This is a genomic window from Paralimibaculum aggregatum (genome assembly GCF_030270585.1).
Taxonomy (GTDB): domain Bacteria; phylum Pseudomonadota; class Alphaproteobacteria; order Rhodobacterales; family Rhodobacteraceae; genus Thermohalobaculum; species Thermohalobaculum aggregatum.
Genome location: NZ_BSYI01000004.1, coordinates 1 through 57,671, shown reverse-complemented (window position 1 = coordinate 57,671; position 57,671 = coordinate 1). Strand labels below are relative to the sequence as shown.

The following is a 57,671-nucleotide window of genomic DNA, read 5'->3' as shown; positions in this document are numbered from 1 at the left end:
GGCGCGCGGCGGGCGATCACCCAGTATTGCTTCGACACCGATACGGTGCTGCGCTTCGTCGACCGCGCCCGCGCCGCCGGGATCGACCGGCCGATCGTGCCGGGGATCATGCCGGTCAGCCATTTCGGGCGGCTCCGGCGGTTCTCCGAGACCTGCGGCGCCGCGATCCCGCGCTGGCTGGCGGGCATGTTCGAGGGGCTCGACGCCGACCCGGCGCGCCGGGCCGGGCTCGCCGCCGCGGTCGCGACCGAGCAGTGCCGGCGCCTCGCCGCCGCGGGACTAACCGATTTTCACATCTACAGCCTGAACCGCGCCGAGGTCAGCGTCGCGCTGTGCCGGGCGCTCCGGCCGGAGCGCACCGGCGCCGGGCCGCAGGCTGCCTGAAGGGGGGCTCCGATGACCGACGACATTCGCCGCCATGCCGCTGAGCGCATCCTGGTGCTCGACGGCGCCATGGGCACGATGATCCAGGCCGCGAAGCCGGACGAGGCCGCCTATCGCGGCACCCGCTTCGCCGGCCATCCGCAGGACGTGGGCGGCAACAACGAGCTGCTGTCGCTGACCGCGCCGGAGATGATCCGCGCCATCCACGAGAGCTTCCTCGATGCCGGCGCCGACATCGTCTGCACCAACACCTTCTCGGCGACGGCGATCAGCCAGGCCGATTACGGGCTCGAGGCGCATGTCGCCGAGCTCAACGCCGCATCGGCCCGGCTCGCCCGCGAGGCGGCCGCGTCGCGGGCCACGCCGGAGCGCCCGCGCTGGGTCGCCGGCGCCATCGGGCCGACCAACCAGACCGCCTCGATCAGCCCGGATGTCAACGATCCGGGGGTGCGCAAGGTCACCTTCGACGGGCTCGCCGCGGCCTATGGCGAGGCGGCGCGGGCGCTGGTGCTGGGCGGCGTCGACCTGCTGCTGGTCGAGACCGTGTTCGACACGCTCAACGCCAAGGCCGCGCTCTATGCCATCGCGATGCTGCGCGAGGAGGGGCTGGCGGTGCCGCCGCTGATGATCTCGGGCACCATCACCGACCGCTCGGGGCGCACCCTGACCGGGCAGACGCCGGAGGCCTTCTGGGTCTCGCTGTCGCATGCCCGGCCGTTCTCGGTGGGGCTCAACTGCGCCCTCGGCGCCGGCGAGATGCGCCCGCATATCCGCGCGCTGGCCGAGGTCGCCGACACCCGCATCTCGGCCTATCCCAATGCCGGGCTGCCGAACGAGATGGGCGGCTATGACGAGACGCCGGAGCAGACCGCGGCGCATCTCGGCGAATGGGCCGATGCCGGGCTGGTCAACCTCGTCGGCGGCTGCTGCGGCACCACGCCCGAGCATATCCGCGCGATCGCCGATGCGGTGGCCGGCAAGCCGCCCCGCGCGATCCCCGAGCGGCCGGCCCGGCTGCGGCTCTCGGGGCTCGAGATGTTCGAGAAGGAGGCCGCGGCATGAGCACCGCACGGTTCATCAACATCGGCGAGCGGACCAATGTCACCGGCTCGGCGCGGTTCAAGAAGCTGATCCTCGAGGACGACTTCCCCGCCGCCGTCGAGGTGGCGCGCAACCAGGTCGAGAACGGCGCGCAGATCATCGACGTCAACATGGACGAGGGGCTGCTCGATTCCGAGGCGGCGATGCGCGTCTTCCTCAACCTGATCGCCGCCGAGCCCGACATCTCCCGCGTGCCGGTGATGGTCGACAGCTCGAAGTTCGAGGTGATCGAGGCCGGGCTGAAATGCCTGCAGGGCAAGCCGGTGGTCAACTCGATCTCGCTCAAGGAGGGCGAGGCGGCCTTCCTCGAGCAGGCCCGCACCGTGCGCCGCTTCGGCGCCGCGGTGGTGGTGATGGCCTTCGACGAGGACGGCCAGGCCGAGACCGCGGCGCACAAGTTCGCGATCTGCGAGCGGGCCTATCACCTGCTGCTCGACAGGGCCGGCTTCGACCCCTGGGAGATCATCTTCGACCCCAACATCTTCGCGGTGGCGACCGGGATCGAGGAGCACAACGACTATGCCGTGGCCTTCTTCGAGGCGACGCGGATGATCAAGGCGCGGCTGCCCCATGCCAGCGTCTCGGGCGGGCTCTCCAACGTCTCCTTCAGCTTCCGCGGCAACAACCCGGTGCGCGAGGCGATGCATTCCGCCTTCCTCTATCACGGGATCCGCGCCGGGCTCGACATGGCGATCCTCAATGCCGGGCAGATCACCGTCTACGACGACATCCCCGAGACCCTGCGCGCGCATGTCGAGGACGTGCTGCTGAACCGCCGGGACGATGCCACCGACCGGCTGCTGGCGATCGCCGACGACTATCGCGACAAGGGCGAGGCGCAGAAGAAGTCGGACCCGAAATGGCGCGAGGCGCCAGTGGCGGAGCGGCTCTCGCACGCGCTGGTGCACGGCATCACCGACCATGTGATCGACGATACCGAGGAGGCCCGCCAGGCGGCCGAACGCCCGCTGCACGTGATCGAGGGCCCGCTGATGGACGGGATGAACATCGTCGGCGAACTGTTCGGCGACGGCCGCATGTTCCTGCCCCAGGTGGTGAAATCCGCCCGGGTGATGAAGCAGGCGGTCGGCCACCTGATCCCCTACATGGAGGAGGAGAAGCGCCGCACCGGCGACAGCTCGGCCAAGGGCAGGCTGCTGATGGCCACGGTGAAGGGCGATGTCCACGACATCGGCAAGAACATCGTCGGCGTCGTGCTGCAGTGCAACAACTACGACATCGTCGATCTCGGCGTGATGGTGTCGACCGAGGACATCATCGCAACGGCAAAGCGCGAGAAGGTCGATGCCATCGGGCTGTCCGGCCTGATCACCCCCTCGCTCGACCGCATGGTCGAGGTCGCCGCCGAGATGACCCGCGCCGGGCTCGAGATCCCGCTGCTGATCGGCGGCGCCACCACCTCGAAGAAGCACACCGCGCTCAGGATCGCGCCGGAATACGCCCATGGCGTGGTGCATGTCGACGACGCCTCGCGGGCGGTCGGCGTGGTCTCGCGGCTGCTCTCGGCCGAGCGCCGGCCGCAGTTCCTCGCCGAGATCGCCGCCGAGCAGGAGAGTGCCCGCGCGCGCGGCGGCAGCGGCAGGCCGCGGCCCACGGTGCCGATCGCGGCGGCCCGCGCCAACGCCTTCCGCGGCGCCGCGCACCGCCCGGAACGGCCCAACACCACCGGCCTCCAGGTCTTCGACGGCGTCGGGCTCAAGGAGCTGGTGCCCTATATCGACTGGTCGCCGTTCTTCTGGACCTGGGAGATGAAGGGCACCTTCCCGGAGATCCTCGCCGATCCCGCGCAGGGCGAGGCGGCGCGCGAGCTGCACGCCGCGGCGACCGCGATGCTCGAGCGCATGCACGAGGGGAAATGGCTGCGCCCGCGCGCCGTGGTCGGGCTCTGGCCGGCCAACCGCGACGGCGACGACATCACGGTCTGGACCGGGGAGGACCGGCGCCAGCCGGCGGCGACCTTCCACATGCTGCGCCAGCAGGGCGCGAAATCCGGCGGGCGCGCGCATTTCTGCCTCGCCGATTTCGTCGCGCCGCATCCCGATGCCGGCGGCATGGCGGACTGGATCGGCGGCTTCGCGGTCACCGCCGGCCCCGAGGCGCACGAGATCGCCGGCCGCTTCAAGGCCGATGGCGACGACTATTCCGCGATCCTGGTGCAGGCGCTGGCCGACCGGCTCGCCGAGGCCTTCGCCGAGTACATGCATGCCCGGGTGCGCCGCGCGCTCTGGGGCTATGCGCCGGAGGAGGCGCTCTCGGGCGCGGACCTGATCGCCGAGCGTTATCGCGGCATCCGCCCGGCGCCGGGCTATCCGGCCTGCCCGGACCATACCGAGAAGCGCACGCTGCTGCGCCTGCTGAACGCCGGACGGCACACCGGGATCGAGCTCACCGAGTCCTGCGCGATGTGGCCCGCGGCGGCGGTCTCCGGGCTCTATCTCGCGCATCCCGAGGCGGCCTATTTCGGCGTCGGGCGCATCGGCGCCGACCAGGTCGCCGACTATGCCCGCCGCAAGGGCATGGACCGGGCCGAGGTCGAGCGCTGGCTCTCGCCCAACCTCGCCTACGAGCCCGGCCGCGAGGCCGGCGCACCGCCCCGCAAGTCGGCCTGAGCGCACCCGCCATCCGCCGCGGCGCTGCCCCGCCGCCCCGGCGCCCGGCCTCGCGGCAACCGCCCGCCGGCCCGGCCAGGGCGCTGGCCATCCCCCTGCCGGATAACGGGTTCTTCGCCGGAAGCCCGTCTCCGACGGCCGCCTGGCCCGGCCCCGCGCCCGCCTACCCGATGCCGCGCCCCGGCGCTCCCCGGCGCCCGATCCGCAGCACCCGCGAGACGCTCTCCGCCACCGGCCCTCCGCCCGCCACATGGCAGAGATCGTCAGCCGCCCGCGCGCCGGCTCCCCGGCATCGCCATGCCCGCAGGCAGATCGCCAATGCCGGCACCGGGATGCCCGTGCAGCCATCCGCCGGCAGGCGCCCGGCACCGCCCCGCCGCCGACCTCCCGCGCAAGGCCATCTCCCCGCACATGACGGCGCAGACCACGGCACTGATAGAGAGCCAGACCGAGCCCGCCGCCGAACGCCGCAAGGGTCACGCAACACCGCCCCGGCCCGCCACCATCCGGCGCCGGCACCGGTTCTCGCCATCAAGGGCGAGACGCAGGCGCAATGCCGGGACCATCGCGACCAGACCGGCCGCAATACCGGCGCCAACATGATCCGCAACGATGGCAGCGCACCAAACACGAGCGCACCAACCACTGCCCGCGTCGCGACGGCCAAGACCGCCCTGACCGGCGCCCCGGACCACATGCGCTTATGGCAGTCACGGGCCGGCTCACCCGCCGGAGCGCCACCATCCGCAGCTTCAACCGAAAAGACGGAAATCGCCCACAACAGATTGTACTATATGGATAATCCACCATTCCCCTGAAATCCACGTCAGCGCCAACATCACCAGAGCCAAACCCGAAAACAGGCGGGCCGCTGGGAGCGCCCGGCAAACCGCATCGGCCGCTCCGCCGACGGGACGATGACCGGCAAGCCCGCCGCGGTCCGCCGCCATCGCGATGTCGGCAGGGGCCCGGGCACCAGCCGCCGCACCGCCACCGCCCGCGGCGCGGCCACCGAGGCCGGCCCGCTCTGCGCAGGGCCGGCAGCCTTTGGGGCCAGCGCAGCGACCCCGCCCCCGGATGCCACGCCGGGCACCGGCGTCGTCATCACCGCCGCCGGAAACAGGGCCGTCAGCCGCCTCGGGCAGATGCGCGGATGACCGGCATGGCGACCGCCGGCACTGCCGGCGAGTCCGGCAACCGGAGCGCTCCGGTCTGGCTCAAGCCCCTGTACTTGAACGGCATCAGCCCCCAGCCCGGCGTGATCGCACGGCCCCCGGCAACCGCGCGATTCCGCTCCCGGCGGGCCGGCCACTCGGTCCCGCCAGCGCCGCCGGCCAGCGTCTCTATCCGGCACCGCCGCGGTTCGAGCGCATCGCCCGTGCCGAGCGCGGCGACGGCACCGCCCCCATGCCGCCTGGGCCCGCGCGGCGAGAGGGCGGCGCGGCATCTGTCCAAGCCCGGCCTGCAATCGACCGGGCGCGCCTCCGGGCAGGCGACCGGTATCGGTGGGCCCCCGCGATCCCCGGCACCAGCGCCGCCGAACCGCCCCCGAACCGCCACGAACCAATGTTCGCGCAGGAAGTTCCGCCAGACCGGGAAAGTTCCATCGGACCAACGGCGCCCGAACGTTCGCGCGAACCCTTTCCGCTCCCCCAGCCCCCGATGGATGAAACGGCGAGTTGTTCATCCGCACCGCCTCGACCCCGGCTGCGCCCCCGCCGAGGCCGTCGCCAAGGTCGAGCCGGCAGCGACCGGGCACCGATATCTGCACGCCGGCCGCCGGAGCCCTGGCCGGCGCGGCACCAGTCCGGCGACCCGGCAACCGACAGGACCATCCGGGCCAGAGTTCTCGGCGCCGCCGTGGGACCGCCTCGGCCTGCGCATCGAGGCCCCCTACCACCATTGCCCGAGCTTCGGGCGCTGCGCGCTGCCCAGTACCGTTGACGCCGGACGGCGAGCGCACCGAGAGCACCTGTCCCGCCGCCTCCATTGTCGAGCGCATGCCGGCGCCGGCGGATGCCGGGCCGGTCGAAGGCCGTCTATACCTTCGCCCAGAGGGCGCCGCGCCGACCGAGGCCGCTGCACCCCGCGCCCGCACCGCCGGGGCCGGCTGCGTTGCGCGCAATCGCTCGCCAATGCGGGCGTTCGTGGCGGCGCTCTGCGGCATCCGCGTCGGAGCGAGGCGGGACGCGCACCGGCCGGCAGCGGCAGCGCGCGCGAGGCCCGGCCCGGGCGGCGAGCACTGGTGCCGCGGCGGTGACCCGCACCCCGGCGGGCAGCGATATCCGGCTGACGCAGTCCAGCGCGGTGCCCCAGTTCGCCGACAGCACCGGGGGAGGGGAGGCCCATGCCGCCGGTCTCGTCTTCGTTCCGGCTGCCGCCGCACCCCGTTTCAGGCCGGCCATTTCGGCGCCAGGGCCGCGGCGCGGGCACCTGGCAGCCATGGTGCGCGGAAGGCGACCGGCAGCCCCACCCGACCGGCTCGCCGAAGCCGGTTCGGGGAGGCAGGGAACGGCAGCACGCGGGTCGTGGGCCAGCACCCGCACCTGTCGACGGCCGGACCGAGCCCGGCACCCGCCCGTCGGCAACGGGCACCCGGTCCCGGCGGGCGAGCCGGGCGGCAGACGGCGCGACGCAGGCAGACGGCATTGCCGTCCGCCCGATGTGCCGGAGCGGGCCCGAGCCGGCCGGGGTCGGCAGCCTGCGGATCGCCGGCCAGGCCCGTCGCACCGTCTGCAGCCGGAACGAGACCACCGCCACGCTTGCCGGCAACAGGCAGCAGGGCCGCGCGCGCGGAGGGTGCGTCCGACGGCGCGCAGAAGGCAGGCGCCGTGGCCACCCGACCGGATCACCGGCGCCGGGCTGGGCGCACGGGGACCTGCAGCGCGGCGGTCGTCAGCGATGCATATCGGTCTGCCGCGACCGGAACGGGGCCAGCGCCTTTTGGGCCGGCGACCGGCACCCGAACGGCGAGGGGCGCCGGTGACAGTGGCAGCGATGCTGCCCGGCGCGTCTGCCGGCGCCCGGCGGCGGCGATCAGCCGCTTCCGTGGCGGCGATGCCGGGCAGGTGCCCGACGCGCCGGCCGGCGCCACGTCTCGCCTGCAGGGTCACGATATCGCCTTCCCGCTGTGAGCAGGGTTCCCGCCGCTCCGACCATCCGTGCGCGTCATGCCGGAGGCTTCGCGATCGCGCCGCGGGCGCGTCCGGCCCGCGCCCATGCCGATGTCGGCCCGGATGATCCTGTGACCTGCCGGGCCGCCGCAGCAGCGCTCCCGTGGCCGGGCCGCGCAGGGCCACCGCACCGGCTCCGGCCGGTCCCGCTCCGGGCATCCATGCGAGCCGCTGGAACGGGGGTCCCGCGGCCGCGACCTTCCGCCTGGGTCACGCCTGGGGCTGCGTGATCGGGGCGCGGGGCGTGGCGAATGCATCCGGCCCGGGCCCCTGCGCGTGCCGATGTCGCCCGGGACGATCCAACGGCGTGTCGGGTCCGCTGCGGCGACGCTCCGTCCCTCGGATGCGCGGGGTCCGGCCGCCGGATCCGGCCCGTTCCGCTGAGGGCGCCATGCACGCCGCCGGGGGCGAAACCGGCACCGGCACCTCGGCGTCTTCATCGCTGGCCGAGGGCGCCACCAGCGCGTGGTGTTCCCGGCCGCCGAGGTCGGGATGCCCGCCTCGTCGCGGGGGCCGCGGTCAGGGTCGCCTGCGATCCCGGGCGAAGGCTGCCGCGCCGGGCCGGGCGGGCCGATGATGTTGCCATCGCCGGCGCCGTTGGTGCGGGGATGCCGCGGACGGCGGCCACGAGGTGCTCCGGGCGCATGGTCTGCTCCCGGAGGCTGCGGGGGCCGGCGGCCTCCGGTTCCGCGGCGATCCGCCCGCAGATCGCCGGGGCGAGCGGCGCTCCGGTGCGATGCGCGCCCTCGACCGGGCGTCGCGTGGGGCGCGGATCTCACCGCGCAGGATGCGGGCCGGCGCGCGGCGGTCGATGGAGGTGGACGCGGCGCCCCCTAAGGCCTGGGCATTCACGGCGTCCGCGGTCGCGGGGGATGGCCCGGCCGATCCGGGATCGCCGGAGGCCCCCGGCCAGCGCGCGCCGATCCGGAGGCCGGTGACGGTGGACACGCCGCCAGGCCCGGCATCCGCGGCCTGCGGCCGGCTGTGGGCGCGGCTTTGTCTGCGGTGGTTGCGGCGCGGGGCGCCCCGGCATCCTCGGGACGGAAAGCGTGCCAGCGGGGGCGGTGCGGCCAGTTCCCGCAGCCGGTCGATCTGGCGTCGTCCTGTCCTGGGCCGCCTGCGCCTCGGGCGGCGGCGCGGGCCGGGACGGTCCTGCTCGGGGCGCACATGCCGGAACGGCTCCCGATCCGGATGCGGGCGGCTGCCGGGCGGCGCGGCGGTTGCCCGGGGCCGAGCCGGGCCTGCCGGCTGGTGTCAGGCGCGCGCGGGCCGAGCGCTGCCGGCGGGAACGGTCGGGTGCGGGACGGGCGCGAAGTGGTGCCGGCCGTGACTGTACCGGCACTGCCGCGAGGTGCGGGCCGGGCGCTGCCGGCGGGACGGGTGTGGGCCGACTAGCGGATGGGCGCGGGCCGCGCGCCGCTGGCGGGCGCGGAGTGGGTGTGCGGCGAGTGTCGGACTGGCCCGGCCGAGTGCTGTCGGCATGGCGGGTCTGGGAGGGGCCCGGCCGAGCGTTGCCAGTGCGCCGGGTGCAAGCCATCGCCGCTGGCGGGTGCGGGGCGGGCGGTGCCTCAGGGCTCTCCCGCGATATCGGCCAGCGCCTTCCGGAGATGCCCGAGATCGGCCGCGATGACCCGGCGGGCGGCCGCTTCCCGGGCGAGGGCGCGATCGCAGGCGCCGAGGCTGCCGGCCTTGGCGGCGCTCTCGACCTCGCCCATCAGGCCCGCGAGGCCGGTCGCGCCGACCGCCGAGGCGGTGCCGCAGAGGGCGTGGGCGGCGCGGGCGACGCCGGGCGCATCCATGCGCGCCCGCGCCTGGCGGATCTCCTGCCAGCGCCGGTCCTGCTCCGTCTCGAACTGCGCCAGAACCCGCTCGACGAGCCCGGAGGAGCGGCCGGACAGCAGCGCTAGCGCCTGCGGGACATCGATGCCCACCATGCTGTCCCCGGCCGCTTCGCCGGATCGCCGCGCCGCGGCGGCGGACGGCTCGCCGGCGGCCGCGGGGGGCTCGGCCCCGCCGGCCTCATGGACGCCGGTGCCTTTGGCGCCGGCTTCGGGCGCGCCGATATCGCCCCCACCGCTATCAGGACCGCCGGTGCCTGTGACGCCGGCTTCGAGGAGGTCGGCCCCTGAGGCGCCAGCTTCGGGAGAGTCGGTGCCGGTAGCGTCGGCCCCGGGGAACCCGGTTCGAGGCACTCGGGTATCGCGACCACCGGTTCCTATGGCGCCAGCCTTCGCAAGGTCGGCTCCGGTCCCGCCGGCATCGGGGATACCGGCTCGCGACGCGCCGGCTGCGCGAAGGCTGGCTCCGGCTCCGACGGCATCGGAAGAGGCGCTGCCTGTAGCACCGGCTCCGGGGAGCCCGGTTCCGGGCACGCTGGCAACGCGGCCGCCGGTTCCTGTGGCGCCGGCCTTCGCGAGCTCGGCTCCGGCCCCGCCGGCATCGGGAATGCCGGCCCCGGAGGCGCCGGCTTCCGGGGTGCCGGTCTCGACCCCCCCTGCATCTGGAGGGCTGGTCCCTGAGACGTCGGGATCGGGGGTGCCGGCTCCGGCCCCTCCGGGATCGTGGGCGCAGGTTCCTGTAGCGCCAACTTCGGGGATGCCTGTCTCGACCCCGCTGGCATCTGGAAGGCAGGTCCCCGAGGCGCCGGGATCTGGGGTGCCGGTTTCGATCCCAACGTTATCGGGACCGCCGGTTCTTGTGGCGCCGGGATCGGGGGCGCCGGATTCGACCCTGCCGGTATCGGGGATGCCGGTGCCTGAGGCGGCGGTATCGGGCGCACCGGCTTCGGCCCCGCTGGCATCGGCACCGCCGGGAGCGGGAGCGCCGGTGCTTGCGGTGCCGGTTCCGGGGGGGCCGGCTCTGGCCTCGCTGTTGTCGGAACTGCCGGTGCCTGAGGCGGCGATATCGGGCGCGCCGGCTTCGGCCCCGCCGGCATCGGCCCCCCCGGTTTTGGGAGTGCCGGTGCCGGCGGCGCCGGTTACGGGGGGGCCGGCTCTGGCCTCGCTGTTGTCGGAGCCGCCGGTCACTGGGGCGCTGGCTTCGGGGAGGTGGGTTCCGGGCATGCCGGCATCGGGGACGCCGCTACCTGGGGCGGCGGTATCGGGCGCGCTGGCATCGGCCCCGCCGGCATCGGGAGCGCCGGTGCCTGACGGGGCGGTTTCGGGCGCGCCGGCAATGGCCTCGCGGGCATCGGCGCCGCCGGTATCGGCCCCGCCGGCTTCGGCCCGGCGGGCTCCGGGGGGGCGATCGGGAACCGCCTCGATCGCGGCGAGCAGCTCGGGGATGCGCAGCGGCTTGAGCAGGCAGCGGTCCATGCCGGCGGCCAGGAAGCGCTCGATCTCCTCGGGCTGGGCATGGGCGGTGATGCCGATGATCGGGCTCTCGCGCGAGGCCGCGGCCTGTGCCGGGTCGCGGATCAGCCGGGTGGTCTCGATCCCGTCCTGCCGCGGCATCGAGACATCCATCAGGATCAGGTCGAAGCGCGCCTGCCGGGCCTTCTGCAGGCCGATGATGCCGTCCTCGGCCAGCGCCACCGCGAAGCCCGCCTCGGCGAGCATCTGCGCGGCGAGCTCGCGGTTGATCTCGTTGTCCTCGACCAGCAGCAGCCGCCGGCCGGCATGCGCCTGGCGCGGCGGCACCGCCTCGCCGTTGCCGGCCGGTTCGGCCGGATCGAGCGCCAGCCGGAACCAGAACCGGCTGCCCGCCCCCCTGGCGCTCTCGACGCCGATCTCGCCGCCGAGCGCCCGGACGATGCGCCGCGACACCGCCAGCCCGAGCCCGGTGCCGCCCGCCTCGCGGCTGTAGGCGGCGTCGAGCGTCACGAAATCCTGGAACAGCTTGGGCAGGTCCGCCTTGCCGATGCCGATCCCGGTATCGGTGACCGAGAAGCCGATGCGCACCCGGCCCTCCGCCTCGCCGATGCGGTCGAGCGCCACCACGATGCGCCCGCCGGTGGTGAACTTGATCGCGTTGCCGATCAGGTTCGACAGCACCTGGCGGATGCGCCGCTCGTCGCTGGCCACCCAGGGCGGCAGCGACGGGTCGAGCGCGACGGTCAGGCGGTTGCCGCGGCGCTCGGCCGGCCCGCGCAGGCTGTCGGCGAGCTCGGCGACCATCGCGCCGAGGGCGAAGGGCCGGTGCGAGAGCTGGATCTTGCCGGAATCGATCGCGGCGATGTCGAGCACGTCGCTGACATGGCCGAGCAGGATCTCGGCGGACCGCTTGGCGCGCTCGAGATTGGCCCGGCCGGAGGGGCCGAGCGGCTCGCGGCCGACGAGATCGAGCGCGGTGAGCACGCCGGCCACCGGGGTCCGCATCTCGTGGCTCATCACCGCCAGGAAGTCGGACTTGGCGCGATCCGCCGAGGCGATGCGCTCGAAGGCCTCGCGGCGCTCCACCTCGATGCGCTTGCGCTCGGAGATGTCGCGGATATAGGCGATGAACAGCGGCCCGCGCTCGCCGGAATAGCGCCCGATCGAGAGCTCGATCGGGAAGCGCTCGCCGGCGGCGTTCAGCGCCGACAGCTCGTGCAGGCCCTTGCCGACGAGATCGCTCCGGCCGGTGGCGAGATAGCGCGCGAGGCCGGCCCGGTGCGCCGCCCGCAGCTCGGGCGGGATGATCAGCTCGCCGATCATCTGGCCGATCGCCTCGGCGCGGGGAAAGCCGAAGATGCGCTCGGCGGCCGGGTTGTACTCGATGATCGTGCCGTCGGCATCGGCGACCAGCACCGCGTCGATCGCCGAGGCGACCGAGGCGGTCATGCGCTCGGCGCTCTGGCGCAGCTCGGCCGACTGGCGCGCGATCCGGCGCGACTGGAAGCCGATGCCGCCGGCGGTGGCGATCAGCACGGCATTGACCGCGAGCATCGCGCCGCCGGTCCAGAGCAGCAGCGAGATCAGGCTCTCGCGCTCCTCGGTGCTGGCCTGCGCCTTCGCCGCCAGCACCGCGAGCTCGAGATCGCGCGCCCGCACGAACAGCCGGTCGAGCCGCTCGACGATGCCGGGCAGCGCCGCCCGCAGCGCCGCGTCCGGCCCGTCCATCAGCGGCACCAGCGCGTCGCGGAACGCCTCGAGCTCGGTCGCCGCCGCGCGCTCCGCCGCCCGCTCGACATGGTCGAGCGCGTTGCCCTCGAGCAGGATCCCGACGCGGCTGTAGAAGATGTCGTAGCGCCGGCGCAGCGCGTCGAGATCCGCCGCGCCGGCATCGATGGCGCGGCGCGCGTCGATGCGCAGCCGCAGCATGTCGGTGCTGAGCTGCGCCATCGACCAGGTGGTGTTGTCGTCGTGATGGGCGCGCAGGCCCGCGAGCCCCTCGCGGACCCGGTCGCCGAGCACCAGGATCACCGTGATCGACAGCGCGGCGATGGCCAGCGCCAGCGCCAGCCCGATGCCGGGGCGCGCCGCCCCGGGCTCACTCGACGATGATGCGGTCGAGCTGCCAGATGCTCCGGGCATAGATGATCTCCGAGCGGTATTCCGCCTTGCTGTCATAGGGATAGACCACCCAGAGCGGCCCCTTCTGGCGCACGCTCATGGTCTCGCCATCGATGCGATAGGCAATCATCGGCCCGCCCTCGACGGCGTCCGAGACCGGGATGTCGATCTTGTAGTCGTTGATCGCGACGGCGCGCAGCATGCCCGCGCCGACCCCGAGCCGCGCCAGCAGGTCGGCGAGCGCGACGCCGGTGAACGCGACCTCGCCGTCGGTCCAGATCGTGCTGGTCCGGAAGCGGGTCTGCGGCAACGCCTCGAGCATCGCCAGGTCGAACCGCGCCGCGCCCTCGGCATTCTGCACCGCGATCGCGCCGGTCACGGTCAGCAGCACCGGCCCGGCGGGGCTCGGCAGCGGCTCGGCGGCCATCGCGGCGGGCAGGGCGCCGGGCAGGACGGCGGGCAGGGCGGCGGGCAGGGCGGCGGCGGCACCGATCGCCGCGAGGCAGATCAGCACCCTGCGGCGCAGGCGGGAGACGGCTCGGGTCATGGCTCGGTTCCTTTGCATGGCGTGGGGGCCGCGGCGGCCGCGGGGGCCTCGGCGGCCCATTGCGCCTTCTTGCGGTAGATGCTCGAGGCGCCGATCTCGAGATGCGCCGCGGCCTTGACGACATTGCCGCCGCAGAGCGCCAGCGCCGCCTCGATCGCCTCGCGCTCGACCTGCCACATCGGCCGGATCCGCTCCGGCGCGCCGGCCGGGGCCGGCCAGCCCTGCGCGGCATCGGCGCCGGCGGGGTGGGGCGCAGCGGGATGCGCCGCAGAGGCGTGGCGCGCGGCGGGGCGGCCGGCACGGATCCGCTCCGGCAGCATCGCCGGCGTCACCTCCTCGGCATCGTTCATCACCACGATGCCGCGGATCGTGTTCTCCAGCTCGCGCGCATTGCCCGGCCAGCGATGCGCCTCGAGCGCGCGCATCGCCTCGGCCGAGAAGCCGCGGAAGCGCCGGCCCTCGCGCTCGGCGGCCTTGGCGAGAAAGGTCTCCGCCAGCACCCGCAGGTCGGCGCCGCGCTCGCGCAGCGGCGGCAGGTGCAGCGCGACGACGTTGAGCCGGTAGAGCAGGTCCTCGCGGAACCGGCCGCGCTCGACCTCGGCCCAGGGGTCGCGGTTGGTGGCGCAGACGATGCGGATATCGACCCGCTCGGTGCGCGCGCCGCCGACCCGCTCGAAGCTGCCGTCCTGGGTCAGGCGCAGCAGCTTCGACTGCATGTCGTAGTCCATCTCGCAGATCTCGTCGAGGAACAGCGTGCCGCCATGCGCCCGGCTGGCGGCGCCGGGCCGGTCGCTAGAGGCGCTGGTGAACGCGCCCTTCACATGGCCGAACAGCTCGGATTCGATCAGCTCGCGCGGGATCGCGGCGCAGTTGATGGCGACGAAGGGGCCGCCGGCGCGCGGGCTCTCGCTGTGCAGCGCCTGCGCGCAGAGCTCCTTGCCGGTGCCGCTCTCGCCGGTGATGAAGACGCTGGCCCGCGAGGCCGCGGCGGCGCCGATCGTGCGATAGACCCGGTGCATCGCCGGCGAGGTGCCGACGAGCCCGGCGAAGCCGTCGCCCTGCTGGGTCCGGCGCAGGGTGTCGACCTCGCGCTCGAGGGCGTGGCTGCGCATCGCGTTGCGCACCGTCACCGCCACCCGGTCGCCGGAGAACGGCTTCACCACGTAGTCGATGGCGCCGAGCCGCATCGCCTTCACCGCGGTCGACAGCGAGCCGTTGCTGGTGATGATGATGACGCTGGTGCGCAGCCTGCGGTCCTGGATCTCGTGCAGGAGGTCGATGCCGTCGATGTCCGGCAGGCCGAGATCGAGCAGGATCACCGGCGGCACCTCGTCGGCGAGCACCGCGCGGGCCCCGGCGCCGGTCTCGACATGGGTCACGTCGAAGCCGGCGCGCTCCAGCTCGTCGGCGCAGAGCAGGGCGACGGTGGTGCTGTCCTCGATCAGCAGGACCCGGCCGCCGGCGCCCGCCGCCGCCCGAGGTTCCGCCGCCCGTGGTTCCGCCACCCGTGGTTCCGCCGCGCGCCGCGGATCGGCCGCGCCGCGGGCCGTGGTCCTGCTGGTCTGCATCGCATCCTCCCGGTCTGGCAGCCATGCCGGCGCGGGTCCCCGCCCCGGCCGATCCGCCTGCAGCATTCTCGCACAGAGACGAAGCAAGCCGCGTGCCAGCCGGAGAGCCGGAATTGGAAATCGCGTTTGTGCAATGATTCCAGTTACCTGATGCCATGTCGCGGCTGCGGCGGGCGGGCATCGCTGCCGCCCACTCTCGATTCGGCTCCCGAATCGAGAGTCATTCCCGTTTCGAGAGCCGTCGCCCGCAGCCCACCCGTGCCCGGCAGCCCGCTCATCGGGGAGCGCCCCGCCGCGGCCCCCGGGCCCCGCGCCGCGCCCCCGCAGCCGATAATTCCATTTGCATTCTGACAAGAAGATTTCCACGATGGGGGGCAGATCAACGGCAGAGAGGCTCGGCATTGACGGCGCAGCGGACGGTCCTTCTGGTTTCGCTCGATGACGGGCTGATCGAGGCGGCGCGGACCGCCTTCGGCCATGCCGGGGACTATCGGCTGGTGGTCTGCGCCGATGGCCGGACCGCGGCCAGCCGCCTCGGCCAGATCGAGGTGCACCTGCTGGTCGCCGACTGCCAGGAGGCGGCGACCGGCAGCGCCGAGCTGCTGAAGGGCGCGCGGGTCACGCATCCGCAGGTGCCGCGGCTGCTGATCGCCACCGCCGCCACCGCCGATCACGGCGCCGAGGCCGCGCTCCAGAGCGCCGCCTACCTGTTCCTGCTGAAGCCGGTGCTGCCGGCGCAGCTCGGCATCGCGGTGAAGCGGGCGCTGGAGCTCAACGAGCTGTCGCGCCGGCACCGGGTGCTCTCGCGCGAGCTGCGCATCTCGATGGACGACGACATCTTCGGCGATACCGAGAAGATGTCGGTGAAGGGCGGCGTCTCGCAGTTCGAGAAGCTGGTCTATGCCAGCCCGCGGATGGCCGAGCTCACCGAGCATGCCCGGCAGGCGGCGGCGACCGACCTGCCGGTGCTGATCCATGGCGAGACCGGCACCGGCAAGGAGCTGCTGGCGCGGGCGATCCACTTCAACTCGCGCCGGATGGACGCGGCGCTGCTGGTGCAGAACTGCGGCGGCATGAGCGACGAGACGCTGCATTCGGAGCTGTTCGGCCATGTCCGCGGCGCCTTCACCGGCGCGATCTCGGACCGGCTCGGGCTGTTCCGGGCGGCCGAGGGGGGCACGGTGTTCCTCGACGAGATCTCCGAGGTCTCGCGGAACTTCCAGGTCAGCCTGCTGCGGTTCCTGCAGGAGGGCGAGGTCAAGCCGCTGGGCTCGGACAGCGTCGCGTATTCCGATGTCCGGATCGTCGCGGCCTCGAACCGCTCGCTCGAGGAGATGGTCGAGCGCGGCGAGTTCCGGCGCGACCTCTATTACCGGCTGAAGGGCTTCACCCTGCTGATCCCGCCGCTGCGCGACCGGCCGGAGGACATCCCGGTGCTGGCCGAGTTCTTCCTCGAGAAATATGCCGGCGTGGTCGGGCGGCGGGTGATGGGCATCACCCGCTCGGTGCTCGAGCTGCTCGCCCGCTACCGCTGGCCCGGCAATGTCCGCGAGCTCGAGACCGAGGTGCAGCGCATGGTCGCCGTGGCCGATCATGGCGGCTACATCTCCGAGCGCCACCTGTCGCCGACGATCCGGGACCTGGCGGCAACCGCCGGGGCGCCGCAGGCGCCGGCGATCGAGGGCGCCAACCTCAAGGAGATGGTGGAGAACCTCGAGCGCCGCGTGGTGCGCGAGACGCTGACCCGCACGCGCTGGAACCAGAGCCAGGCGGCCAGCGAGCTCGGCCTGTCGCGGGTCGGGCTGGCCAACAAGATCAAGCGCTATAATCTTCAGGCGGAGTGAACGCCGGTCGCCCCGGAAGGCGCGGCGGCGTGCCCCGTGGAGCGATGGCGGAGTGACGGCGGATGACCGAGAGCGATGACGATGCCGAGGGCGGCCGGGTGCTGCGCTTCCCGCAGTCGCGCACGCGGATCGGCCCGCGCGAGCCGGCCCGCGATCTCGGCCTCTCCGCGCTCACGCGCCTCGCCGGCGCCGATGCCCGCTCGGCCAGGGGGCACTGGTGCAGCCGCTGCCGGGGCATCTGGTACAGCTGCTTCCTCGAGGCCGAATGCCCGGTCTGCGGCAACCGCCACGGCTGAAACTTCTGCAAATGAACTTTGCAGGTGCAAAGATAGTTGCTTGTCATTCGTGCGGAAGCGGCAATAGCCAGATTTCAGGAAAATCCCGTAACGATCTGTTTTTGCTGGTATAAAAAAATTATCCCGGCTTTGGCACGGTTCCTGCGTAGGAGATCCGCAGCAACCAGGCAGGTTTGCGAAAAAGACCAACGCCGCACCTCCGGGTGCCGTGCAGGGAGGAAAGAATGGCCAATCTTCTATGGCTCCAGGGCGGAGCCTGTTCCGGCAACACGATGTCGTTCCTGAATGCCGAGGAACCGAGCGCCTGCGATCTCGTCACGGATTTCGGGATCAACGTGCTCTGGCAGCCGTCGCTGGGGCTGGAACTGGGCGAGGACGTGAAGGCCATCCTGAAGAAATGCATCTCGGGCGAGATCCCGCTCGACATCTTCGTCTTCGAGGGCACCGTCATCGACGCCCCGAACGGCACCGGCGAGTGGAACCGCTTCTGCGGCCGGCCGATGCGCGAATGGGTGAAGGAGCTCTCGGAGGCGGCGCAGTTCGTGGTGGCGATCGGCGACTGCGCGACCTGGGGCGGGATCCCGGCGACCGCGCCGAACCCGTCGGATTCGAAGGGCCTGCAGTTCCTGAAGCGCGAGAAGGGCGGCGCCCTCGGCGCGGGCTTCACCTCGAAGGCCGGGCTGCCGGTCATCAACATCCCGGGCTGCCCGGCGCATCCGGACTGGGTGACGCAGATCCTCGTCGCCGTCGCCACCGGCCGCGCCGGCGATCTCACGCTCGACGAGTTCCAGCGGCCCAAGACCTTCTTCTCCTCGTTCACCCAGACCGGCTGCACGCGGAACATGCACTTCGCCTACAAGGTCTCCTCGACCGCCTTCGGCCAGCGCAAGGGCTGCCTGTTCTACGATCTCGGCTGCCGCGGCCCGATGACCCACAGCCCGTGCAACCGGATCCTGTGGAACCGGGTGTCGTCGAAGACCCGGGCGGGGATGCCCTGCCTCGGCTGCACCGAGCCCGAGTTCCCGTTCTTCGACCTCGCCCCCGGCACGGTGTTCAAGACCCAGACGATGATGGGCGTGCCGAAGGACCTGCCGGCCGGCGTCGACAAGAAGGGCTACGTGAAGCTAACCGCCGCTGCCAAGGGCGCTGCCCCGGCCTGGGCGGAAGAAGACATTTTCGTCGTCTGAACGGCGACTGGGGAGGAAAACCATGTCAGCAGCAGTTCAAACCCTCGACATCTCGCCGGTCGGCCGCGTCGAGGGCGATCTCGATGTCCGCGTCGACATCACCGACGGGGTGGTGACCAATGCCTGGACCAATGCGGAGATGTTCCGCGGGTTCGAGGTGATCCTGAAGGACAAGGACCCGCAGGCCGGGCTCGTGGTCACGCCGCGCGCCTGCGGGATCTGCGGCGCCTCGCACCTGACCTGCGCGGCCTGGGCGCTCGACACCGCCTGGGGCACCACGGTGCCGCGCAACGCCATCCTGGCCCGCAATCTCGGGCAGATCGTCGAGTCGATCCAGTCGCTGCCGCGGCACCACTACGGCCTGTTCATGATCGACTACACCAACAAGAACTATGCCGGCTCGGGCTTCTACGAGGAGGCGGTGAAGCGCTTCGCGCCGTTCACCGGCACCTCCTACGAGGCCGGGGTGACGATCTCCGGCCGCCCGGTCGAGATCTACGCCCTGCTCGGCGGGCAGTGGCCGCACTCCTCCTACATGGTGCCGGGCGGGGTGATGTGCGCGCCGACGCTGACCGACGTGACCCGCGCCTGGTCGATCCTCGAGCATTTCCGGCGCAACTGGATCGAGCCGCTCTGGCTCGGCTGCTCGATGGAGCGCTACGAGGAGATCCGCACCCTCGAGGATTTCGAGGCCTGGCTCGACGAGCGCCCCGAGCACGCCAATTCCGATCTCGGCCTCTACTGGCGCATGTCGAAGGACATCGGCCTCGACAGCTACGGCAAGGGCCACGGCAAGTTCGTCACCTGGGGCTACCTGCCGCACGAGGACAGGTACCAGAAGCCGACCATCGCGGGCCGCAACGGCGCGGTCATCATGAAATCGGGGGTCTATGACGGCGCGTCGGACAGCTTCAAGCCGATGGACCAGATCCACACCCGCGAGGACATGATGCACGCCTGGTACGACGAGGGCGACGACCTGCATCCGTTCGACCGCACCACCACGCCGGTGCAGAAGAACGACATCGACCCGGACGGCAAGTATTCTTGGGCGACCGCGGTGCGCCATGCCGAGAACGGCCGGCTCGAGGCCGGCCCGCTGGCCCGGCGCCTGGTGGCCGGCGGCCCGGGCGAGGATTTCCAGCATTCGGACGGGCTGGTCCTCGACATGTACAGGAAGATGGGCGGCGCCTCGATCATGCTGCGGCATTTCGCGCGGATGCACGAGCTCTGCATCCTCTACCGCGAGGCCGAGCGCATCCTGCGCGAGTTCCGGCTCAACGACGAGTGGTACATCAAGCCGACCGAGACGGATGGCCGCGGCTGGGGCGCCACCGAGGCGATCCGCGGCGCGCTGTGCCACTGGATCGACGTGGAGGGCGGCCGGATCAAGAACTACCAGATCATCGCGCCGACCACCTGGAATGTCGGCCCGCGCGCCGGCAACGGCGAGCGCGGCCCGATCGAGGAGGCGCTGATCGGCACGCCGATCGCCAATCCCGCGGACCCGGTCGAGGTTGGCCATGTCTGCCGCTCCTACGACAGCTGCCTCGTCTGCACGGTGCATGCCCATGACGGCAAGACCGGCGAGGAACTGGCCCGGTTCCGGACCGCCTAGTAGGCTGCATGCTCAACCGGGGAGTGCGGCCGCCGCGCTCCCCGCCCAGAACAGGACCGGGGAGGGTGCGATGTCCTTGGACGTCGACGGGCGCTCTGTCGCCCAGGAAGCCGCGGACTACGAGGACCGCTACGGGGTCACGCCCGCCCGGGCGGATCACGCGACGCTGTTGCGGATGATCGAGGACCTGCTGAACGAGGGGTTGCAGACCCTCGTCGAGCCGTTTCCCGAGACCGATCGCGAGTTCGCGGCGATCCTCGACGAGCTGCGGGCGCTGTCGCCCGACCAGCTGCGGGCGAAGCTGGTGATCTCGGGCTGGCTCCTCAGGCCCTATGGCGAGGACCAGATGCGCTGCCAGGAGTGCATGTATTTCCTCGTCCACCGCCGCTGGTGCGACCTGCCGGAGCTGAACCTGCCGGCCGAGCCGGAATGGTGGTGCCGGCTGTGGCGGATCTAGGGAGGCGATGATGGCCGAAGACAGCGCCGGCCCGGACGACGACACCCTCAGGGAGGCGATCGCCCGGCGCCTCGCCGGCGGGCTGGAGACCGAGGTCTGGCCGCGGGCCGAGAGCTCGGAGATGGTCAGCGAGATCATCGCACGCCTGCGCTCGGAGGCCACCGGCGATCTCGGGCGCAAGCTGGTGATCGCCGGCTTCACCGACCACACGGTCGAGGCCAACGGCCTCGAGCAGCCCTGCGAGACCTGCATGTACTACCTGGTGCATCGCCGGTTCTGCGAGCTGCCCGAGCTGATGCTGCCGGTCGAGGCGGGCTGGTCGTGCCGCCTGTGGCGGATCTGAGCATGCGGACCGCGATCATCGGCTGCGGCAACACCAACCGCTCGGATGACGGGATCGGCCCGCATGTGATCGGCCTGCTGCGGGCGCGCGCGCTGCCGCCGGGCGCGGCGCTGTTCGACGCCGGCACCGACGGCATGGGCGTGATCTACCGGGCGCGCGGCGCCGACCGGCTGATCATCGTCGATGCCCGCGCGCCGGAGGGGGCGCCGGGGGCGATCTACGAGGTGCCGGGCGCGGTGCTCGCGGCGCCGCCGCCGCAGAGCCTGTCGCTCCACGATTTCCGCTGGGATCACGCGCTCTATGCCGGGCGCCGGATCTATGGCGACGCCTTCCCGGCAGAGGTCTCGGTGTTCCTGATCGAGGCCGCGAGCACCGGCCTCGGGCTCGAGCTCAGCGGCCCGGTCCGGGCGGCCGGCGCGCGGGTGGCGGAGCGGATCGCCGGGCTGCTCGCGGCGCCGGCGGAGGGCTGAGGCGATGGCGGCCCGGATCGCCGTGCGGAACGGCTCGGTCTATCTCGGGCACCAGGCGGTGGCGACGTATTTCGGCGGCATCACGGCGATCATCGTCCTGATCCGCGACGGCCAGCTGCAGATCCTGCCGGTGCGCCAGATGGCGGCGGGCGGCTGCCTGCTGAAGATCCGCAACGCCCGCGGCGACCGCGTGGCCAGCGCCCCGGACGTGTTTGCCGAGCATGGCCTGCTGGCCTGGCAGGCCGACGACCTCGAGGCGGTGTGGTCGGCCGAGGTCGGGGCGCTGGTCGCCGATCTGCCTGCAAACTAAGTTTACAAGAAGAAAAATAACTAGACAGGCAAACGCCAGCGCGCTTTCATTTGTGCAAAGAAGGTTTCGGAAGAATCGGACCATCGGTCCCGGGGAGGACGACAATGGTGGCGCTCAGCCGCACCGAGGATCAGGTCAGGGCAGCGCTCAGGGTTGTCGGCGAAAGCGATGCGCCGGCGGCCGAGAAGGCCGAGATGCTCATGGAGATCGCCATGGGCATGCAGCAGAAGCCGCAGGCGCCGGAGGACCTGCATGCGGCGATCGAGCTCTACCGGCTGGGGGTCGAGCAGGCGCCGTCCGGGCAGGCGCTGCTGCAGGCGCGCATCCGCGCCCGCATGGCCACCGCGATGATGGCCGCCCCGGCCGCGGACACCGGCCTGCTGGAGGCGGCGCGGGGCGAGCTCGAGACAGCGCTCGCGACCCTCGGCGCCGAGGGCCTCGACACCGAGATCGCCGAGGCCGAGATGAATCTCGGGCTGGTGCTGCAAACCCTCGCCGGCGCCGGCAGGGCGCGCATCCAGGACGCGATCTCGGCCTATCAGCGGGCGCTCCGGGTGTTCGACAAGGCCGGGCACCCCGCCGAGTTCGCGATCCTGCAGAACAACCTGGCGACGGCGTTCCTCTCGATCCCGTTCACCGACGAGACCGGCCGGATGCGCGAGGCGCTGGCGGTGCAGGCCTTCGAGGAGGGCCTCAGGGTGGTCAACCTCGTCGATCACCCGCGGGAATACGCGATGCTCCAGAACAATCTCGGCAACGCGCTGCAATATGCCTCGTCGAGCCACCGCATCGAGAACGGGTTCCGCGCGCTCGAGGCCTATGACGCGGCGCTCAAGGTGCGCACCGCCCGGGATGCCCCGGGCGAATACGCCAACACCATCGCCAACCGGGCGAACTGCCTGGCCAACCTGCCGGACGACCCGGCCGCCCCGGAGGCCGGAAACGCCCGCAACATCGCCGCGGCGCTCGCGCTCTATGCCGAGGCGCGGGAGATCTTCGAGCGCACCGGCGAGCACGGCAAGGCCGAGGCGGTCGGCGGCGCGATGGCCGAACTTCAATCCGCGCAGGCCAGCTTCGGCGTGCCTGCCGTGCAGGAAAAGGACCTCTGAATGGCCGCTCTGATCTATCTGCTCGCGCTCCTGCTTGGCCTCGCCGCGGCACTCTGTGCCGGCGCCGCATCGGGCCTGCGCATCGGAAGGGAGGCGCTGGGCGCCGAGCTCGCGGCCTATATGGGCGGGCTCTATGGCGTGCTGTCCGGCACCGCGGCCGTGGTGTTCGGCCTGATCGTTCTCATGATCGTCTGAGGGGAAGCGGATGCTCGACATGGCCATCAACTCCGCGAAGCTGTTCTTCGCGGGCAAGCTGTTCAAGGACCGGTCGCTGGTGATCCGCCAGCTCGCCCTCGGCGCCGGCGCCGGGGCGGGGGCGATGATCCTGGTCGGCCTCGTCGCCCCGGTCTGGCTGGCGGCGATCATCGGCGGGGCGGTTGCGGGCTTCCTGCAGCCGATCCTGTTCAAAGACCTGAAATACGCGTGATCCGATGGCCGATGGCAGCGCATCCCCCGACACCCGGCCGCTGGACGAGCTGCTGCGCGACCTCGCCGCGCTGGAGGCGCTCGCGGCCGGCTGGGGCGAGGCCGAGCGCGCCGGGGCGCAGGCCCGGGCCGAGGCGGTCGATGCGCTCAACGCCGAGGCATTCCGCCGGCTGATCCGGGCGCTGCGCGATGTTCCCGGCATGGCCGAGGCGCTGCGCGCCGCCGCCGGAGACGAGGTGATCTATGCGGTGCTGCGGCGCCACGGCATCCTCAGGCCCTCGCTGTTCGAGCGGGTCGATGCGGCGCTCGAGACGGTGCGCCCGATGCTGGCCGGCCACGGCGGCGATGCCGAGCTGGTCTCGGTCGAGGGGGCGCGCGCCGAGATCCGCTTCCTCGGCGCCTGCGACGGCTGCCCGGCCTCGGCGCTGACCTTCTATGCCGGCGTCAAGAAGGCGATCCAGGAGCATGTGCCTGAGATCACCGAGGTCCGGCAGGCCAAGGGGCTGGGCGGCGGCGGCGGCGACGGCCAGGTGCACTTCACCTCGCCCTTCGCCGCCGGGCAGGAGGAGGGCTGGGCCGGCGCCGCCGAGCTCGGCGAGCTGGCCGACGGCACCACCCGCATCCTCGAGGTCGAGGGGCGCTCGGTGCTGCTGTCGCGCTTCGGCGACCGGGTGACCTGCTTCGAGAACGCCTGCGCCCATATGGGCATGCCGATGGATGGCGGCGCGATCGCCGGCGGCCTGATCACCTGCCCCCATCACGGGTTCCGCTATTCGCTGGAGACCGGCGAGTGCCTGACCGCGCCCGAGGTGCAGCTGCAGCCGCATGGCGTGCGCGTGGTCGGCGGGCGCATCGATGTCAGGCTGATGCCATGAGGGTCTCGCTCGCCCCCTCGTTCCGCCCGGTGAAGGCGCCGGACACCGCGACCGAAGGGGCGCCGCTGCTCGACCCGGCCGGGCCGATGGCCGTGCTCGGCTGGCGCGGCGGCGAGCTCGCGGTGCCGCTGGCGCCCGATGCCGGCACGCTGTTCGGCCCGCGCGGCGTCTGCCTGCATCCGGAGGGCTCGCTCTGGGTCGCCGATACCGGCCATCACCGGCTGCTCGGCTGGCACCGGGTGCCGGCGGCCGACAACGCGCCGGCGGACCTGCTGATCGGCCAGCCCGGCTTCACCCGCGAGGGCCGCAACGCCAAGGGCGCGCCCGGCGCGGCGACGCTGAACGTGCCGACCGGGGTGGCCGCCTGGGGCGCCGGGCTCGCCGTCGCCGATCCCTGGAACCACCGGGTGCTGCTGTGGCGGCGGCTGCCGGAGGCCTCCGGCCAGCCGGCCGATATCGTGCTCGGCCAGCGCAGCGCGCGGGAGGTCGAGGCCAATCGCGGCGCCGACCGCCCGACCGCGGCGAGCCTGCACTGGCCCTATGGCGTCTCGGTGGTGCAGGGCCGCCTCGTGGTCTGCGACACCGGCAACCGGCGGGTGCTGCTCTGGAACGCGCCGGACGAGACCGGCCAGCCGGCGGATCTGGTGCTGGGGCAGGGCGATTTCACCACGCGCGACGAGAATGCCGGCGCCGCGGTCTCGGCCCGCTCGATGCGCTGGCCGCACATGGCGGCGGGCTGGGCCGGGCGGCTGGCGGTGGCCGATGCGGGCAACAACCGGATCATGCTCTGGGACCGGCTGCCGGAGCGGAACGGCGCGCCCTGCGACGCGCTCCTCGGCCAGCGCGGCGCGGCCGGCTGCGACCACAACATGGCCGCCTACTATCCCTGCGCGGCGGCGCTGAACATGCCCTATGCCGCGGTCGCCGCCGGCGCGCGCCTGGCGGTCGCCGACACCGCGAATTCCCGGCTGCTCGGCTGGTCCGCGGCGACCACCGGCGCGGCGGCCGACCGGCTGACCGGCCAGCCCGACTTCGCCGCGAAGGGCGACAACCGCTGGGGCGTCGCCACGCGCGACAGCCTGTGCTGGCCCTACGGGCTCTCGGCGCTCGGCGGGCTGCTCGCCATCGCCGACAGCGGCAACAACCGGGTGCTGCTCTGGAGGCTGGCCGATGCAGGGTGAGCTGCACACCATCCGCGGCCAGGTCCAGGGCGTCGGCTTCCGCCCCGCGGTCTGGCGGGTGGCGCGGGCGCTCGGCCTGAGCGGCGAGGTGCGCAACACCGGCGAGGGGGTCGAGGTGCGGCTCTGGGGCGCCAACCTGACCGCCTTTGCCGAGCGGCTGCGGCGCGAGCTGCCGGTGCTGGCGCGGATCGAGCGCTGGGACCGCGTGCCGCTGGCCGACCCGGCGCCCGACGGCTTCTCGATCGCCGCCTCGGGCGGCGGCGCGATGCGCACGGCGGTGACCCCGGATGCCGCGGTCTGCGCCGACTGCCTGGCCGAGACCACCGACCCGTTCCAGCGCCGCTACCGCTACCCGTTCACCAACTGCACCAATTGCGGGCCGCGCTTCTCGATCGTCGGCGGCGCGCCCTATGACCGCGCCCGAACCACGATGCGCGACTTCCCGCTCTGCGCCGACTGCGCGGCGGAATACGGCGACCCGGCCGACCGGCGGTTCCATGCGCAGCCGGTTGCCTGCCATGCCTGCGGCCCGCGCGCCTGGTTCGAGAAGCTCGGCGGCGGCGCGGTCAATCTCGAGGCCTTCTCGATGCTCGACGACGTCGACGCCGCCGGCGGCGCGCTGATGAACGGCTACATCGTCGCGATCAAGGGGATCGGCGGCTTCCACCTGGCCTGCGACGCGACCCGGCCCGAGGTCGTCGAGCGCCTGCGCGCGCGCAAGCGGCGGCGCGGCAAGGCCTTCGCGCTGATGGCGCGGGATCTCGGGGTGATCCGCGCCCATGCCGAGATCGGCGAGGAGGAGGCCCGGCTGCTGGCCTCGCCCGAGGCGCCGATCGTGCTGCTGAAGGCGCGCGGCGCGGCGCTGCCGGACGCGGTCGCGCCGGGGCTCGACCGGCTGGGCTTCATGCTGCCGGCCACGCCGCTGCATCACCTGCTGCTCCGGCGCATGAAGCGGCCGGTGGTGATGACCTCCGGCAACCTCTCGGGCCAGCCGCAATGCACCGACAACGCGGATGCCCGCGCGCGCCTCGCCGGGATCGCCGATTTCGCCCTGATGCATGACCGGGACATCGCGAACCGCATCGACGACAGCGTGGTGCGCGTCGATCTCGGCCGGCCCCGGATGCTGCGCCGGGCCCGGGGCTATGCGCCCGCGGCGATCGCGCTGCCCGAGGGCTTCGACCGCGGCACCGAGGTGCTGGCCTTCGGCGGCGAGCTGAAGAACACCTTCTGCATGATCAAGGACGGGCAGGCGGTGCTCAGCCAGCACATGGGCGATCTCGAGGACATCGCGACCCATGCCGATGCCGAGCGCAACCTGGATCTCTATCACCGGCTCTATGCCCATCACCCGGCGGTGATCGCGGTCGACATGCATCCCGGATACCTGTCGACCCAGCGCGGCTTCAACATGGCCGGCGAGCGGCCGGTGATCGAGGTGCAGCACCACCATGCGCATGTCGCCGCCTGCCTCGTCGAGAACGGCCGGCCGCTGGACGCGCCGCCGGTGCTGGGCATCGCCATGGACGGCACCGGGCTGGGCAGCGACGGCACGATCTGGGGCGGCGAGTTCCTGCTGGCCGACTATCGCGGCTATCGCCGGGTCGGCTGCCTGAAGCCGGTCGCCCTGCCGGGCGGCACGGCCGCGGTGCGCGAGCCCTGGCGCAACGCCTATGCGCATCTGATGGCCGAGATGGGCTGGGCCGAGTTCGCGATGAACTTCGCCGGGCTGCCGCTCTGCGCGCGCCTCGCCGGCCTGCCGCGGCAGACGCTGGATGCGATGATCGCCTCGGGCACCAACGCGCCGCTGTCCTCATCCTGCGGGCGGCTCTTCGATGCCGCCGCGGCGATCGCCGGCCTCGCCTGGGAGCGGCAGGACTACGAGGGCCAGGCCGCCATGCTGTTCGAGGCGGCGCTCGACCCCGCCGCCCTCGACGAGCCCGAGGAGCTTGCCTATCCCTTCGCGATCCCGCTGCTGGGCGGCCGGGGGCTGCCCTATATCGAGCCGCTGGCGGCCTGGCGCGCGATGCTGGGCGACCTGATCCTGCGCACGCCGCCAGGCGTGATCTCGGCCCGGTTCCATCGCGGCCTCGCCCGGGCGATCGCGGCGATGGCGGCCCGGACCACCGCCGATGCCGGCATCGACACGGTCGCGCTGACCGGCGGCTGCTTCCAGAACGCGACGCTGTTCGCGCTGGTGCATGCGCGCCTCGAGGCCGCCGGCCTCACCGTTCTCAGCCACTCCGCAACCCCCGCCAACGACGGCGGGCTAGCCCTCGGCCAGGCCGCGATCGCCCTGGCCGCCAGCCAACAGGGAGACCACAATGTGCCTCGGGATTCCCGGCCAGATCATTGAGATCTCGGACGCCGAGCGGAAGCTTGCGACGGTCGACGTCTCCGGCGTGCGCCGCGAGGTCAATGTCGCCTGCATCGCCGACGGACCGCTGGACAACCTGATCGGCGTCTGGGCGCTGATCCATGTCGGCTTCGCGATGTCGCGGATCAACGAGGAGGAGGCGGCGAAGACGCTGGAGGTGCTGAAGATGCTGGGCGAGGCGCAGGACGAGATCGAGGCGATGCGCGCCAGCCAGGCGATGATGGAGCGCGCGTCATGAAGTTCGCCGACGAGTTCCGCGACCCCGCCGCCGCCAGGGGCGTTCTCGCGGCGATTGCCGGCGTCACCGCCGAGATCGGCGCGACGGCCGATGCCCCGATCCGCATCATGGAGATCTGCGGCGGCCATACCCATGCGATCTTCCGCTACGGGCTCGACAAGCTGACCCCGCCGGGCCTCGAGTTCATCCACGGCCCCGGCTGCCCGGTCTGCGTGCTGCCGATGGGCCGGGTCGACGAATGCGTCGCGCTGGCCGAGCGCCCGGAGGTGATCTTCACCACCTTCGGCGATGCCATGCGGGTGCCCGGCACCCGCAAGTCGCTGATGCAGGCCAAGGCCGAGGGCTGCGACATCCGCATGGTCTACTCGCCGCTGGACGCGCTCGAGCTGGCCCGGCGCAACCCGGACCGCGAGATCGTGTTCTTCGGGCTCGGCTTCGAGACCACGACGCCCTCGACCGCGCTGTCGATCCAGCAGGCGGCGGCCGAGGGGCTGGCCAACTTCTCGGTGTTCTGCAACCACATCACGGTGCCGCCGCCGATCCGGGCGCTGCTCGACGACCCGAGGATGGTGCTGGACGGCTTCGTCGGGCCGGGCCATGTATCGATGGTGATCGGAACGCGGCCATACGACTTCATCGCGCGGGACTACGGCAAGCCCATCGTCGTCGCCGGGTTCGAGCCGCTCGACCTGCTGCAATCGGTGCTGATGGTGCTCGAGCAGATCCGCGACGGCCGCGCCGAGGTCGAGAACCAGTATGCCCGCGTCGTGCCGGACGAGGGCAACCCGGTCTCCATCGCCGCCTGCGCCGATGTCTACGAGCCGCGCCCCAGCTTCGAATGGCGCGGCCTCGGCGAGATCGACCTGTCCGGGCTGAGGATCCGCGAGCGCTATGCCGGCTTCGACGCCGAGCGCCGGTTCGCCATCGGCTACGGCGCCGCCCGCGCCGCCGTGCCGGAGCCCGAGGGCTGTGCCTGCGGCGAGGTGATGACCGGGCGGATCAAGCCGCGGCAGTGCCCGCAGTTCGGCACGGGATGCACGCCGGAGATGCCGCTCGGCGCGCTGATGGTGTCGTCCGAGGGGGCCTGCGCGGCCTACTACCAGTATGGCGGCGGGCAGCTGGAACCGGCAGGATGAACGCCCCGGTGCGCCGCCTGCGGGCCGACCGCGTGACGCTGGCCCATGGCGGCGGCGGCAAGGCGATGCGCGAGCTGATCGAGGATGTCTTCGTCTCGGTGTTCCGGCCCGACGGCCTCGAGGACCAGGCCCGGCTGCAAGCTGCGGCGCTGGCCGAGCCGGGCGCGCGGCTGGCCTTCACGACCGACGGTTTCGTGGTCGATCCGGTCGAGTTCCCGGGCGGCGACATCGGCCGGATCGCGGTCTGCGGCACGGTCAACGACCTGGTGGTGGGCGGCGCGCGGCCGCTCTGGCTGTCGGCCGCCTTCATCATCGAGGAGGGCTGCGAGGTCGCGCTGCTGCGCCGCATCGCGGCCTCGATGCAGGCCGCGGCGGAAGAGGCCGGGGTGGCCATCGTCACCGGCGACACCAAGGTGGTGGGCCGCGGCTCGGCCGACCGGGTCTTCGTCACCACCTCGGGCGTCGGCGTCATCCCCGCCGGCCGGGCGCTGGCGGCCGACCGGGTGCGCCCCGGCGACGTCGCCATCGTCAACGGCGTGCTGGGCGACCACGGCGCCGCGATCCTGGCGGCCCGGGGCGACATGGCGCTGTCGACCGATGTCGCGAGCGACTGCCAGCCGCTCGGGGCGCTGGTCGAGGCGGTGCTCGCGGCGGCGCCCGGCACGCGGGCGGCGCGGGATGCGACGCGCGGCGGGCTCGCCTCGGCGCTGAACGAGATCGCCGAGGCGGCCGGCTGCGGCATCGTGATCGACGAGACCGCGCTGCCGCTGCGCACCGAGGTGAAGGGGCTGTGCGAGATCCTCGGCCTCGATCCGCTCTACCTGGCCAACGAGGGCACGCTGGTGCTGTTCGCGCCGGAGCACGAGGCCGATGCGGCCCTCGCCGCCATGCGCTCGGTGCCCGCCGGGCGGGATGCGGTGGCGATCGGCCGGGCCGTCGGGGACCATCCGGGCAGGGTGGTCATGCAGACCGTCTTCGGCGGCAGGCGCATCGTCGACATGCTGGTCGGCGAGCAGCTGCCGCGCATATGTTGAGGCATCCATGACAAGCTTTCTCGTCCTCGGCTTCGTGATCGGCATGAGCCATGCGCTGGAGGCCGACCACCTGGCCGCCGTCGGCGCGATGGCGGCGCGCGAGCGCGGCGGCAAGCGCGCGATGGTGATGCGCGGCATGGCCTGGGGGCTGGGCCACACGATCACCCTGTTCGCGCTCTGCACGCTGGTGCTGATGTTCGGCTTCGCGCTGACCGCGGAGCGGGCGGCGGCGCTCGAATTCGGCGTCGGCGCGATGCTGGTGCTGCTGGGCGCGGATGTCCTGCGGCGGATGCGGCGGCGGCGCGTGCATTTCCACGTGCATGACCACGGCGACGGGCGCCCGCACCTGCACGCCCATTCCCATGCCGGCTCGGACACCGATCACGCGCGGGACCCGCACCACCACGCCCATCCGAGGGGGTTCTCGCTGCGGGCGCTCGGGGTCGGGCTGATCCACGGCGCGGCCGGCTCGGCGGCGCTGCTGGCGCTGGCGGTGGCCGCGACCGGGGAGCCCGCCATGGCGCTCGCCTATGTGCTGATGTTCGGGCTCGGCTCGATCGCCGGCATGGGGGCGCTGTCCTTCGTGGCGGCCTGGCCGCTGGCCGGGATCGAGCGGCACACCCGCAGGATCTACCAGGCGCTGACGCTGGGCGCCGCCACGGTGGCGATCGTCATCGGCGGCGAGATCATGTGGACCACCGGCGCGCTGGCCTGGAGGGCGTTCTGATGCACGAGCTCGGGCTCTGCCGCAACATTCTCGCCATCGTCTCCGAACATGCCGGCGACCGTCCGGTCCGGCGGGTGCGGGTGGCGGTCGGCCCGCTGGCCTGCGTCGAGCGCCCGGCGCTCGCCTTCTGCTGGGGCGTGGTGACCGAGGGCACCGGCCTGGCGGCGGCGGAGCTCGCCTTCGTCGAGGCCGAGGGCGACACGTTCCTGATCAAGGATTACGAACTGGAGGAGGCGGCCTGATGTGCGGCACATGCGGATGTTCCGACCCGAAGAACGACGTCGCGCTGATCGACCCTGACAGCGGCGAGCGCACCGTGCTGCGCCAGGGCGGCATCCTGGGGCAGGGCGGCGATCACGCGCCCGGCCATGCCCATGCGCACGGGCATGCGCACGATCACGCGCACGACCACGGCCATGCGCACGACCATGCCGACGGCCATCACCATCACCGCCATGACGGCGACGACCGGCCCCATGCGCATGGCCCCAACGGCGAGGTGATCAGCCTCGAGACCGCGGTGCTGGCCAAGAACGACGGCATCGCGGCGCGCAACCGCGGCTGGTTCGAGGGCCGCGGCGTGCTGGCGCTGAACCTGCTGTCCTCCCCCGGTGCGGGCAAGACCACGCTGCTCGAGCGCACCATCCGCGAGCTCGGCGACCGGGTCCGGATCGACGTGATCGAGGGCGACCAGATGACCGCCAACGACGCCGAGCGGGTGCGCGCGGCGGGCGCGCGGGCGGTGCAGATCAACACCGGAGCCGGATGCCATCTCGAGGCCGACATGGTCGCCGGCGCGGTCGCCCGGCTCGACCCCGCACCCGGCACCATCCTGATGATCGAGAATGTCGGCAACCTCGTCTGCCCGGCCATGTTCGACCTCGGCGAGCACCTGAAGATCGCCGTGATCTCGACCACCGAGGGCGAGGACAAGCCCCTGAAATATCCCCATATCTTCAGGGCTTGCGGCCTCGTGCTGATCAACAAGATCGACCTCTCGCCGCATGTCGGCTTCGACGACGCGGCCTGCCGCGCCAACATCCGCGAGATCGCGCCCGAGGCGGAGATCATCGCGCTGTCGGCGCGGACCGGCGAGGGCTTCGAGGCCTGGACGGGCTGGCTGACCGCAAGGTCGGCCTGAGCCGCCGCGCCCCGCGGCCGGGCGCATCCGGCGGCACGGGCCGGAGGCGGCAGGCCGGAGGCTCCCGACCTGACTCAGCGGGACGGATGACGGGCGCAGGCGGGAGGGCGGGCGAAGGGCCGGCCGATCGCCCGGCGGCCCACGGCCGGCCCGGTGCCGGCGCGCCGCAGGGCCCGGATAGAGGCCGGCCGATCGCCCGGAGGCCCCCGGCCGGCCCGGCGCGGGCGCGCCGCCGGGGCCGGATATCGGCATCCGTGCCCGGCAGCGCCGCCGCGATCAGTCGAACATGTCGGGCTGATCCTCGGCCAGCTGGTTCCAGATGGTCTGGAAATGCAGCCAGCCGATATAGTCGCTGCCGACATGCTCGCGGCTGTAGCGCGCGCGGTCGGCGCGCACATGGGTCGGCTGGATCCCGGAGGCGGCGATGTCGAGCTGCTGCTTGCAGCAGCGCTCCAGCGCGATGAACCAGAACGCCGCCGAATCGATGCTGTGGCGGCTCGCGGTGAGCAGGCCGTGGTTCTGGTGGATCGCCGCCTTCACCCCCTTGAACGCCTTGGCGACGTTCGAGCCGGCATGGTTCTCCACCGCCACCGCGCCGGCCTCGTCGCCGATGATCACATGGTCCTCGAAGAAGGCGCAGGCATCCTGGGTGATCGGCTCGATCGGGCGCCCGGTGGCGGCCCAGGCGGTGCCGTAGACGGTGTGGGCATGGCACATCGCGATGATGTCGGGATGCTCCTCGTGCACGTTGGCATGCAGCACGAAGCCGGCCCGGTTCACCGCGTGGCTGCCCTCGATCACCGTGCCCTCGTGATCGACCAGGATCAGGTTGGAGACCCTGACCTTGGCGAAATGCACGCACATCGGGTTGGTCCAGTAGAGCTCCGGGCGCTCCGGGTCGCGCACCGTGAGATGCCCGGCGAAGCCGTAGTCGAAGCCCTGCCGGTCGAAGGCGCGGCAGGCGGCGACCAGCCGCTCCTTGCGATGCCGGCGTTCCTGCTCGACCGTCTCGAAGGCCGGCAGCTCGGGAAAGATCAGGCCCTCCTGCTCCGGCTGGTAGATCGACACGCGCTTTCCGAGATCCAACATGGGGCGGTTCCTCTCCTCTGGTTGTTGCTGCGGGACTTGCCCCGTCCCGTTCGCTGTCCAGAATGGTGCCGCCGGGCGGGCACGGCAACGCAGCCGCCGCAATAAGTGTTATTGCCGCGCGCCCGGGTGCGGCGGGGCAGGGGCAGGGGCAGGGGGGAAGCGACCGATGAAGGACGACCGTCTGCTCGAGATGCGGATCTTCCAGGCGGTGGTCGAGGCCGGCAGCTTCACCGCCGCGGCGCACAGCATCGGCGTCAGCCAGCCCTTCGTCAGCCAGACCATCCAGCGGCTGGAGGCGCGGCTCGGCAGCAAGCTCCTGCACCGCACCACGCGCGGCCACCGGCTGACCCCGGAGGGCGAGACCTTCCTCGGCGCCGCGCGGCGCGCGATCGAGGCGGTGGAGGCGGCCGACGCGACGCTGCAGCAGGACGGGCCGAGGATCGCCGGGCATCTGCGGGTCTCGGTGCCGATCGCCTTCGGGCAGGACCGGATCACGCCGCTGATGCCGGCATTCCTGTCGCGCCACCCCCATGTCTCGGTCGAGCTGAGGCTGACCGACGACATCGAGAACCTGATCGAGGACCGCATCGACATCGCCATCCGCATGGGGCGCCTGCCCGACTCGAGCCTGATGCACCGGCGGCTCTGCGGCCTGCAGCGCATCGTCGTCGCCGCCGCCGGGCTGGTCGCGCGGCACGGCATGCCGGCGAGCCCGGCGGAGCTCGACCGGTTTCCCTGCCTCGCCTGGGACGGCAGCCGCGAGCACCTCAACCGCTGGCCCTTCGTGGTCGATGGCGAGCCGGTGATCTACCGCGCCCGGAGCCGGTTCCAGAGCAATCAGGGCATGTCGCTCTACCAGATGTGCCTGGCCGGCTTCGGAGTGATGCGGATGGCCGAGCACCTGGCGCGCCCGGCGATCGACGCGGGGCGCCTGGTGCAGCTCCTGCCCGAGCAGACGGCGACCGACGCATCGGCGATCTACGCGGTGTTCCTGCCGGACCGCTCCATCGTGCCGCGCATCCGCCTGTTCATCGAGTTCATGGTCGAGTCGTTCAGATCGCCGCGCTGGCACGCCGCCGCACCGCCCGCCGCCGGCGCCGACCAGCCCCGGTGAGCCGCCGTCTCACCCGCTTCGTCATCCTTGTCCCTCCAGCTCGGTTCATACCTTGCCGCCTGGTCCGGGATCAGGGAGCAAGGTCAGGCGGGTCACACCACCCAGATGCCGACGTCGAGGTTGTCGATGTTGCGGGCGACGTTTTCGGGGCTTTCGGCGAAGAAGACCAGCATGTCGGCGCGGTCGAAGAGGCCGGTCTCGAAGGCGTCGAGCCAGAAGGTGCGGCCGCCGTCGTCCGGGTCGCGCAGCAGCACGTTGTTGAACAGCGCGTCGATGAAGTCCGCGTCGCTCGGGTCCTCGCCGAACTTCTCGGCGAATTCCGGGCTGTCGACGAAGAACTGCGCGACCCCCGCGCGGCTGAAGGCGCCGGTGTTGATCGCGTCGTTCCAGAAGATGAAGCCGCCCTCGTCCGGCGTGCGGGCGAAGGCCGCGGCATAGGTGCGGTAGATGTAGCCGAGATCGGCGCCGGCCGCATCGAAGATCAGGGTGCCGTCGTCGAAGGCGGCGCGCTCGATATCGGTCAGCGTGTCGGTGCCGTTCGCCGCGCTCGAGAAGGCGACGTCGCCGTCCGGCAGGAACCCCCGTTCGGAGGCGTCGCGGCTGCCGGCGAAGACCACGGTGTCGCGGCCCGCGCCGCCGTCGATGCATTCGTTGCCCGCGCCGGCGGGGATCTCGTCGCCGTCGCCGCTGCCCGCGACCGCCGCGCAGGACGGATCGGTGACGACCACCGTCGCCCCGGCATCGGTCTCGCCGCCCTGGCCGTCGGCCGCCGTGTAGGTGAAGCTGTCGATGCCGACGAAGCCCGGCGGCGGCGTGTAGAGCAGTTCGCCGCCGGAGATCTGCAGCGTGCCGCCGGCCGCGGATGCGGCGGCGGGCAGCGCGGCGCTCAGCGGATCGTCGTCGGGGTCGCTGTCGTTGCGCAGCACGTCCAGCGCGGTGGGCGGGGCATCGCCGGCGACGGCGAACCGGTCGTCGACGGCGACCGGCGGCGTGTTGGCGGTGACCTGGCCGATCGAGATGGCGACCGCCGCGATGGCGATGCCGCCCGCGCCGTCGTCGATGGCATAGAGGAACCCGTCGCTGCCGCCCGCGCCGGCGTCGGGGGTGTAGGTGATCGCACCGTCGACGATCTCCGCCGTGCCGGAGGCCGGGGCATCGACGATCGAGAGGCCGAGCGGGTCGCCGTCGGGGTCGCTGTCGTTGGCCAGCACGTCGATCACCACGGGGCTGCCGGCCACCGCGAGGGCGGCGTCGTCGACCGCCTCGGGCACGGCATTACCGGCATCGGTGCTGCTGACGATGCGCGCGACGCCGAAGGCCGAGCGGCCGGGATCGGCGCTGTCGGTGACGCTGTAGACCAGCGAGAAGGTCTCCTCCGCCGGCGGCAGCGGCGCGGGCGCGACGAAGGCATAGTCGAACCGGTCCTGGCCGCCGAAGGCGAGGCTGGCCTCGAACACCCCGTCCGGCCCGGTGCCGCCGGCCACCCCGGCCTGCAGATCGGAGAAGAACGCCGGCACCGGCATGCCGCCGAGCGCGACATCCGGCTCGAACACCTCGCCGGCCAGACCGGGCAGGAACTTGTGGCCCAGCGTGTCGAAGGTCCCGTCGCCGAAGGTGACGAACTCGATCGGGTCGAGGATGTCGGCATCGAGATCATAGGCGAAGACGAAAACGAAGCCCTCGTCGAAGCCGCCCTGGCCGTCGGTGACGGTATAGTTCACGAGATCGATGCCGTTGTAGCCGGGATCGGCGACATAGCGGATGTCGGGGCCCGGAGCGTCGACGGTGCCGAAGAGCGGCTGCCCAAAGGCCGAATAGGTGAGGAAATCGCCCTCCGGGTCGGTGTCGTTGGCGAGCGCCGGGATCAGGATCTCGCCGCCCGGCGCCACGATGGCGGCGTCGTTGACCACCGTCGGCGCCATGTTGGGCGGCGGCGCGATGGTGATCGAGACGGTGGCGGTGTCGGTCAGCCCGGCGCCGTCGATCACGGTGTAGGTGAAGCTGTCGGAGCTGCCCGCGCTGCCCGGGTTCGGCGTGTAGAGCAGCGTGTCGCCGCTGATCGAGACGGCGCCGAGGCCGGGCACCGTGACGCTCTGCAGCAGCACCGGCTCGCCCAGCCGGTCGCTGTCGTTGCCGAGCACGTCGAGCGCGTTCGCGACCCCCTCGCTGGCGGCGAGGGCATCGTTGCGCGCCGTCGGGCGCAGATCGTCCTGGAGCTCGAAGGCGCCGATATCGGTGATGTCGATGGCGCCGCCGGCCGCGTCCGGGTAGTCGACGCTGCGCATCTCGCCGCGCGCATCGGTCTGCCCCGGCAGGGCCGGTGCCCGGTCGAGCGCCGGATTGGTCACGAGCCGGCGCAGCGCCAGTGCGGCGCTCTCGGCCGGGCTCTGCGAAAGCAGGCCGAAGACGACCCCGCCGGAGACGCCGATCTCGTCGAAGACGAGGCCCGGATCGGCGTTCTCGACGCCATCGAAGGCATCGGCCTCGAAATGCCCGGGAATCGCGCCGACGATGCTCGGCTCCTCGAAGACCAGCTCCGGGTCGCTCCCGAGGTTGATCTCGCCGAGCCCGGGCTCGGCCGAGATGTTGCCGAGAACCAGGCTGCCCGAGATGATCGCGACGAGCGAGACGTCGATGCCGCCGCCGCCGCCGATGGCCTCGTTGCCCGAGAGCGAGGCGCGGCCCAGCAGCAGTTCCTCCGCCGAGATCGCGCCGCCGGTCCCGGAGGTGACGTTTGCCGCGAAGGTGCTGTCGGTGATCTCGGCCAAGGCGGCGGCAATGGCGCCGCCGCGCTGGCCGCTGGCGTTCCCGGCGAACAGCGAGCGCTCGACAAAGGCGCCGGAGGCGGCGATCGCGCCGCCCTCGTTCCCCGCGAGATTGTTGGTGAACTCGCTGTCGGCGGCGATCGCCTGCTCGTTGCCGAACAGCGCGCCGCCGGAGCCGTTCTCGCTCTCGGCCAGGTTCGCCTCGAAGAGCGAGGACATGCCGATGACCGACCCGCCGGCCGAGACCGCGCCGCCCGAGCCGCCGGTGGTGCTGTTGCTGATGAAGGCGCTGTCGCTGATCTCGACATCGCCGCCCGCGATGATGGCGCCGCCATCGCCGACGGCGGCGTTCTCGGCGAAGACCGAGCCGCGCACCTCCACGTTGCCCGCGGTGCGCACCGCGCCGCCGCCGGTCGGCCCGGTCGAGACGTTGCCGGTCAGCTCCGCGAGCTCGAACACCAGCAGGGTGTTGCCGCCCGGGTCGAGCGCCTCGACGGCGCCGCCGCCGCCGGCCGTGCTGCCGCCGGAGAGGCTGATGCCCTGGAAGACCACCGAGGCGACACCCGGATCGACCCGGAAGAGCTGGGCCCCGCTATCCGGCGCCGCCGCCACCGAAAACACCCCGAGCCCGTCGATGACCAGATCGTCCTGGATCACCAGCACGCTCCCGAGCTCGAGCCTGGTGTCCTCGCCGAGCTCCGCCAGCGAGACGTCGATCAGGTCCGGCCCGACCGAGGCATTGGCCATGACGATGGCTTCGCGCAGGCTGAGCACGCCGTCTGCGGCATCGACGATATCGGTGTTGGTCGTGACTGTGAACGTCGCCATGGCGTTCTCCCGGTGTAAGCGGCACAACTCGGGCAAGCCCGGGCAGGGCTCGCGTTACAGCAACGTTTCCAGACGATTGCACCGGGACGATTGCCCGGGGCCGGAGACGTTGCGCACTCGGGTCGTCTTCCGGCACCCGCGTCGAGATTCAGATTTCACAGAGACACGTCTTGCCACCGGCAACACGTTGCCTGCATCATCCTGAATTTATTGCGGGAGTCGACTTGAAGAGCGATGGATCACCAACGCGCTCTACTCGACATACGCCGACCTTCAAGGACATTTATTTTAACCACGCCGAGTTTTTGGATGTCAACGAATAAATTCCCGGCGGTTTCACGGTGATCCTCCGCGGCGGAAAATGGGAAACCTTCTCGATTGACAACGGTTTTTCGGGTTTCTTGTCTGCAAATACGGAAGTTTTCGGGTCTCTCCCCGAGATCTATTTTTGCAGGAATGCCGTCCGTGCCCCGCCTCCCGTCCGATCACCGCCCCTCCGGGACACGGATCGCCCACCCGGCGCGGCCTGCCGGCAGACGGCGGCCCGATCCGCCGCCGCCCGAACGCCGCCGGACCGCGAGGCGCGAGCGCCGCGCCCCGGGGCCGGCGGCGCCGCCGCGCGGCAGGAGTGCGGATGCGCGGTGCCGGGGCCCGGCCCGCCGGGCGCCGGCTCCGGCGCGTCAGCGCGGGGCGCGGGCGACGGCGACCATCTCGACCCGCATCCCGGGCCTGGCGAGCGCCGCGCCGCAGGTGGCCCGGGCCGGCGGGTTCTCGCGGTCGACCCAGGCGTCCCAGACCGCGTTCATGCCCGGGAAATCCGCCATGTCGGCGAGCCAGACCTGCACCGAGGCGATGTCGGCCTTGCTGCCGCCGAGCTTGGCCATGACGGCGTCGATGGCGTCCAGGACCTCGCGGGTCTGGGCGGTGATGTCGCCGGTCAGGTCGGTCGGGATCCGCCCGGCGAGAAAGGCGATGTCGCCGATGATGGCGGCATCGCTCATGCGGGGGCCGGGGTTCAGTCTCTGCACGGTCATGGCGCGGGGTATCTCCGGTCAGTCGCTCTCGCCGCCCCCGGCGCCGGCGCGCGAGGCGTCGGAGGCGGGCACGGTGGTGCGCAGCGCATAGGCGTCGAGATCGGCAAGGATCGCATGCGGCACGAAGGGCGGCCCGGCCTCCGGCGCGGGTGCGGCGGGCGCGGCGGGCGCATCCGGCGCGGCGGCGAGGCTGGCCTCGAGCCGCTCGGCCGCGGCCAGCGCCGCGAGGTCGCCGCCGACCCCGCCATCCGGCCCGATCGTCACCGCGCCCTGCGGCCAGCCCAGCCGGAGCGCGGCGCCCCGCAGCCGGGCCACCTCGGCGAGGAACGGCACCAGCAGCAGCGGCTGGCTGACCGGGCCGATCCCGATCGGCGCCGCCCGCATGTCGGCATCCGGCAGCCGCGCGCAGTCGCAGAGCGCGGCGCCGAGCGCGATCGGGCAGAGCAGCCCCTCGGGCAGCGCGCGGAACGCGCCGGGCTCGATCACCGGGCAGATGTCGCGCCACGGGCGGGCCTCGGCGGTGCGCAGCTGCGCCAGCAGCGCGCCCGGCCCGTCCAGCCCACGCTGCGACAGCCAGCCGGCGGCAAAGCCGGCTTCCTCGGCCAGCCCCCAGCTCATGCCGGCGCCGCGGGCGGCCTTGAGGCAGAGCGCCTCGATCTCGTTGCGCGACAGGCGCGCGCCCCGGCCGGCGGGCAGCGGCGCGCCCGAGCGGGTCGGGTCGTTGGGCTCGATCTCGGGGGTGCGGTCGCCGGTCATGTCCAGTCTCCCGGGCAGAGGTCGGACGGGTAGGGCAGGTCCTGGAACAGGCTGATCCTGACCCATTTGTCGGAACGCGGGTCGAAGCGGCTGGCGCCGAAGAAGGCCAGCTTGCAGCGCATCAGGTCGATCGGCAGCATGTCCTGCGCGATCAGGTTGTCGCGCACCTCGGCGCAGGGGTGCCGGGCGACGACCTGCGCGCGGCGCGCCATGAAGCGGTGCTCCGGATGCGCCAGCAGGAAGGCGGCGAGGGGCCGGTCGCCGGGCCACCCTGCCAGCGCATCGCTGAGCTCGCGCGCCAGCCGGGCGGTGCAGAGCGGCAGCTCGAGCGCCGCGCCGTCCTCGCCGCCGCGGTTGCCGAGGCGCGGCTCGAGCTTCTCCTCGGAGACGTACCAGAACCGGGCGGCATTCTCCGGCCGGGCGAAGTCGATGCCGAGCGCCCAATCGTATCTCTCGGCGAGGATGGCGGCGAGCTCGGCCACCGTCATCGCGCCGTCGATGCGGAACGCGGCGGCCTCGTCGGCGGTCATGCAGGCGGCGAGCGGATCGACGATCTCGCCGTGCGGCTCCAGCATCAGCGCCAGCAGCGCCTCCTGGCCCTCCAGCGACAGCGCGGCCTCGCCGCGGCGCCAGAGCGCGTCCCAGGGGTGCTCCTGCCCGGCCTCCGGCCAGTCGGTCCAGCGCGCCACGGCGGCGAGGTCGCGGCGAAGCGCGTCGAGCTTGCCGACCTGGATCGGGTGCTGCGAATGCCAGTGCTCGGCGTTGTCCTGCGCGTCGGCCAGCGCCTTGCGGAAGGCGGCGACGGCGTCCGGCGGCGCGGCGCGCTGCGCGCGGACGCGGGCCAGCGCCTCCTCGCGGGCCATCATCCAGTTGTTGAGCAGCACCGGATGGCGGACGAGGAAGGGCGCCATTCCGAGGCCGGTGGAATTGCCGACGCCGAGCCCGCGCCGGATCGCCGGGTCGAGCCGGACCGCGCTGGCGCCGCCGCGGGCCTGTGCCAGATGCTCCGCGATATCGACCGTGAACTGGCGGGTCAGCCAGACCGAGAGCATCTCCGCCTGGAAGGGGCCGCCGAGCTCGGGCCGGCCGGCGATGCGCGCGCGGTCGGCGGCGCCGAACTTGCCCGAGCCGTAGACCGCGGTGGTGCGCATCAGGTAGCCGACGGCATCGACCTCGGCGCGGTCGGGCTGCCGGCCCTCGGCGAGCCGTTCGACGACATGCGCATGGAGCCGCACCGAGCGGTTGGCGCGGCTCAGCGACAGCTCGCGCTCGCTGATCCGGCCGGCCTCCTGCAGGGGCACGTTGCGCTGCAGCCGGTCGAGATCGGCGGCGCCCGGCTCGCCGTCGAAGAGCGTGAAGGTCGCGTCCCAGGAGGTGGCGATGACGCGGTCGGAGCGCATCTCGTCGGGCAGGTCATGGGCGAAGGCGACGAGGCTGTAGGTGCGCTCGGGGCCCTTCGCGCGGTAGACCGCGCGCCCGACGCCATTGGCGTCGATGTCCCAGAGCGGGCGGTCGAAGAGCCAGCCCTCGCGCGTCACCCGGCGCAGCAGGACACGCAGGAACGAGAGGCGCGTGGGGTGGGCGCTGCCCATCCGGGCGAGCCGCATGACCTGGCTCGGCGGGCGGCGGAAGCGGGCGGCTTCGGGCACCGGGTCGAGAGACGCGAAATCCATGATGTCCTCGGATCTCTGATCATGAGGGATCGCGGGCGGCAGCACGGCCGCCCGCACCGTCAGGCAGTCGATCAGGCCCTGCGGCCCAGCGCCAGCGTGATCCGCAGCGCATCCCAGAGCGAGGGCAGCAGCACCAGCGACACCGGCACCGCGGTCACCACGATGAAGCTCTGCAGCTTGCCGATCCCGCCCGCGCCGGTCGAGATCAGGATCAGCGCCATCACGCCCATCGCCAGCCCCCAGAAGGCGCGCAGCGCCGGCGAGGGGGTGTCGTCGGACATCGCGGTGGCGATCACGAAGCTCATCGAGTCGCTGGTGGTGGCGACGAAGATCATCGTCAGCACCAGGAACAGCAGCGACAGCAGGAAGCCGAGCGGCAGCGCCTGGGTGATCGCCAGCAGGCCGGCGGGCAGGTTGAAGCCCTCGAACGGGCCCGAGATCACGCCCGGAACCGCCTGTTCCAGCGCGATGCCGGTGCCGCCGATGATGGTGAACCAGAAATTGGTCACGATCGGCGCGACGATCGACAGCATCAGGATGATCGACCGGATCGACCGGCCCCGGCTGACCCGGGCGATGAAGATCGCCATCAGCGGCCCGTAGCCGAGGAACCAGCCCCAGAAGAACACCGTCCACCAGCCGAGCCAGCCCGGCTCGCCGAAGGCCCCGGCCTCGCCGCGATACATCGTCAGGTCGAGGAAGTTGGACAGGTAGACCCCCATGCCGCCGGCGAAGCCGTCGAAGATGAAGAAGGTCGGGCCGGCCACCAGCATGAAGGCCAGGAGGATGGAGGCGAGGATGACGTTGACCCTCGACAGCAGCTGGATGCCCCGCGACAGGCCGGAGATCGCCGAGATCGTGTAGAGCCCGGCCAGCGCCAGGATCACCACGGTCTGGGTGGCGAAGCTGTCGGGAATGCCGAAGAGCGCGTTCAGGCCATAGGACATCTGGAGGCCGAGAAAGCCGATCGGCCCGACGGTGCCGGCGACCACCGCGATGATGCAGGACGCATCGGCGATCAGCCCGATCGGGCCGCGGATCGCGCGCTCGCCGAACACCGGGTAGAGCAGGGTGCGCGGCGCCAGCGGCAGGCCCTTGTCATAGTGGTAATGCATCAGCATCACCGTGGTCAGCGAGCCGAGGATCGCCCAGGCCAGGAACCCCCAGTGCAGGTAGCTCTGCGCCAGCGCGGCATGGGCCCGCGCCGCCGGGTCGCCGCCGAGATCGCCGAACAGCGGCGGGGTGGAGAGGTAATGCGCGATCGGCTCGCCGGCCGCCCAGAAGACGCCGCCGCCCGCCAGCAGGGTGCACATGATCATCGAGCCCCACTGGAACAGCGAGAACTCCGGCCTTTCGAGCGCGCCCATGCGGGTGCCGGCGCCCGGCAGGATGCAGAGCACGAGGCCGATCAGGAAGGTCGCCAGCAGCAGGGCCTGCCAGTAGAGGCCGAACCAGGTGGCGGAGAAGTTGAAGCCCCAATCGACCAGGCGCGACAGCAGGTCGATGTCGATGAGCGCCAGCGCGCAGAACAGCGCGATGAAGCCTCCGGTGATCGCGAACAGGGGCTTGTCCACCTGTCCCGGTCCGGGGATGGTCTTGTCGATGGCGGTTGTCTCAGTCACTTATTGTCCTCCCGGGCAATGCCCCCTCCCGCGGGGCGCGTTATTCCGCTGCGCTTGCGGAGCTGGTGTCCGTTTCCCGGACTGCGCCGAAACTCGTCTCGAAGAACCGCAGCCAGTTGCCTCCCATGACCGCGTCCACATCCGCGCTGCCCATGCCGGCGGCGCGCAGTCCGTCCGCGATGCGGGCGAAATCCCGGTTGTCGGCGAACCATTCGGGCATGGCGGGGAACCCCGGCGCGGCGGCGCTGCCCTCGCCGTAGTCGATCCGCTTGGTCCAGCGGCCGACGCGCATCCACTCGACGATGCTGTCGGGCTGGTCCTGGCAGAGATCGGTGCCGATCCCGATCCGGCCCACGCCCATCAGCTCGGCGGTGCGGGCGATCATGTCGCAATAGTCCTGCAGGCTGCAGGCGCTGCCGCCCTTCAGGTGATGCGGGTAGACCGAGAAGCCCAGCATCCCGCCGCTCTCGCCGAGCGCGCGCAGCACCGTGTCGGACTTGTTGCGCAGGGCGCCGTGCCAGCGCGCGGGGTTGGCATGGGTGATGGCGATCGGGCGGGTCGAGTGCTCGATCGCCTCCAGCGTCGAACGCTCGCCGGAATGGCTCATGTCCACCACCAGCCCGACGCGGTTCATCTCGGCCACCACCTCGCGGCCCATCCGGGTGAGGCCGGCATCCTCGGCCTCGTAGCAGCCCGAGGCCAGCAGCGACTGGTTGTTGTAGGTGAGCTGCATGAAGCGCAGGCCCAGCGTGTGCAGGATCTCGACCAGGCCGATATCGTCCTCCATGCAGGAGGGGTTCTGCGAGCCGAAGAAGATCGCCGTGCGGCCGGTTTCCCGCGCGCGGCGGACATCGGCCGCGCTGCGGCCCTGGAAGATCAGCTCGGGATACAGCTCGAACCAGCGGTTCCAGCGCTCGATGTTGAGCACCGTCTCGCGGAACGTCTCGTGATAGGTGATGGTGACATGGACCGCGTCCACGCCGCCCTCGCGCATCTGCCGGAAGATCCGCTCCGACCAGTTGGCGTATTGCAGGCCGTCGATCAGCACGCTCATGCCGGCGCCCCCGCCGCGACATAGGCGGTCTTCACGGTGGTGTAGAACTCGGCGGCATAGCGGCCCTGCTCGCGCGGGCCGAACGACGAGGCGCCGCGGCCGCCGAACGGCACGTGGTAGTCCGTGCCGGCCGTGGGCAGGTTCACCATGACGCAGCCGGCGCGCATGTTGGCGCGGAAATGGCTGGCGCGGGCGAGGCTGCGGGTCATGATGCCGCCGGTCAGGCCGAACGGGCTGTCATTGGCGATGGCGAGCGCCTCGTCATAGCTGCCCGCGCGGATCACGCAGGTGATCGGCGCAAACATCTCCTCGCGGTTGATGCGCATGTCGTTGCGCGTGCCGGCGAAGACGGCGGGGGCCATGTAGTGGCCCTCGGTCGGGCGCTCGAGGCGGGTGCCGCCGCAGACCAGCTCGGCGCCCTCGTCGCGGCCGATGGCGATGTAGTCGAGGTTCTGCCGGAGCTGGTCCGCCGAGACCACGGGGCCGATCTGGGTGCCGGCTTCCAGCGCATGGCCGACCCTGAGCGCCTGCGCCGCCGCCGCGAGCTTCTCGACGAAGGCGTCGTGCACCGCCGCGTGCACGATCAGGCGCGAGGCGGCGGTGCATTTCTGCCCGGTGCCGCCGAAGGCCGCGTTGGCGGCATGGGCGACCGCCAGATCGAGATCGGCGTCGTCCATCACCAGGAACGGGTTCTTCGAGCCCATCTCGAGCTGGACCCGGGTCATGTTCCGGATCGCCGCGGCGGCGATGCCGCGCCCCACCGGCACCGAGCCGGTGAAGCTGATCGCGTCGACCCCGGCGCTCTCGATCAGCCGCTGCCCGATCTCGCGGCCCGAGCCGGTGACCAGGTTGAAGAGCCCGGCCGGAATGTCCTGCCGCGCGATGATCTCGGTCAGCGCGGCGGCGCTGGCGGGGGTGACGTTGGCCGGCTTCCAGACCACCGCGTTGCCGAAGGCCAGCGCCGGGGCGATCTTCCAGGCCGGGGTGGCGACGGGAAAGTTCCACGGCGAGATGATCGCGACCACCCCGACCGGCTCGCGCCGCACGTCGATCTCGATCCCCGGGCGCACGCTCTCGGCCAGGTCGCCCTGGTTGCGCAGCACCTCGGCGGCGAAATAGGTGAAGAACTGCCCGGCGCGATAGACCTCGCCCTTGCCCTCGGCGAGCGGCTTGCCCTCCTCGCGGGCGACCAGGCGGCCGATCTCCTCGGCGCGGGCCATCATCTCGGTGCCGATGGCCATCAGCACATCGTGGCGCTTCTGGATGCCCGCGGCCCACCATGCGGGCTGCGCCCGGCGCGCGGCGGCGAGGGCCTCGTCGAGCTGGTCCGCACCGGCCTGCGCGTAGAGGCCGATCAGGTCCGAGACGTCGGACGGGTTGCGGTTCTCGATCCGGGAGGCGCCGTCCTGCCAACGGCCGTCGATGAAAAGTCCGGTCTGTTGCACGATGAATCCTCGTCTTGGCTTTCCTCCCACCTAGACGATCGCTCTGACTTCAGGCAATTTGGAAAAGATGAACTGAATTTCAGGTATGCTGAAATGGCAATCAAGCTGGAGATGCTGCGCACCTTCCGCGTCGTCGCCGAGCAGGGCGCGCTGGCGGCAGCGGCGGAACGGCTCGGGCGCACCCCCTCGGCGGTGTCGATGACGCTGGCGCAGCTCGAGGACCATATCGGCGCGCCGCTGTTCGAGACCGACCGCAAGAACCGGCTGACGCCGCTCGGCCAGCGCGTGCTCGAGGAGAGCAGCCGCGCGACGGATGCCTTCGATCACAGCCTCGCGGCGATCGGCCGGCACGCCGTCTCGACCGCCGGGACCGTGCGCATCGCCGTGGTGCCCTCGGCCACCATCACCATCCTGCCGGGAATCATCGCGGCCTATCGCCTGGTCCGCCCCGATGTGCGGCTCGAGATCAGCGATGTCGACAGCGCGGCGGTGCGGCGGCGGATCAAGACCGATGCCGCGGATATCGGCATCGTCTCCGACGCGGCCGGCGACGCCTCCGACGGCAACGTGATCTTCGAGGACGATCTCGGCATCCTCTGCCACCGCGACGGCGCGATCTTCGCCGCGGCGGCGGCCGGCGGGCCGTCCTGGACCCTGCTGGAGCGCGAGCCGATCATCGCCAACCCGCTGTGCCGTCTCGTCGATCACCCCTGCATCCCGCCGCTGCTGGAGGGCTGCAATCTCGAGGCGCGCAACACCACGGCGCTGCTGTCCTTCGTGCGCGCCGGCCTCGGCGCCACGGTGCTGCCCCGGAGTGCCGTGCAGCACCTCTCGCAGGAGGTGGCGTTCGTGATGCCCGCCGATCCGCTCACCCGCCGCCAGCTCCGCCGGATCCGCGACGAGAGCCGCCACCTCGGCCCGGCGGCGGAAGCCTTCTGGGCCTCGCTGTGAGCGCCCCGGCCGCCCGCACGGGCTCGGCGCCCGCGCGCGGCGCAGGCGCTGCACCGCGGCCCCTCCGGCCGCTTCGCCATTCGCCTGCGCGGCACGGGCGAAGATCCGCTGACCGCCGATGTGACCATTCCCCCGCGACCCGGCGCATCGCGCCGGGCCTGCGCCCGGATCACCAGGCCCGGGACGAAGCTCCGCAGCCGCCCGGCGCACAGGCGTGCCCCCCCGGTCGGCGCGCATTCCCGATCGCCACGAAGATGCGCCGCCCGGCGGTTGCCCGGGTGTGGGGCCGGCCTTCTCCCGGGATCAGTGGGGCGGCGAACCTGCTGGCAGAGGCCATGCACGTGGACGAGGCCGTCCATCGGCTCGGGGCGACCCGGGCGACCTGCCAGAGGTGCCGCAAGGCGCGCGACGGGCAGAAAGTCGGGCGACGCAGCTGAAGGTTTTCGTGAAGAAGAGCCCGGGCTCTGGCGGCAGCTGGCCGATGCGGAGCGGGGCAGGGCGATCCCCAAGGAGGCCGCTGCGGGAAAGCGGCAGCTCCTCCCGCAGGCGCCAGCGCATCGTGCATGCGCGCGGCACATCCGGTGTCTCCCAACGCCAAGCTTGGCCTCCCTCACCGGCCCCCGGCGCGAGCCGTACCTCGAACCGCTCGCCCCCCAGATTCACATGCCGCGCAGACCGCGCTGGAGCTGTGGCCTGGCGGCGCACATATCAGATCGGCAAGTTCCGGCAAACCATTCTGAAAACGCGCAAAAATCCTCTCTCGTCAGGATCGCGTCACTGGTTCGACATGGGCATGATGGCAAGAGGAACGGATCAAATATCCAACCTCCTCCACTCTTCAGCATGCCGCTCTTGCGGCGCAAGGCGGCTTTCGCCCCCGTTCAGCCAGCGGCTCCGGCCATGGCTTCATCGGCAAGAACCAGTCTCCGGATGCGATCGAGCATGCCTGCACCATTCCCCACGTCTATGCTCGCGGTCTCGAGGATGGCGCCATGCCCCGTGATGCGGTGGCGGGCGTGAACATCGTCGCTGGCGCCGAGGCCGGGGTGATGGGGATAGAGCAGCGTCAGGCGGGGCGCGCGATAGAGCTGCGCATAGGCCATCATCTGATAGACATCGGCCTGCGAGACGCCTTGCTTGGGATCATCGATCCGCGCGGATATCCGCTTCCACTTGGTATCGATGACATGAACCACCGCACCACCCCTGCGGATCAGGATGTCGGGCCTGGTCTGGAACAGCCCGCGTTCGCTGTCCTGCGCGCGGAGGCAGAACAGGCGCCCACCCTGCAGCGAGACAGCATACCCGGTTCCCGCCACCGCGCGCGCGATCAGCCGTCCGACATATTCCTCGAACAGTGCGTTCATCTCGAACAGCATCGCGGTTCCCTCGCCCGTCCCGCCGGTCGTTGTCTGGTAGCGATCATGCAGGAAGAGACGCGCCATGGCGAACAGCTCTCGCCAGGACCGGTTGGTGCGGTCGATGACGACCTCGTCCCATCGCAGCGCCGGGACCGGAACATCGGCGATGTCGGCATAGACAAAGGCCAGCTCGCGCAGGCGTTTCTGGTTGGCGCCGCGCCGCGAGAGGCGAAACAGGTGCAGCACTGCCGCCTTCAGGATCCGGTTGAGCGGCGTGTCTTCCGACAGAAGATCGAAACGGCAGGCGAGGCGCGAAGGGTTGACCGGATGGCGGGTGAACTGGCGGTTGACGTCGAGCTGGCCGCGCAGGGTCGGCAGGTCTTCCTCGCGGCCGACATACCGGCGCGGCATGCCCTTGCGCAGGGTTTCGGTCAGCTTCTCGCAGAAGATGCGGATCAGGATTTCCAGGAGCGTTTCGCGCTGCCAGGCGAGATCGGTGACGACGCCGAGGTCGATCTTGAGGTCGAGCGCGACGGCCAGCATATGCACCAGGCGTTTCCGGATCGCGGCGTTCTGGTGATCGGGTGTTGCACCGGGCGCCACATCGATCTTCGGCAGGATCTCCAGGCTTGCATCGCCCGCCGCCAGGATCCCGACCACGCCGCGGGCTCGCAGCGCATGCCGGCCATGCTCGAGCACGCCACTGCCGCCACTGCCGCTGCGGCCGGCGCGGCCGGCGAAGGCCGAGCGGGCCGCCAGCCCCGCCAGCCGATCGGCATGGTGAGCCGCGATCTGACCCTCGGCCTCGCCGTAGGCGAGCTTGTCCCATTCCCGAACCGTGTAGGCGGGCATCAGGCTGCGAAATCCGAGAAATCGAAGCTGGCCTTCACGCTCCAGCGCCGTTTCTCTCCGCCCAGATCATCATCGGCCAGGCCGGCCGGCGCCACCAACCGTCTGGATTCGAGGAAGCGCGCGCCGTTGGTGCCGTCGCCATCGCCGAGCACCGCGGCGACCTTTGACCAGTCTTCGTAGAAATACTCCGCCAGAAGCGGGATGATCTTGTGCCGCATCACGTCATCCACATCGGCGCGGGTCGTGCATCCGGTGAAATAGGCATGGCCGATCTGGTGTTCGCGATCGAAGAGATACTCGATCCGCTCGTTGAGGGTGGTGAGCAGCTTGCAGAGATCGATCCCGTCGAGATTTGCCGCATCGAGCTGCCGCGCCGCCAGCGCCCGGCGCAGTTCGTCGGTGTCGGGCATCAGCTCGCGGAAGGTGAAGCGGCGGCGCAGGGCGGTATCGAGCAGCGCGATCGAACGGTCCGCGGTGTTCATCGTGCCGATGATGTGCAGGTTGGCCGGCACGCCGAAATTCGCCCCGGAATAGGGAAGCCGGACCCTGACCTCGTTTTCGCAGCCCAGCCGCTTGTCAACCTCGAGCAGCGTGATCAGCTCGCCGAAGACCTTGGAGATGTTGGCCCGGTTGATCTCGTCGATGATGAGAACATGCGGCCGCGCATTCGCCACCGGCCGCTCGGCATCGGGATCGATCACCACCGATTCCAGCGCATCCCAGTCGATCCCCTCCGGATCGAGGCAATAGACCGAGTGACGGCGGAAGTTCCGGGAATAGAACGGCGCGCGCTCCGCCCCGTTGTCGTCCCGCCAGATCCATTCGACGCTGCGCCGATGCGGGTGGAAATCGGCATCGGCATCGAAGTAATACTCGCCGCTCACGCGTCCGAAGGCGCGGAACCTGTCGCGGCCATCGGAGATGACGACATAGTCGCCGACCTGAAGACCGGACCGGAACGCGAAAGTCATCTCAATATTCGAGTCCTTCCCGGTTGCATCGGGGTCCTTTTGCTCGTTCCACGTCTTTCGGATCTCATCGAAATCGTCGAATCGCTCGTCCGACCAGTCGATATCGCCGCCCCAGCCGAAATGGATCAGACCGCCATCGAGGCCTTCGCGGATCCGGCTTTCGTGGATCCCGCGCTGACCGAGGGCAACCTTGTAGATCGGACGGGAGCGGTCGAGCCGCTTTGCCGGCGCATTGCCCGTGTCGAGCCGTGCCCTCTCGCTGATGATCTTGAACACGCCGGCATGCGGCTTGAGCCTGAAGCCGCCAGAAGCGCCGGCGCCCTCGTCGTCGGCTTCCTGCTCGCTCGCTGTCGTCGGCCGCAGCCCCTCGACGAAATCCTCGTAGGAAAAGGACTGGTGGAAGGTGACGAACTCGATCCGACCCTCGCCGGCAAGGCGGCGGTATTCGGTCATCAGGGCATCTCGGTCGTCGCGCAACGGTTCGGCCGCTGCCCCGCCCAGGCAAAGCCGCACCGCCTCCCAGGCCGTTGCGTAGGTCTTGCCGGTTCCGGGCGGGCCGTAGAGGATGAGATTGGTGGCGGCGGGCATTGCGGTCGCAGGTTCGACGCTCATGGGTTCGTGCCCTTTCGCCAGGCCAAGCCGATAGGTAAAGACAGTGGAACTGCTGGGATAGGGCAGGGTATGCGTTGGCGGCGAAACCTGCGCGAAGTTCTGGAACTCCTCGCTGCCGAGCACGCTGCAAATCACCGAAGGCCGGTCGTGCATACCCAGGTCGTGGCCGAGGTTGCCGGCGTGGATCGCGGCCTCCGCTTCGCCGTTCTCGCGCGCCGGTTCGATGAAATAGTTGCGCGCGCACAGGCGGACACGGTCGGCACCTGCGATCAGGTGCTCGTAGCGCTCCGGCGGAGCGACCGGAGCGCCATCCGCATCGACGATGATGTAGCCGGCATTGTGGAGCTGGGCCGCCGCATCGGACTTCTGCCCCCAGCCGCCATTGAGGTGCGTCCTGCCGCGCAGGTAGCCGACGATCGGCTTGGAGGGATAGACCCGGTCGGGCCGCTCGCGTGTCGAGCGCACCCAGTAGTCGCGCGGATCGCCGAAGGCGTCGAAGATCGCGGCGTGCTCGCCCGATTGGCGATAGCTGTCATAGGCGTCCATCGCCGCCTCGATCGCCTCGCGCGAAACGGCTGCGACCTCCTCGTCCTTGTAGTTGTGGACGATCCACAATGCGCTCTGCACATCGATCATGTCGCGCGGCGCCAGCCCCTGAGCCACGAAGGCGCTGCGCGCCGCCTCCATGAAGCGCCATTCGTCGCGATAGGTGTCGGCCATCGACGCGTGATCGGGGAAGCGAACGCCCACTGCCTCCAGCCATAGGTCCTGGCGGACGGAATGCCGGATATAGATGCCCTCGTCGGGCGCGAGATGCATGAGCAGGAACTCGCCGATCTGACGGGCCGGATCGGGCTTGCCGTTCGGGACGGCCGCCATCCAGGCGTTGACGAAGGCCTCCAGCGCCAGGGCATGACCGTCGGCTGCGCCGAGCGCGGCATCGACGAACCCCCGCAAGGCTGGCCAGAGCTTCTCGCGATCCGCATCCCCCTTGGGCGAGATCGGCCAATAGGCGCGCCATTGCACCAGGTTGCTGCTGGCAAGCGCGGTGTTCACGGCATCGGCCAGATCCTGATCGGACCCGGATCGCGCGATCGCCGCCTTGAGTTCGGATGCAGTCGCAAGCTTGTAGTTTCGCTCCGCCTCGTCGAAATGCGGATCGGGCCGGTCAAAGCGATCGAGGCCGGGGAAGAAATGGCGAAGCCGCTCGATCCAGCGCTTGATCGCCGCCGGGTCGAGAACCAGCGCATCGTCGGATTTCAGCAAAACCCCGAGCAGTCGGCGCAGCGCCTCGGCGCTATCGACCCGGACGACGATGCAATCGGCATCGCCAAAGGACCAGCCGCGGCTGAGGGCCGAATGCCGCCCACCATCCTTCATGCCGCTCTGATAGGGCCGCGGCTCGCTGGCAAGGCCGTTCGCCTCGACGCGATCGCGCCAACTTACATGGAGGAAGATGTTGGACGGATTCTGTATTTCCCACAGCAGCCGCTCGCCAGCGCCGAATTCAAAGGACACCATCTTCTTGGTGACGCCGCCGCCCGGGCGCAGGCCCGAGCCGCGCAGCACGTCGAACAGCACCCGGCGCAGCGGCAGGGGCTGGTCGCGCTCGTTTTCATCAAGACGTGCCTCGAACCTCTCCCACATTCAGAGACCTCCAAACTCAGGCAATGCACAAAGCGTGTTCACCAGCCGCATCTGCTCGACCGTCTCGCATCTCGCCTCGCGCAGACGCGGCGCGCCGAAGACCAGCGCCAGCCCCTTGGCGCGCGAGACCGCAACGTTGATCCGGTTGAGGGAGAACAGGAAATCCATGCCGCGCGGCGTTTCCTCGGCCGACGAGGCTGTCATCGAGACCAGGCAGACGGGCGCTTCCTGACCCTGGAACCTGTCCACGGTGCCGACGCGGATACCCTCGGGCAGCGCCTCGCGCAGGGCGTTCACCTGTGCGTTGTAGGGTGCGACCACGATGATGTCGGACTGGCGCATGGGACGCGTCCTGCCGTCCTTCTCCGTCCAGGCGCCCGTCAGCAGCTCGTGGACGGCAGCCTGGATGGCCCTGACCTCCTCCGGCGCGATCTGGGCATTGCCCTCATGCGGGACCGGCACCCAGAACGCACCCGCCGGGGGAAACGCCGTGCCGGCCACGGCCTGGCGCGCGGTGTCGGGGTGACTGGTCAGCCGACCCTCATAGACCTGGTCGGAAACGAACCGGCAGACATCGGGATGCATCCGGCGCGAGACGGGCAGGAAGATGCCGCGATCCGGCGGCACCGTCGCATGCTCGCCCAGCATCCAGTCGAGGCAGGAGAGGTTCGCCGGGTCCGGATGCGATCCCTGAATGACCTGCGGCAGCTGGCGCGGGTCGCCGACCAGCACGATGTTCCGCGCGGCCCGCGCCATGGCGACCATGTTGGCGAGGCCGACCTGTCCCGCCTCGTCCACGAAGAGCCAGTCGAAGGCCTGCACGTTCTCTTTGCGGGTGAAGAACCACGCGGTCGCGCCAACGACCTGTCTTCCTTCGGCGGCCTCGGCATTGTCGGTGGTGCGCCGGACGGGGCAATCGTCGGGATAGTTGTCGTCATCGCCCGAAGTCTTGTGGACGAGGTCGAGCGTGACCGGCAGATCCGCATCCTCCAGCGCGGCGAGACAGCCCATCAGCACGTTGCGGATGGCCTCGTGGCTGTTCGAGGTGACACCGATCCGATGACCCCTGCGCACGAGGTTCAGGATCGCGCGCGCGGTGACATAGGTCTTGCCGGTGCCCGGCGGCCCCTGGATCGGCAGCACGGTGCCGTCCATCGCGCCGACTGCCGCAATCGTGCCCGCAACCGGGTCGGCGCCATCCAGCAGGTCAGGCTTCGCGCCGGTCGTCAGGCGCGGCGCGGCGCGAGACAGCAGATCGTCGGCGGCCGTCAACCGGCGCGGCCCGCATTGATCGGCGATCACATCGCGCAGCGCGGCGGCGATCACGTCAGTGGCGATCGGCCAGTCCGGGTGGAGCGTCAGGCGGTCCGTCAGGAGATGTGCCTTCGCGTTCCCGGCCCTGAGGGTGATCTCGCGCGCGGTCCGGTCCAGAGCGGCGATGCTGATCGTGGCGGGCGGCCCGTCATGGACCGGCACCGTCGCGTTCTTGCCGCTCCGCAGCTTCGTCTCCTGCTGCGGGAAGCGATAGGTGCGCACCCTCGAGCGCTTCACGGGCTCGGGCGCGCCCACGGCCTCGAGCCCGGCCAGCGCGTCGAGATCGTCGATCAGCTCGTCCTCGTCCTTGCCGACGCTGTCGAACACCGCCCATTGCGCGGGTTTCGCCTCGCGCTTGTGGAAGAGGCCGAGGTTGAACAGCATCTCCTGCCGGTCCGCGGGCAGGCCAGCGGCCGCCAGACCCGAACGCAGCGCCTGCGTGTCGGCGTCCTCCTCGGCCTCCTTCGTCCCCGCATCCTGACCGAGCGACGGCCAGGGGCGGCCGGGCCGGATGCCGACCAGCCAGTCCCTCAGCTCCTCCGTCGAGATGCAGTCGACGCGGTTGTAATCCTCGATCTCGTCGAGGATCTGCTGCTCGCCGGTCTCGCGCCACCGCTCATAGGCGACGACCGAGCCGCCCGCCGTCTTCACCTCGCCATCGCGCTCGCGGCCATAGAAGGCCTCCATCGACTTGATGGAATAGTTGGGCTCGGAGCCGATCAGCCCGCCGCGCACGACGGCGTAGAGATCGACGAAGCGGCGCTCGCGCAGGAGCCGGTCGAGGAAAGCCTCGCCGATCCCGTATTTCGTGGTCAGTCGGCGCAGGGCGGTGATCTCGTAGGGTGCGTAGTGATAGATGCGCGCCTCCGGACAAGCCGCGAGACGCGCGCGGAAGAACGCCAGCAGCTCGGCGAGCGCGCGCGCTTCGGCGGCATGGTCATGCGCCCAGAACGCCCGGAACTGGCCGTCGAACCAGACGCCGTGGAGATATTCGAGGCCGCCCTCGAAATGCGGATCGCCTTCGATGTCGTAGAACAGGTCGCCGGTCTGCGGCTCGGGCAGCAGATCGAACCCCTTGCCGGGTTCCGGCGCGCGCAGTTCGAACGCCGGCAGGCCGGTCTTGCGTGCATGTTGCAGGCGGGCCTGCGTCACGAGCCGGAGACGCGTGCCTTCCGCCATGCCGCGGATCGGATGATCGAGACCGGCGAGGGCTGCCATGGACTGGACGCCGGCAGCTTCCAGCTTCTTCACCTGCCCACGGCTGATGTTGGCGACATTGAACAGGCTGTCCTCGGCCTGCCAGACATCGGCGCAATGGTCGCCCCAGCGGCATAGAGCGCAATCCGCGCAGGGGATCGGACGGGTTGGCGGCGGATCGGCCACGAAGCCTTCGAGCCGCGCCCGCGCCATGCGGGCATAGGCCGCGTAGTCCGACAGCCGAAGGGTCGCGCGGGTGCCGTCCCCCAGTTCGACATGGGCGAACTCGGGCGCCGCGCCCTGCACCTCGGTCAGCAGGTCGGAATAGAGCACCAGCTGCAGCACATGCTTGGGGTGCGGGCGGCGCTTCAGTTTGGTGTCGGCCACCTCGTAGCTGAACGGCCCGAGCGCCGAGGGCCGATCGACGCGCTCCAGGAAATCCGACCAGCCGCCCCAGTTGCCCGACTGGAAAGCGCCCTGAAACACCACGTCCGGCCCCGCGGCCAGCGCTTCGCGCGTGGCCTCGGCGTCGCGGGCAAGGTTGCCCCTCGCGATCTCCACCACGCCATGGCCCGCCGCCTTGAGCCGGGCCAGATGGGCGGCCTCGTGGGTGTCGCCCTGCTTCTGCAGCAGCGCCGCATCCTCGCTGTCCTGGCGCGGCTCCGGTCCGCTGCCGCGCATATGTGCCAGATCGAGGGTTGTCGCATGCGCGCATCCCATAAAACGCATGAGGTCCGACGCGGACAGGAAGATATTGCCGCCAAAATCCCTCATCAATGCTCCAATACTTGCGAGATTCGTCTCAGAGGGAATCGCCTCGACAGATCGCGATCTGACCAATAGCTTTTACTCGTGTCAATTTCTGGCATAGAGGTCAAATGTCTTTCTGCAAGGTTCAGGATCTGCTCGGTTTCGCCCGGATGGCCGCCGCCCGGCGATGCGGCGTCAGTCTCGAGGATATCTGCCCCCGGTTCGGCACCTCACATCGCGCTGCGCAGCCGATGACCGGGGCGCTGGACGCCGCCTTCGCGAACGCCGCGACCAGAACTGCCGAGGATCGCCGGCGATACTGGCGACTGGGCACGCCCCCGCCTGGGCGGCCGCAGCCGCGGCAGGAAACCACCACCGAAGCCCCAGAAATCACAGCCCGCACCGCCCGCGCCCCGGCACGGCGGCGCCATGCCTGCGCGCGTGAGGGCGCCCCGCATGCCGCCAGACCTCGCTCTCGCCCCACGCAGGTCCTGGTGCCGCGGGATGACGGACGCCCGACCGTCCGCTTCACCGCGGCCGGATGGCTCGAGATGGCGAGGCATCTCCATCGATCGGCCGACAAGGTCGAGGGGATCGCGCCCGAGCGGCCGCGGGCTCTGGTCGGCGGATATCCAGGTCCGGATATCGACGCCCTGCCATGACCGGATTTTCAGAGGGGAACTTTGCATGAGGAATGGTCTCGACCACGCCGCGCTGAAATCCAAGCAGCGCGCCATTCGCGGCGGCTTTCCCGAAACCATGGGCCTGCGCGTGCATCGCGCCATCAGCTGGATCGGACGCGCCGAGGCATGCGGCGACGACGATGACGCCCGCTTCATCTTCCTCTGGATCGCGTTCAACGCCGCCTATGCGGATGAGCGGGAGTTCCAGTCGATAGCACCCGGCGAACGCACTGCCTTCGTCAACTATTTTGGCAGGCTGGTGGCGTGCGACGACGATCGGCGCATCTACAGGGCGCTGTGGCAGCGTTTCTCCGGTCCGGTACGAATGCTCATGGCAAATCGCTACGTCTTCAATCCGTTCTGGCAGCACCACAATGGGATCGCGGGCTTCGAAGACTGGGAGGAAAAATTCGTGGCATCGTCGCGCAGTTTCGCGAAGGCATTCCAGGCCGGCGACGGCGTCCGCGTCCTGAGCTTCGTCTTCGACCGGCTATACGTCCTGCGCAACCAGCTGGTCCATGGTGGGTCGACCTGGAACAGCGGTGTCAACCGGGCCCAGGTGCGCGACGGCGCCGCGATCCTAGCCTTCCTCATGCCGGTATTCGTCGACCTGATGATGGACAATCCGACGGAGGATTGGGGGCGGCCGTTCTATCCGGTTGTCGACTAGGAGCCGCAGACGATCGGTATCGGGCGTTGTCGTCCGCGGCAACCACGCGCCTGGTCCCGCATGACGCTGTCGTCGGCCTGCAACTCTGTGAACCGATGCGGTGGATGCCCCCACCCAGCGGCATCAGTCCACTTTCCCAGACCCGCGAGGTGGCGCGCGATCTCCCGTGTCACCCGTGCGGCGGTGCGCGACGGGTCGAGCGCCATCGGATCGGTCCAGATCGTCCGCAGCCTGTCACGGAGCTGTTCGTCGCGAAGCGCGCCCAGCGTGACCCGGTGCCGATTGCCGCCCGGGAACTGCGCGTATCCCCCAGAGGTGATGTGGTGGACGGCCCTTCCACCCTCCCGCTCCGGGGGCAAACTGGAGCGGTCGAAGAGACCAACTTTAGGGGCGGAAGATGTCTGACATCGTGACGATCGGTCTGGATCTGGCAAAGAACGTGTTTCAGGTCCACGGAGTGGATGATGAGGGTAGGGCGCGGGTGCAGCGGCGGCTCCGTCGCGGCGAAGTTCTCCGGTTTTTCGAGCGACTGCCGGCATGCCTCGTCGGCATGGAGGCCTGTGCGACCGCGCATTACTGGGCGCGCGAGATCTCCGCGCTCGGACATACGGTCAAGCTGCTGCCTCCGGCTTACGTGAAGCCCTACGTCAAGCGGGGCAAGACCGATGCCGCTGATGCCGAGGCGATTTGCGAGGCTGTCACGCGGCCGACCATGCGCTTCGTCGCGATCAAGACGCTCGATCAGCAGGCGGCGCTGATGCTGCACAAGACGCGAGATCTGTTGGTTCGTCAGCGGACCATGCTGGTCAACGCGCTGCGCGGGCACCTCGCGGAGCTCGGTATCATCGCAGCGAAGGGGCCGGGAGGGGTGAAGATGGTGATCACGGCCCTGCACGAGAACCAGGACCACCTGCCTGAATCCGCGCGGGAGGCGCTGCACGCCATCGTCGATCAGTTGCGGCGCCTGGAGAGCGAGATCGACCGCGTGGAAGCCCGGATCGTCAATTGGCATAGAAACAGTGACCTGAGCCGGCGTCTCGCGACGATCCCGGGCATCGGGCCGATCACGGCGAGCGCCATCGCCGCGGCAGTGCCGGATGGCGCGCAGTTCCGCTCCGGCCGCCAGTTCGCGGCGTGGCTCGGCCTCACGCCGAAGGCGCACAGTAGCGGGGGACGGGAACGCAAGACCGGCATCAGCAAGCAGGGCGATGGCTATCTGCGCCGGCTTCTCGTCGTCGGAGCCACGGCCGTTCTGCGACATGTCAGAAGAGAGGGAGCGGCACCATCCTGGGCCGCCGAATTGCTCGAGCGAAAGCCGGCAAAGCTCGCCGCCGTGGCGATGGCGAACAAGAACGCGCGGATCGTCTGGGCCGTCATGACGCGCGGCACCGTGTACTCGACGCCCGGCACGGCATGAAAAGGATCCGCTTCGCCCATCGACGAAGACGGCGAAGCGGCTGGCGCAGGTGAAGGAAAGTGATGAGCAACCGGCAGGGCCGGGGATCGGCCAAACCCACGGGGACCAGGCGCTTCGAGCGCGGTGAGGTGATTTGGGCGTCGATCCGCGGAATTCATCAGGGCCAGCGGCGCACGCCGCGCGAACAGGCCGGACACATGGATGCAAACCTGTCCAAGCCAAATCGCGATCTCGCGCTTGCGTCGGAAGGGCCGTCCACACA

General features: G+C 71.1%; 42 protein-coding genes and 1 pseudogene (1 of these 43 running past the window's edge). 29 read left to right on the top strand and 14 right to left on the bottom strand.

The window, feature by feature from the left end; genetic code table 11:
- The 3 genes and pseudogenes from metF to QSJ97_RS24945 all read left to right on the top strand — a co-directional run.
- Positions 1–384, top strand: partial view of a methylenetetrahydrofolate reductase [NAD(P)H] gene (gene metF, locus QSJ97_RS03480; protein WP_285670161.1) — the final stretch only. Its footprint begins 516 nt before the window's first position; only the last 384 of its 900 coding nucleotides appear in the window; the start codon falls outside the window, past its left edge; it ends in the stop codon at positions 382–384.
- A gap of 12 nt (positions 385–396) precedes the next feature.
- A pseudogene (metH, locus tag QSJ97_RS03470) lies at positions 397–4,115 on the top strand (methionine synthase).
- A gap of 893 nt (positions 4,116–5,008) precedes the next feature.
- Positions 5,009–5,272 (top strand): Rossmann-fold NAD(P)-binding domain-containing protein, encoded by a 264-nt coding sequence (locus QSJ97_RS24945; RefSeq protein ID WP_352231051.1) that lies wholly within the window; start codon positions 5,009–5,011, stop codon positions 5,270–5,272.
- A gap of 3,584 nt (positions 5,273–8,856) precedes the next feature.
- Here the strand turns inward: QSJ97_RS24945 and QSJ97_RS03465 are convergent.
- Genes QSJ97_RS03465 through QSJ97_RS03455 form a run of 3 tightly spaced genes read right to left on the bottom strand, consistent with a single transcriptional unit; the run spans position 8,857 to position 14,835 of the window.
- Complete coding sequence (locus QSJ97_RS03465) at positions 8,857–12,741, bottom strand: ATP-binding protein (RefSeq protein WP_285670157.1); 3,885 nt, start codon at positions 12,739–12,741, stop codon at positions 8,857–8,859.
- A complete protein-coding gene (locus QSJ97_RS03460) occupies positions 12,698–13,267 on the bottom strand; it encodes a putative pterin-binding protein (protein WP_285670156.1) in 570 nt (189 codons plus the stop codon). The genes QSJ97_RS03465 and QSJ97_RS03460 overlap by 44 nt, the downstream gene beginning before the upstream one ends.
- On the bottom strand, positions 13,264–14,835 hold the full coding sequence (locus QSJ97_RS03455; RefSeq protein ID WP_285670155.1) for a sigma-54-dependent transcriptional regulator: 1,572 nt from the start codon (positions 14,833–14,835) through the stop codon (positions 13,264–13,266). Before QSJ97_RS03455 ends, QSJ97_RS03460 begins: the two co-directional genes overlap by 4 nt.
- A 401-nt stretch (positions 14,836–15,236) precedes the next feature.
- Here QSJ97_RS03455 and QSJ97_RS03450 point away from each other — a divergent pair, with 401 nt between their 5' ends.
- The 20 genes from QSJ97_RS03450 (at position 15,237) to hypB (ending at position 31,604) form a co-directional block, all read left to right on the top strand.
- Entirely contained in the window at positions 15,237–16,679 is a 1,443-nt protein-coding gene (locus tag QSJ97_RS03450) for a sigma-54 dependent transcriptional regulator (protein WP_285670154.1), read from the top strand.
- Positions 16,680–16,741: 62 nt separating this feature from the next.
- Positions 16,742–16,975, top strand: a complete 234-nt coding sequence (locus QSJ97_RS03445) for a hypothetical protein (RefSeq protein ID WP_285670153.1) — start codon at positions 16,742–16,744, stop codon at positions 16,973–16,975.
- A gap of 224 nt (positions 16,976–17,199) precedes the next feature.
- Positions 17,200–18,162 (top strand): NADH-quinone oxidoreductase subunit B family protein, encoded by a 963-nt coding sequence (locus QSJ97_RS03440; protein ID WP_285670152.1) that lies wholly within the window; start codon positions 17,200–17,202, stop codon positions 18,160–18,162.
- Positions 18,163–18,184: 22 nt separating this feature from the next.
- Positions 18,185–19,780: a nickel-dependent hydrogenase large subunit gene (locus tag QSJ97_RS03435; RefSeq protein WP_285670151.1), complete on the top strand. Its 1,596-nt coding sequence runs from the start codon at positions 18,185–18,187 to the stop codon at positions 19,778–19,780.
- Positions 19,781–19,850: 70 nt separating this feature from the next.
- Positions 19,851–20,237: a hypothetical protein gene (locus tag QSJ97_RS03430; protein WP_285670150.1), complete on the top strand. Its 387-nt coding sequence runs from the start codon at positions 19,851–19,853 to the stop codon at positions 20,235–20,237.
- A gap of 10 nt (positions 20,238–20,247) precedes the next feature.
- Complete coding sequence (locus QSJ97_RS03425; RefSeq protein WP_285670149.1) at positions 20,248–20,580, top strand: hypothetical protein; 333 nt, start codon at positions 20,248–20,250, stop codon at positions 20,578–20,580.
- Positions 20,581–20,582: 2 nt separating this feature from the next.
- A complete protein-coding gene (locus tag QSJ97_RS03420) occupies positions 20,583–21,050 on the top strand; it encodes a hydrogenase maturation protease (protein WP_285670148.1) in 468 nt (155 codons plus the stop codon).
- A 4-nt stretch (positions 21,051–21,054) separates the two neighbouring features.
- Entirely contained in the window at positions 21,055–21,360 is a 306-nt protein-coding gene (locus tag QSJ97_RS03415) for a hypothetical protein (protein WP_285670147.1), read from the top strand.
- A 104-nt stretch (positions 21,361–21,464) separates the two neighbouring features.
- Entirely contained in the window at positions 21,465–22,469 is a 1,005-nt protein-coding gene (locus QSJ97_RS03410; protein ID WP_285670146.1) for a tetratricopeptide repeat protein, read from the top strand.
- The gene (locus QSJ97_RS03405; protein ID WP_285670145.1) at positions 22,470–22,664 is read left to right on the top strand and encodes a hypothetical protein; all 195 of its coding nucleotides are present in this window, start codon (positions 22,470–22,472) and stop codon (positions 22,662–22,664) included. It begins immediately after the preceding gene.
- A 19-nt stretch (positions 22,665–22,683) separates the two neighbouring features.
- Positions 22,684–22,896 carry a hypothetical protein gene (locus QSJ97_RS03400; RefSeq protein WP_285670144.1) on the top strand — a complete coding sequence of 71 codons (213 nt, stop codon included), beginning with the start codon at positions 22,684–22,686 and terminating at the stop codon, positions 22,894–22,896.
- Between the two features lie 4 nt (positions 22,897–22,900).
- Positions 22,901–23,770, top strand: coding sequence for a NifU family protein (locus QSJ97_RS03395; RefSeq protein ID WP_285670142.1), 870 nt, complete (start codon positions 22,901–22,903; stop codon positions 23,768–23,770).
- Complete coding sequence (locus tag QSJ97_RS03390) at positions 23,767–24,951, top strand: NHL repeat-containing protein (RefSeq protein ID WP_285670141.1); 1,185 nt, start codon at positions 23,767–23,769, stop codon at positions 24,949–24,951. Before QSJ97_RS03395 ends, QSJ97_RS03390 begins: the two co-directional genes overlap by 4 nt.
- Positions 24,941–27,307 (top strand): carbamoyltransferase HypF, encoded by a 2,367-nt coding sequence (gene hypF / locus QSJ97_RS03385; protein ID WP_285670140.1) that lies wholly within the window; start codon positions 24,941–24,943, stop codon positions 27,305–27,307. The genes QSJ97_RS03390 and hypF overlap by 11 nt, the downstream gene beginning before the upstream one ends.
- The gene (hypC, locus tag QSJ97_RS03380) at positions 27,276–27,566 is read left to right on the top strand and encodes a HypC/HybG/HupF family hydrogenase formation chaperone (protein ID WP_285670139.1); all 291 of its coding nucleotides are present in this window, start codon (positions 27,276–27,278) and stop codon (positions 27,564–27,566) included. Before hypF ends, hypC begins: the two co-directional genes overlap by 32 nt.
- Positions 27,563–28,702, top strand: a complete 1,140-nt coding sequence (gene hypD, locus QSJ97_RS03375; protein ID WP_285670138.1) for a hydrogenase formation protein HypD — start codon at positions 27,563–27,565, stop codon at positions 28,700–28,702. The genes hypC and hypD overlap by 4 nt, the downstream gene beginning before the upstream one ends.
- Positions 28,699–29,736: a hydrogenase expression/formation protein HypE gene (gene hypE, locus QSJ97_RS03370; protein ID WP_285670137.1), complete on the top strand. Its 1,038-nt coding sequence runs from the start codon at positions 28,699–28,701 to the stop codon at positions 29,734–29,736. Before hypD ends, hypE begins: the two co-directional genes overlap by 4 nt.
- 7 nt (positions 29,737–29,743) lie before the next feature.
- A complete protein-coding gene (locus QSJ97_RS03365) occupies positions 29,744–30,463 on the top strand; it encodes a HoxN/HupN/NixA family nickel/cobalt transporter (RefSeq protein ID WP_285670136.1) in 720 nt (239 codons plus the stop codon).
- A complete protein-coding gene (locus QSJ97_RS03360; RefSeq protein ID WP_285670135.1) occupies positions 30,463–30,705 on the top strand; it encodes a hydrogenase/urease maturation nickel metallochaperone HypA in 243 nt (80 codons plus the stop codon). The genes QSJ97_RS03365 and QSJ97_RS03360 overlap by 1 nt, the downstream gene beginning before the upstream one ends.
- A complete protein-coding gene (gene hypB, locus QSJ97_RS03355) occupies positions 30,705–31,604 on the top strand; it encodes a hydrogenase nickel incorporation protein HypB (protein ID WP_352231049.1) in 900 nt (299 codons plus the stop codon). Before QSJ97_RS03360 ends, hypB begins: the two co-directional genes overlap by 1 nt.
- A gap of 276 nt (positions 31,605–31,880) precedes the next feature.
- Here the strand turns inward: hypB and QSJ97_RS03350 are convergent, their stop codons facing one another.
- Complete coding sequence (locus tag QSJ97_RS03350) at positions 31,881–32,693, bottom strand: class II aldolase/adducin family protein (RefSeq protein WP_285670134.1); 813 nt, start codon at positions 32,691–32,693, stop codon at positions 31,881–31,883.
- 166 nt (positions 32,694–32,859) lie between these two features.
- Here QSJ97_RS03350 and QSJ97_RS03345 point away from each other — a divergent pair, with 166 nt between their 5' ends.
- Positions 32,860–33,807, top strand: a complete 948-nt coding sequence (locus QSJ97_RS03345) for a LysR family transcriptional regulator (RefSeq protein WP_285670133.1) — start codon at positions 32,860–32,862, stop codon at positions 33,805–33,807.
- A 92-nt stretch (positions 33,808–33,899) separates the two neighbouring features.
- Here the strand turns inward: QSJ97_RS03345 and QSJ97_RS03340 are convergent, their stop codons facing one another.
- From QSJ97_RS03340 to QSJ97_RS03310, 7 genes are all read right to left on the bottom strand, one after another.
- Positions 33,900–37,400: an Ig-like domain-containing protein gene (locus QSJ97_RS03340; protein ID WP_285670132.1), complete on the bottom strand. Its 3,501-nt coding sequence runs from the start codon at positions 37,398–37,400 to the stop codon at positions 33,900–33,902.
- Positions 37,401–38,080: 680 nt separating this feature from the next.
- Positions 38,081–38,434 (bottom strand): RidA family protein, encoded by a 354-nt coding sequence (locus tag QSJ97_RS03335; RefSeq protein ID WP_285670131.1) that lies wholly within the window; start codon positions 38,432–38,434, stop codon positions 38,081–38,083.
- 18 nt (positions 38,435–38,452) lie between these two features.
- Positions 38,453–39,190 (bottom strand): DUF3726 domain-containing protein, encoded by a 738-nt coding sequence (locus tag QSJ97_RS03330; RefSeq protein ID WP_285670130.1) that lies wholly within the window; start codon positions 39,188–39,190, stop codon positions 38,453–38,455.
- Complete coding sequence (locus QSJ97_RS03325) at positions 39,187–40,863, bottom strand: hypothetical protein (protein WP_285670129.1); 1,677 nt, start codon at positions 40,861–40,863, stop codon at positions 39,187–39,189. The genes QSJ97_RS03330 and QSJ97_RS03325 overlap by 4 nt, the downstream gene beginning before the upstream one ends.
- A 71-nt stretch (positions 40,864–40,934) precedes the next feature.
- The gene (locus QSJ97_RS03320; RefSeq protein ID WP_285670128.1) at positions 40,935–42,485 is read right to left on the bottom strand and encodes a BCCT family transporter; all 1,551 of its coding nucleotides are present in this window, start codon (positions 42,483–42,485) and stop codon (positions 40,935–40,937) included.
- A 40-nt stretch (positions 42,486–42,525) separates the two neighbouring features.
- Positions 42,526–43,539 (bottom strand): membrane dipeptidase, encoded by a 1,014-nt coding sequence (locus QSJ97_RS03315; RefSeq protein ID WP_285670127.1) that lies wholly within the window; start codon positions 43,537–43,539, stop codon positions 42,526–42,528.
- Positions 43,536–44,987, bottom strand: coding sequence for an aldehyde dehydrogenase family protein (locus QSJ97_RS03310; protein WP_285670317.1), 1,452 nt, complete (start codon positions 44,985–44,987; stop codon positions 43,536–43,538). Before QSJ97_RS03310 ends, QSJ97_RS03315 begins: the two co-directional genes overlap by 4 nt.
- A 90-nt stretch (positions 44,988–45,077) precedes the next feature.
- Between QSJ97_RS03310 and QSJ97_RS03305 the strand changes: the two genes are divergently transcribed.
- Positions 45,078–45,935 carry a LysR family transcriptional regulator gene (locus tag QSJ97_RS03305; RefSeq protein WP_285670126.1) on the top strand — a complete coding sequence of 286 codons (858 nt, stop codon included), beginning with the start codon at positions 45,078–45,080 and terminating at the stop codon, positions 45,933–45,935.
- Between the two features lie 881 nt (positions 45,936–46,816).
- On the opposite strand, the gene QSJ97_RS03300 is transcribed toward QSJ97_RS03305, so the two are convergent.
- The 3 genes from QSJ97_RS03300 to QSJ97_RS03290 are packed head-to-tail and all read right to left on the bottom strand — an operon-like array spanning position 46,817 to position 54,663.
- Positions 46,817–48,148, bottom strand: coding sequence for an McrC family protein (locus tag QSJ97_RS03300; protein WP_285670125.1), 1,332 nt, complete (start codon positions 48,146–48,148; stop codon positions 46,817–46,819).
- Positions 48,148–51,378 carry a DUF8426 domain-containing protein gene (locus QSJ97_RS03295; protein ID WP_285670124.1) on the bottom strand — a complete coding sequence of 1,077 codons (3,231 nt, stop codon included), beginning with the start codon at positions 51,376–51,378 and terminating at the stop codon, positions 48,148–48,150. Before QSJ97_RS03295 ends, QSJ97_RS03300 begins: the two co-directional genes overlap by 1 nt.
- Positions 51,379–54,663 carry a TM0106 family RecB-like putative nuclease gene (locus QSJ97_RS03290; protein ID WP_285670123.1) on the bottom strand — a complete coding sequence of 1,095 codons (3,285 nt, stop codon included), beginning with the start codon at positions 54,661–54,663 and terminating at the stop codon, positions 51,379–51,381. It lies immediately after the preceding gene.
- 104 nt (positions 54,664–54,767) lie between these two features.
- Between QSJ97_RS03290 and QSJ97_RS03285 the strand changes: the two genes are divergently transcribed.
- From QSJ97_RS03285 to QSJ97_RS03270, 4 genes are all read left to right on the top strand, one after another.
- Positions 54,768–55,301 (top strand): hypothetical protein, encoded by a 534-nt coding sequence (locus QSJ97_RS03285; protein WP_285670122.1) that lies wholly within the window; start codon positions 54,768–54,770, stop codon positions 55,299–55,301.
- A gap of 25 nt (positions 55,302–55,326) precedes the next feature.
- Positions 55,327–55,992 carry a HEPN domain-containing protein gene (locus QSJ97_RS03280; RefSeq protein WP_285670121.1) on the top strand — a complete coding sequence of 222 codons (666 nt, stop codon included), beginning with the start codon at positions 55,327–55,329 and terminating at the stop codon, positions 55,990–55,992.
- Positions 55,993–56,389: 397 nt separating this feature from the next.
- Positions 56,390–57,409, top strand: a complete 1,020-nt coding sequence (locus QSJ97_RS03275; RefSeq protein WP_285670120.1) for an IS110 family RNA-guided transposase — start codon at positions 56,390–56,392, stop codon at positions 57,407–57,409.
- Between the two features lie 62 nt (positions 57,410–57,471).
- On the top strand, positions 57,472–57,671 hold a 200-nt coding region (locus tag QSJ97_RS03270), incomplete at its 3' end, for a hypothetical protein (RefSeq protein ID WP_285670119.1).

Bases quoted from the DNA above. Each gene is read 5' to 3' on its own strand.
- QSJ97_RS03325 (WP_285670129.1), bottom strand. From the start codon at position 40,863: ATGGATTTCGCGTCTCTCGACCCGGTGCCCGAAGCCGCCCGCTTCCGC.
- QSJ97_RS03395 (WP_285670142.1), top strand. From the start codon at position 22,901: ATGGCCGATGGCAGCGCATCCCCCGACACCCGGCCGCTGGACGAGCTG.
- QSJ97_RS03460 (WP_285670156.1), bottom strand. From the start codon at position 13,267: ATGACCCGAGCCGTCTCCCGCCTGCGCCGCAGGGTGCTGATCTGCCTC.
- hypB (WP_352231049.1), top strand. From the start codon at position 30,705: ATGTGCGGCACATGCGGATGTTCCGACCCGAAGAACGACGTCGCGCTG.
- QSJ97_RS03415 (WP_285670147.1), top strand. From the start codon at position 21,055: ATGGCGGCCCGGATCGCCGTGCGGAACGGCTCGGTCTATCTCGGGCAC.
- QSJ97_RS03345 (WP_285670133.1), top strand. From the start codon at position 32,860: ATGAAGGACGACCGTCTGCTCGAGATGCGGATCTTCCAGGCGGTGGTC.
- QSJ97_RS03435 (WP_285670151.1), top strand. From the start codon at position 18,185: ATGTCAGCAGCAGTTCAAACCCTCGACATCTCGCCGGTCGGCCGCGTC.
- QSJ97_RS03330 (WP_285670130.1), bottom strand. From the start codon at position 39,190: ATGACCGGCGACCGCACCCCCGAGATCGAGCCCAACGACCCGACCCGC.
- hypF (WP_285670140.1), top strand. From the start codon at position 24,941: ATGCAGGGTGAGCTGCACACCATCCGCGGCCAGGTCCAGGGCGTCGGC.
- QSJ97_RS03455 (WP_285670155.1), bottom strand. From the start codon at position 14,835: ATGCAGACCAGCAGGACCACGGCCCGCGGCGCGGCCGATCCGCGGCGC.
- QSJ97_RS03440 (WP_285670152.1), top strand. From the start codon at position 17,200: ATGGCCAATCTTCTATGGCTCCAGGGCGGAGCCTGTTCCGGCAACACG.
- QSJ97_RS03405 (WP_285670145.1), top strand. From the start codon at position 22,470: ATGGCCGCTCTGATCTATCTGCTCGCGCTCCTGCTTGGCCTCGCCGCG.
- QSJ97_RS03390 (WP_285670141.1), top strand. From the start codon at position 23,767: ATGAGGGTCTCGCTCGCCCCCTCGTTCCGCCCGGTGAAGGCGCCGGAC.
- QSJ97_RS03365 (WP_285670136.1), top strand. From the start codon at position 29,744: ATGACAAGCTTTCTCGTCCTCGGCTTCGTGATCGGCATGAGCCATGCG.
- QSJ97_RS03445 (WP_285670153.1), top strand. From the start codon at position 16,742: ATGACCGAGAGCGATGACGATGCCGAGGGCGGCCGGGTGCTGCGCTTC.
- QSJ97_RS03305 (WP_285670126.1), top strand. From the start codon at position 45,078: ATGGCAATCAAGCTGGAGATGCTGCGCACCTTCCGCGTCGTCGCCGAG.
- QSJ97_RS03295 (WP_285670124.1), bottom strand. From the start codon at position 51,378: ATGTGGGAGAGGTTCGAGGCACGTCTTGATGAAAACGAGCGCGACCAG.
- QSJ97_RS03335 (WP_285670131.1), bottom strand. From the start codon at position 38,434: ATGACCGTGCAGAGACTGAACCCCGGCCCCCGCATGAGCGATGCCGCC.
- QSJ97_RS03280 (WP_285670121.1), top strand. From the start codon at position 55,327: ATGAGGAATGGTCTCGACCACGCCGCGCTGAAATCCAAGCAGCGCGCC.
- QSJ97_RS03430 (WP_285670150.1), top strand. From the start codon at position 19,851: ATGTCCTTGGACGTCGACGGGCGCTCTGTCGCCCAGGAAGCCGCGGAC.
- QSJ97_RS03290 (WP_285670123.1), bottom strand. From the start codon at position 54,663: ATGAGGGATTTTGGCGGCAATATCTTCCTGTCCGCGTCGGACCTCATG.
- hypC (WP_285670139.1), top strand. From the start codon at position 27,276: ATGTGCCTCGGGATTCCCGGCCAGATCATTGAGATCTCGGACGCCGAG.
- hypE (WP_285670137.1), top strand. From the start codon at position 28,699: ATGAACGCCCCGGTGCGCCGCCTGCGGGCCGACCGCGTGACGCTGGCC.
- QSJ97_RS03285 (WP_285670122.1), top strand. From the start codon at position 54,768: ATGTCTTTCTGCAAGGTTCAGGATCTGCTCGGTTTCGCCCGGATGGCC.
- QSJ97_RS03300 (WP_285670125.1), bottom strand. From the start codon at position 48,148: ATGCCCGCCTACACGGTTCGGGAATGGGACAAGCTCGCCTACGGCGAG.
- QSJ97_RS03360 (WP_285670135.1), top strand. From the start codon at position 30,463: ATGCACGAGCTCGGGCTCTGCCGCAACATTCTCGCCATCGTCTCCGAA.
- QSJ97_RS03410 (WP_285670146.1), top strand. From the start codon at position 21,465: ATGGTGGCGCTCAGCCGCACCGAGGATCAGGTCAGGGCAGCGCTCAGG.
- QSJ97_RS03465 (WP_285670157.1), bottom strand. From the start codon at position 12,741: ATGCCCGGAGCATCTGGCAGCTCGACCGCATCATCGTCGAGTGAGCCC.
- QSJ97_RS03315 (WP_285670127.1), bottom strand. From the start codon at position 43,539: ATGAGCGTGCTGATCGACGGCCTGCAATACGCCAACTGGTCGGAGCGG.
- QSJ97_RS03350 (WP_285670134.1), bottom strand. From the start codon at position 32,693: ATGTTGGATCTCGGAAAGCGCGTGTCGATCTACCAGCCGGAGCAGGAG.
- QSJ97_RS03340 (WP_285670132.1), bottom strand. From the start codon at position 37,400: ATGGCGACGTTCACAGTCACGACCAACACCGATATCGTCGATGCCGCA.
- QSJ97_RS03400 (WP_285670144.1), top strand. From the start codon at position 22,684: ATGGCCATCAACTCCGCGAAGCTGTTCTTCGCGGGCAAGCTGTTCAAG.
- QSJ97_RS03425 (WP_285670149.1), top strand. From the start codon at position 20,248: ATGGCCGAAGACAGCGCCGGCCCGGACGACGACACCCTCAGGGAGGCG.
- QSJ97_RS03275 (WP_285670120.1), top strand. From the start codon at position 56,390: ATGTCTGACATCGTGACGATCGGTCTGGATCTGGCAAAGAACGTGTTT.
- QSJ97_RS03420 (WP_285670148.1), top strand. From the start codon at position 20,583: ATGCGGACCGCGATCATCGGCTGCGGCAACACCAACCGCTCGGATGAC.
- hypD (WP_285670138.1), top strand. From the start codon at position 27,563: ATGAAGTTCGCCGACGAGTTCCGCGACCCCGCCGCCGCCAGGGGCGTT.